Here is a 42,141-nt window from a genome sequence, read left to right on the forward strand (position 1 = left end):
ATTTTATGCTGGCCCTTTGTTGTAAAGATTGGCAATATAGTGGATTTTTACAATAATATAATAGATTTTTTAAATTAGAATAGTATAATAGGTTTAGACTAAAATGAGGTACTAATAACTAGGAATAATTACTTATAAAAGATAATGGCAAATTCATTGAAAAATGGAGACGCAAAGCTAAAGGGGCTAACATCAAATTTGATCATGCCAGCCAGTTACCGATGAAAAGACCAATCGGTGTAATTGGTCTTTTTTTTATGTTTACTATATTAATAAATTTGAATATTGGGATATGGTGGTGGAAGTTCGTTGGTGGAAGATACAAATAATGCCTTGCAATTAGAGTTGGATCTAAGGAAAGCAATAAAAAGAGAAGAATTTCATTTATATTACCAGCCAAAGCTTGATTTAGTATCGGGTAAAATCATAGGGGTCGAGGCTTTAATTCGGTGGGAGCATCCTGAAAAGGGATTGATTCCACCATTAGCATTTATTCCGTTAGCTGAAGAGACGGGATTGATTATTGAAATCGGAGAGTGGGTCTTGCGTACAGCGTGTTTGCAAAACATCGCTTGGCAAGATGCTGGATACTTACCTATACTTATGTCTGTCAACCTTTCAGCACGTCAACTGTATCAAGAGAATTTTGTAGACCGTGTAAAAAGTATCATGGAAGAAACCAATCTTGCTCCCGAACACCTTATTTTTGAAATCACAGAGGGAATGATGCTTGATGCATTCCACGCTCCCCGCGTGATAAGGGAATTAAAAAGCATTGGCGTCGAAATTAGCTTAGATGACTTTGGGACTGGATTTAATTCCCTCCAGTACCTACAGGAGCTTCCAATTGATAAAATTAAAATAGACCAATCTTTCGTTCGAAATTGCCCTCTAGACCTGAATAATGCAACCATTGTAAAGTCCACCATTGAATTAGCCCACCAATTAAAATTGGATGTTATTGCCGAAGGGGTCGAGACCAAGGAACAATTAATTTTTCTTCAACAAAATCTTTGTAATGTCGGTCAAGGATATCTTTTTAGTAAGCCCTTACCACCAGAAGAATTGGAGAGACAGTTTTATAAAATTGAACAAGTCATTCTTCGGGAAGGCATACCGCAAAAGGACAAAGATCAAAAAGAGATGGAAGAAATGGTAGAAAGTACCCGACAGGAATTAGAAGAAACGGTAAGGATGCAGCAAGGAATGATCTTTAAATTTAAAGAGATGAATGGTAAATTAATCCCTACACTATGCGATGGAAAATTATTGTATCGCATGGGGTTAACTCCTGAACATGTGGTCGGAAAAGAGTTAAGCGATATCTTTCCGTTAGTTGATGTCAATGATAGGACCGATTATTATCGTCGGGCCCTGGCAGGGGAAGAGAACGTAACGTTCGAGGCTGAAAAAAACGGGATCTTCATTAAGGTTTCTTTAAGTCCCATTAGGCGAGGTGGAATCGTTACGGAAGTAATTGGTTCTAGTATTGATATTACGGAACAAAAACGAGTAGAAGAAGCTTTAAGACTAAGGGAATCTCAATATCGTATTATTGCTGAAAGCACGCAAGATCTTATAAGGGTCGTTGATATGAGTAATATAGTAGAGTATGCTTCTCCTTCACATAAAAGAGTACTGGGATACGCTGAAGATGCCTATAAAGGGCATTTGATCTTTGAGATGATGCATCCAAACGATTGTGCTCGGATTAAACAAGAATACGCCGAAGTAATATTGTCAAAGGCACCGATTCAAACAGAATTTAGATTAAAAAATGCGAATGATGGATGGGTAGATTTTGAAGTATATGCTACACCGGTATTTGATGAGTACAAGGAGGTAAACCACCTTGTTATTGTGGCTCGTGATATTACGGAACGAAAGAAATCAGAACAATTTACCCAAAAGGTTGAAAAGCTTTCTGTTATTCAACAGCTGGTGAAGGAAATCAATTGGCAAATGGCACCAACCAGGCCATTAAGAAAATAACGGAGGGTATTGCTAAAGTAACAGAGGAAATGAATAACGTTACCAAAGCAACAGAGGAACAGACCGCTAAAAGTGAGTTCATTACGCAATCCGTTGAAAATGCAAAAAGACAGGCAATAGAAATGACTCATTCTCCAAAAGAGGAGTCAATCACTGCGGAGGAAATTTTCAAGGGTATCCTCACTATTAAGGAACAGGTTCACCAAATATCCATTGCTACCGCTGTATATGGTAAAAACCAATTTATTTTCGACAGATTATAGTTTTTTTATACCTATTATTTCTTGCCATGTGAAGATTGTCAGATTTTACTTACAGAAGATTTTCCGCAGCCCCCATGGAATGTCCATGGGGGCGCTTCAGCATCCCCATGGTCTTCCTTTTTATCCATTTTCAATTTTATTAATTCTTCACCATTAACCATTTTTAATTGATGGCGCAACTTTGTTATGTAATGCATCATTGTCATTCTAACAACAGATGGGTAGAATCGCATCTTGTGCTCCTGCTCGCATTCCTCTAAATCTAGTTTTTTCACCGCGATCATTCTAGTTCATTCTTCAGTACTCATAGTCCAGCCCCCTACATATTGACTATTTTTATAGCCTTAGGATTTGTTCAGAACTTTGGTCCCCATTAACATGACCTTATAAGCGCAATTAGTGAGAATAGCACAAGGGTATTCAATATAAAGAACAAAACATTCTCAATAAAGTGAGAAATAATAAGGAAAGGGGAGAAAATTGGAGAAAAAAGGGTGAAAATCACCCCAAATAGGAAAATACGACTAAATTTAGTAGTTTTCAAGTTCGATATATTGAACTATACTCAATTCATAGGTTCTTTAAAAAGAACAAATCATCCTAGAATATTTAAAAAAGAGAAAATAATGTTCGTTAAATCAAACGTTATTTTCTAACGGTGTGATAAAGGAGGAGGATTACTTCATTACGACTTGCATAGATTTCTATGCTTTTATTGTAAGGACTAGCGAGAAAAAACAGTACCATCAAACATTACACAAGTCCATAAAGGGGAAAGTGAGGGATCGTGATGAATAAATTTAAAAAATCCATACTGACATTCGTAGCTATTTCCTCAGTTTCTGTTGTTTCTGTTATGGCAAACCAGGATGTAGCTGCACAACTGGAAAAATGGTATAACACTGCTTACCAGAAAAGCAGTGAGACCACTTTACAGGGAGAAGAAAAAGGGTTGCGGGAAATAAAAGACACTACTAAAGAACTGCAGCATGTTGTAAAGGATCAAGCTGTGTCCGATATTGGTTCATTCCTACTGACTACACTTAACCAGTCGAAAGGCAGCATTGAAAACCATCAGAAGGAGTTTCAATCTCGATTATATAAGGCTAAAGCGGAACTTGAGCAAGATGGGTTTGATGTGCACGCTGAAAATGAAAAAGCGACATTAGATGCTGAAATGACAGCTGATGTGGAAGAAATGCTTTCAGAAGTATTAGGAGAATAGGGTATTCCTGAATTTGTTTATCGCAAATTCTAAAATATAAAACACAAATAAGAGAGGAAGATTTAAAAATGAAAAAGTCAATTAAAACAAAAGTATTATCAGGTGCAGTAGCAGTAGGATTACTTTCAAGTGTAGGAGTAGCATTTGCAAGTACGGATGCAGGAACAAACCTACAAAACTGGTATAATTCACAATTCGGGAAATCGGCAGCATCTATTCAAACTCAAACTACAAATTATGCTGTGGGAAAAGCACCTGGATTAGTTAACGAATATAACGGACTAAGAACGAATGCTGTTACTAGCATCAATGGAACAAAAACTGCTGAAACTGCTGCGGCAAATACAGCTATCAATAATGCTAAAAAGGAACATCTTGATGCATTAGCGGCTCAAAAACTAGCCATTCAAAATCATCTACAGAGTCAATTTGACGGCATTCAACAGGCTGCCGACACGATTATTGGCCAAGTAGGGCTCCTGGCCATTGATTACGCAAATAAGGATTTAACAAAACTTACTGGTGATAAAGGATCTGCTGCACTGACTTCGTTAACTACTGATTTGAATAAGTCCAGTGATGATGCTGTTAAAGAATTACAAGATGCTATTGACGCAGCAAAGGCAGATCTTCAATCACAACTTGATAGCGCTACTGCCTCAAGAGTAGATAATATCAAACATATCATCGACAAAAAAATTGATGAACTACGTGGTACTATCACTACTAAGAAAAATGAATTAGTAGCAGCTCAACAAAAGCTAATCACTGAAAAGGCTCAGAAACTTCAAGCTCAAGCAGAGGCTGATTTGGCCGCAGCAGTAGCTGGTATTTAATAAATATAGGTTATGGAAGCAAACCTGGCAGGGTCTCATACTAGTTGAGCCCCTGCTGTTTTAAAGGAGGACTGAAAGGATGAAAAGCAGGAAGGAACAATTCAAGCAGAATAAAATCTCAAAGAGGGCAAAGTTACTACTTGGAACTCTTTTTTTAAGCATAGGGGTAGGCAGCAGTATGACCGTTGCATTTGCAGACCAGGATATCGAGGGATCGTTGGGTAATTGGTTTGCTAATCAACAAGCAAAGTCGATTGAGACCATTGAAAAGGCCATTATGTCTGAAAAGGAAATTCAACTGCAGCGTTTAAAAAAAGAGTTGCAAATAGAAATGACCAATGCTAAACAGCAGATGGACCAATTCACAAAGAAAGAAAAAGAGCAACGGATAAAAGATTTGAAGGCTCATACGGATGAATTAATAAAAAATCTAAAGATTGATAACTCTGCCGAAAAGGCAGCCGTTATAAATCAACTCACAACTATCCAAAATGAGGCAATTGGAAAAATGGATACTATCGCAAAAGCTGATAAGGGAGAAAAAGAACCAACCAAGGTGATTGAGGAAACTCCTGTTAAAAAGGATGAACAAAAACCAGTAAATGCAGGTGGGAATTAATGCGAACCGTTGGGGATGAAATACAGTCCGTTGACATTACTTTAAAATCTAGAACAAAGCACATGTCATCCATACTAAGTTGGATCAAATTTATTATATCTTTAATCGTAGTCATTTTTATTTTCCGATTTGTTTTTGGTATAACAATTATTGATGGAAACTCGATGAATCCAACATATGATAATAGGGATGTTGTCCTAACCAGTCATCTGTTCTATAAAGTAGAAAGAAATGATGTTGTGATCGTAAAAAACCAAAGCGGATTTAATATCATAAAACGAATTATTGCATTACCTGGAGAGACAGTGAGAATAGAGGGTGGCATTGTATATGTAAATGGAAACCCAGTGAAGGAGCCTTTTACCACTGGCACATCAAATGATATGCCTGAAACTAAGGTGGAAAAGGGATCCTATTTCATTATGGGAGATAATCGTGCACCAGGTGAAAGTTTGGATAGCCGAAGTACTGAAATAGGTCAAATATCTAGGGAAGCCATAATAGGGGAAACAATGATCTCTATCATTCCATTTGGGATTAGATAAGTAAGAAAAATGTCTAAACAACCCACATTTAAGGGTTGTTTAGCATACTGATGTTGAGGAACAAATAGGTCAATGCCATTCTTGCGGATATTCTCCACTTTCTTCAGTTGGTTTAGTTAACAGCATCTTTTTTAGCGTTCGTTGGCCAGAAATAGCCAATTATTGCTCCAACTATCGCTGGTAACATCCAGCCAAGCCCAATATCGTAAAGTGGCAATGTATCCATGTAGAACGATTTAATGGAATCGAACATAGAGACAGTCGCACGTGGTAAACTGGCGACTAATGTGCTGTAGCCGTCGAAGAAGCTGACACAAAAAGTGAAAAACATGGCGGATGCATAAACGCTCTGTTTATGGCCGAACAATGAAGAACAAAGGGCTAATACAATCAGGACAATGGCTAACGGATACAATAGCATTAAGACTGGTACTGCGTATTGAATAATATTGGTTAACCCGAAGTTGGCAATGATCAATGAGACAAGACACAGTACTAGAACGAAGATTTTATAGCTTATTTTTGGAAAAATACTGTGAAAAAACTCGCTGCACGACGTAATCAACCCAATGCTTGTTTTTAAACAGGCAAGGACGATAATAATCGCTAATAAAATAGAGCCGAAAGATCCGAAATAATGCTGGGCAACGGCTGCAAAAATCAACCCGCCGTTATCGAATGTTCCGATTGCGGATACGCTTGATGCGCCCATATAGGTAATCAATCCGTATAGTAGCATCATCAGAACCATGGCGAAAATGCCTGACTTCCATGTGGCTTTCGCGATTGTTCTCGGATCGGTGATGCCTTGTCCCTTAATCGCCTGGATGACGACAATCCCAAAGGCAAGGGAGGCGAGCGCATCCATCGTGTTGTACCCTTCTTTAAAACCGGTAATAAAGGCCAGTTCACTATAGTCACCAGTCGGCTTACCGAAGTGCCCCATCGGTTTCACGATAGCAATGACAATTAAGATGAATAAAAATAGTAAAAATGCCGGGGTTAAATACTTGCCGATATAATCGATAATTTTCGCTGGATTCAATGAGAAATAATAAACGATTGCAAAAAACACAAAGCTAAAAAGCGCGAGATATAAACGGCCGTGCGCTGGGTTCATATACGGTTCAAATCCGACGACGAATGGAACCGTTGCTGTTCGTGGAATGGCGAAAAACGGCCCGATGGTTAAGTAAAGAGCCATGGCGAAGACGACTCCAAATAAGGGATGGACCCGACCCGCTAAATCACGTAATCCATTACTCCCGGATAAACCGAATGCTAAAATCCCCAAAAATGGTAGACCGATTGCGGTTACAAGGAAGCCAATTAAAGCCGGCCAAAAGCTCGTACCAGCTAGCTGCCCCATTTGGATAGGGAAGATTAAGTTTCCTGCCCCAAAGAACATGCCGAATAGCATTGTACCAATAATGGCATAGGTTGAAAATGATATTTTTTGTTGCATACCCGTGCTCCTTCTAAGATGAATTCCACCCATTTTAACACCTTTTTTGATAGGAAGCTATAGCTATTCCCCGCTCCACAATACGTGCGTATCGCTCACCTCGCTAAATAAATGTCAGAAATCCTTTTTTGAAATGGCTTTTTTCATTATAATGAAATGACTGTCAGGTTGTTCCAATAGAAAAGGAAAAACGAAGCAAAAGAACAGTGCCTTGCTTCACTGCTTCAAGGAGGTTATTCCATGGATAAAGAGGCTCAAATTTTACATTACATAAAAATGAATCCTTTCATTTCACAACAGGAGTTATCAAATAAGGTTGGTTTGTCACGGCCTGCTGTTGCTAATTATATTGCCAGTCTGATGAAACGCGGTGAGATCAAAGGACGTGGCTATATTCTCCGCGAGGAATCGGCAATTGTTTGTATTGGGGGAGCCAATACAGACCGGAAAGCGCGGACCAATCAAAAGGTGCGACTATATTCATCTAACCCCGTAAAAATCACGGAGGCTTGTGGCGGTGTGGCACGCAACGTGGCTGAAAGTTTAAGCCGGCTTGGGCTGACTACCTCACTGATGGCCTGTGTCGGAGATGACAAAGAAGGGAACTGGATCCTGAAGGAAACGAAAAGTCAGGGAGTGGATGTTAGTCAGGTATGGGTGCTGCCAACCGAACAAACAGGGACGTTTACCACCCTTTTGGATATTACAGGTGAAAGCGTGGTCTCCATGGCTGATATGAATATCTATGAGAAACTAACCACTTCCATGTTTGAGGAAAAATGGTCCCATATCAGTGCCTCGACTGCCGTGTTTTTGGATACAAATATCCCTGAGGAATGTATCCGTTACGTCATTAAACGCTGCAGCGATGTACATATCCCTATTTATATTGAACCTGTCTCTCCAGTTAAGGCACGAAAACTTCCTGCTCGTCTTGACGGTGTCGAACTTCTGATTTTAAATCGTGAAGAGGCGGAGACCCTTACGGATATGAAAATTGATGCTGTCAAGGATTGTCTTACAGCCTGTGAAAAACTGAGTCAGCGTGGCGTTCAAAAGGCGATGATCACACTTGCTGATCAGGGGGTTTATTACTTTTCTACTAAGGAATCTGGGCATTTGCTTCCTTTCAAAAGGGATGTTGTCGATGTCACAGGAGCGAGGGAGGCATTTGCGTCATGTGCCATTTACGGGATTATGAATGGGGAATCGCTCGTTCGTGCTTGCCAATTAGGACTAGCTGGTGCGGCTCTTACCCTTCAAACGGAAGAATCTATCTCGTCCTTTCTAAAGCCTGAAAAAATCGATGAAATCGTAAGTGAGTATTCATGATAAAAAGGAATCCCACTAAAAAACCTGTGTAGAATCATTATCTACACAGGTTTTTCTCTAAAGATGTATAAAATTTTCGACTTTGAGAATGGTCCAGCTCCAGCGACCAGGGCGCTTGCGCTTTTCTTCTTATTTTACACTAAATGTTTTTAACTCATCTTGTGTTTCTGGAACTTGTAAATCGCCTGATTTAATCTTTTCTATCCATTCTTTTACAGAAGATTCAATTTCAGCTTTGTTTGCTACTTTGTCGTTAATTGGTGCTAGGCCAACTCCATCTTCTGCTAAGCCATATAGCGCAACCTTGCCACCAGGGAAATGACCATCCTTTGTTTTCATTGCAAGGTCATTAACCGCTACATCCACGCGTTTTAAGGCGGATGTAAGGACGATGTCTGCGCCCATATCTGCTTGGTCACGGTCTACCCCAATCGCCCAAAAATCTTTGCTTGGGTCTTTTTTCTTGCGGTCATTGGCTTCCTTGAACAGACCGACACCCGTAGCGCCTGCAGCGTGGAAGATGACGTCCGTACCTGAGGAATACATTTTAGATGCGATGGCTTGTCCAACCTCCGCCTTGTCAAACGCTCCGGCATATTGAACATCGACTTTCACTTCTGGTTTTGCCGCTTTCACGCCAGCTAAAAAGCCAACATTAAATCGTTCGATTACCGGAACTTCCATCCCGCCAATAAATCCGATTTGATTCGATTTTGTGGTAAGGGCAGCTGCCACTCCCGCAAGGAATCCTGCTTCTTGTTCTTTGAATAGAATGCTTGCTACGTTTGGCTGCTTTACTTCTGCATCTACGATGGCAAACTTATTATCCTTTTGTTGTTTGGCAATTTCCTCAACCGCTGCCGGCATTAAGAAACCTATCGCGTATACTAAGTCAAACTTTTGACGAACGAGAGCATTTAGGTTGGTTGTATAATCAGCATCTGATTTAGAGGCAAGGTATTCATAACCGCCTTTACCTTCCTTAAGTCCATTTTCTTTTCCGAATTTTTGAAGACCTTCCCAAGAAGATTGGTTAAACGATTTGTCATCGACACCACCGACGTCGGTAACCATTGCTACGGAGAAGCCTTTTTCATTGTCTCCGCCATTGCTATCATTACTTTTTCCACAAGCACCTAATAATGTACCTGCAGCAAGAACTAGTGCTAGTGCCGCTCCAATTTTACGCTTTTTCAAAATAGTATGCCTCCCTATGATGTATGAAATAAAAAAGATAAGTCCGGGTTTGTGTAAACTTTTGTTTGAAACCTAAACTTATGTTTTGATTATACTCCTTTTTTTACTACCTGTCACCCCAGTGGGATCATTCTCTTACCTAATATAAGCGCAGATGGAGAAATGAAACCAAAAAAAGATCTGTATCCGTTGTGCGGAGGATTTAAGGGGCTTTTGCTGAGAAATAAGTAGAGACGGCAATTGTTCAAGCAAAGAAAGGAGCATGTAGTTTCAAAGCAACCCACCAACTAATGCAGATGGTTTTCGCCTTGAAACGATGGTGCCTGCGGTGTAGAAAACACTGCGAAGTTAGGTCGTCGACGATGGTTTTCCTGCCAATTTGTTTGGTCACATGACTTAAACGGAGGATAGATTCGTTGCTCATACATGCCCTCCCATAAGTGTAAGGGACTATCCTGGCAGTCTATGGAATGATTCCCCTGAATCAAACAAGGCCATTCCTGATATATTAGCCCTACATGTTCTTGATGAAGGACAAATCACAGGGATTCTATTAAAGATTAGTCCATCATAGCCTCGATGAAGGACCATTGAACTTAAGTAACTTTCTCATGTTTTCCAAAATCAAGCAGGTGCCTGGCAATTCCCAGATTTTGTTGGGAATTGATAGGTTTTCATATTAGTGGAAGATGATAGGGGCGTGCTCTAACCACTTTCAATCAAACAAAAAAGAAATAAGTCCCGCTACTATCAACAGCGGGACTTTCCTACATTATAGCTCTACGGGTATGGCTTTCCTTCTATCAAACTTGTAAATAGTATGAAAACCACATTCCTTCGCCATGCGATAGGCTTCTACTAGATTAGCACCGACTGTTTCAGCTTTGTGAGAGTCTGAGCCGATGGTTAAGATTTCTCCGCCTAATTCTCTGTATCGCCGGATAATATTCATGGCGGGCAGGGTCTCCTTCAAACTTGTCCTAAGACCAGAAGTATTGATTTCAATGCCAATATTCCGTTCAATCGCCTTTTTTAAAATTTGCTCGATAATCTCCTGGTAGTCCTCAAATAGATAGTTTCCAAATTCTTTATAGCTATAGCGTTTCATTAAATCAAAATGCGCGATCACATCAATATCTGCAACTGATACCATTTTATACAGTTCCTCAAAATAGAGCTGATAGGCATGTTGGTGATGCTCTTTCCCAACAAGTCGGAGCTTTTGGTTGTTGATATTATGGACGGAGCCTAAAATGAAATCTAGATGCAGAGTTCTGAGCGTTTGCGCATATTGATCCATTAGCAGGTGAGGCTCGCAAAGTTCGATCCCAGCATTAATGGTTAATTGGCCGTGAAATTGCTCCTGACAATCGCGAATTTCGCTAAAGTACTTTGCAAAATTCATATGACCATAGGTGGGTGCAAGCGGGTTAACGGAGAAATGCTCAGTAAAACAGATCTCTTTTATATGATTTTCTAATGCTCTCCTACAAACTTCTTCCATTATGGCAGTAGAGTCAAATGAATGGTTGGTGTGATGATGATAATCCATTAAGTACATAACATTTCCCTCCTGAAAGATTTCTATGTATCTATTTTTTATTAAACTTCCGATCTTGGCAACCTTGGAGCACAAGAACCTTCCCCTGCTTCACCTGCTTCACCCAAAATAGGGTTGAGTCCAATTTTGTCTGATTTCTCTGACATCATTTGTCCCCAATGTGCAACCTATATGAAAACGCTCTATTGTATGATAATGACAGGAGGTAAGGCAATGATGATTGATAAACGTCCCGCCTTTTTGCTGAATTACCTTTTAAAAATGAAGAATACCACCATGAATCAGGTGATGGAACACACCCAATTAACGAAACGGCAAATTTACTATGATTTAGAGAAAATCAACCATTGGTTAAAGGAAAGGGAGCTTCCCGCCATTCCCTTTCGTGGAATCCACTATATCGAGGTGCCGAAAGAGGTGGGGGCCTATTTTAGGGAGCAGCAAGATCACAGTCAGGATCGTGAGGTTATTTTAACAGAAGAGGAACGATTGAATCTCATCATTCTTTATCTATTTATACGGGAAGAGCCCATTTCATCAGTCCATTTAACACAGTTATTACAGGTGAGTAAGAACACGGTTATATCTGATGTAAAAAAGGCGAATGAAATGAACCGGCCATTCCTAGTAGAAATCCGCTATTCCCGGCAGAGTGGCTACCATTTAAAAGGAACGGAGTTTGATAAGAGGGTCATCGTCATGCACTGTTTATCCCAAGTGTTATCTGTTCCCTACTTTGAAAAACTAATCGATTATTTAGTAAAGAATAGGACGGGCCACATTCCGTTCGAGGATATTCATCATACGCTTTTGCAAATGGAGACACAGTTCGAGTTGCATTTTGTCGAAGAACGGATTAAGCAATTCGCCTATTTTCTCCTTCTCTACCACTATCGGTTAAAGGAGAGAAAATTTGTCCCGTTCCATGCTGATGAAATGAAATTAGTAAAAATGGATCCGATGTGGAGGGTATCACAAACCTTAACGGAGCTGCTTCGTTTTGAAGGAGTAGACACGGAGCTCTGTTATTTAACCATCCAATTACTTGGCTTGTCCTTAGGAAACCGTTTTGTGCAAGACATGAACCGGGACCTACTCTTTAAAATATGTGAACAGCTTGTGTTTGATTTTGAATCTAAAGCCTGTATTGTTTTTGAGAAAAAAGACGAAGTCATTCATTCGTTGTATCAGCATTTAAAACCGGCTTATTTTCGAATGAAATATCGAATACCCATTGACAATCCGCTTCTTGAGCAAATTAAACATGAGCATAAGGAACTTTATACGATTGTAAAAGAAATGCTCCAGCCATTTGGCACCTTGTTAAGTATCACGATTCCTGAAGAGGAAATAGGTTTTATCACCATGCATTTTGGGGCCATGTTAAAAAGGCCGAAGCAAGAAATGCCGAAAAAGAAACGAGCCATTGTCGTTTGTCCGAGCGGGATCAGTTCATCTCTCATGGTTAAACACCAGCTGGAATCGCTTTTCTCAGAAATAACTGTTGAAAGAAATCTGTCCTTACAGGAATTCCAAAAACAGAATCTTGACCACTATGATCTTCTTTTTTCGACCGTTACGCTTGACACGACCCTTCCATGCTTCTATGTGAAGCCGATCATGACGCCGAATGAAAAGAACAGTTTGGTCAATGAGGTATATCAGCATTTATTTGGGATTCAATACCAGGATATTTCAGTAAAAGAGCTCATCCAAACCATTGGGAAATTTGCCAATGTATATGATGAGAAAGGGTTAAAGACGGCATTAAGTCAATTAACCTTTCAAAAGAAAGTGGAGCATCAAAGGGGGAATCAGCCAGTGTTAAATGATTTATTAACAGCGGAAACTGTTCAGATTGTGGAACAGGTATCGGATTGGGAGGAGGCTGTAAAAGTAGCGGCGAGACCGCTGCTAGAGACAGGGATCATTGAGTCTTCTTACATTGAGGCCATGATTGGCAATATTAAAACGTTTGGCCCCTATGTGGTCATTGGTCCAGAAGTGGCGATTCCGCATGCGCGGCCTGAAATGGGTGTTCATCATGTGGGCATGAGTTTTTTAAAGCTCAACCAGCCCGTCAATTTTTTAGAGGATGAAAAGTATCCTGTTCGCTTGCTGTTTTGCATTGCCGCCATTGACAATACCACACATCTCAAGGCGCTTTCACAATTAACCAAACTTCTAAGTGAGAAAAACAACATTGACTTACTGAAGGAAACGGAATCAACAGATCAAATCTTTGCCTTATTTAAGCAATATTCTGCAGTCGTGTAATGAAAAATGAGGAGGAATATAGGATGAAAATTTTAGCCGTATGTGGATCAGGTTTAGGAAGCAGCTTTATGTTAGAGATGAATGTTCAACAAATCTTAGGGGAATTAGGGGTTAGTGGGATTGAAGTCGAACATTCAGACCTCAGTTCAGCAACGCCTGATGCAGCGGATCTCTTTATTGCCGCCAAGGACATTGCCGAAGGAATGGGTCATTTAGGAGAGGTGATTGTCATCGAAAGCATTATTGATATGGATGGCCTGCGCTCTAAATTAAAAGAAGTTCTTGCTCAAAAAGGATTGCTTTAAAAAAATATCATCGCCATTAAAAGGAGGGTTACCCATGGGGGAAAGATTTCTTAAACTAGTCATGGATATTTTGAGTACGCCAGCTGTTTTGGTTGCGTTAATTTCCTTTGTTGGACTTATTATTCAGAAAAAGGCTTTAAGTGACATTATTAAAGGCACGGTCAAAACCTTTTTAGGCTTCCTCGTTATTAGTGCCGGGGCCGGGATTATCGTTGGTTCCCTTGATCCTTTCGGAAAGATGTTCCAAGAGGCGTTCCACGTAAATGGGGTGGTACCGAACAACGAAGCGATTGTGGCGATGGCCTTAACGAAATATGGCAGCACGACCGCCTTTATTATGTTCTTCGGTATGCTGGCCAATATCTTAATTGCGCGCTTTACGAAACTTAAATATATCTTTTTAACCGGACATCATACCTTATATATGGCTTGTATGCTTGCTGTTATCTTAATGGTTTCAGGCTTAAAAGGTGTACCGCTTGTGATTGTGGGTTCCCTGGCCTTAGGTTTAATCATGGCCGTATTCCCGGCCATCTGTCAGCCGTTTATGAAAAAAATTACGGGTAATGACAACGTTGGATTTGGGCATTTTTCCAGCTTAGGTTATGTTCTTTCAGGTCTTGTTGGAAAGGCTGTCGGAAAAAATTCACGTTCAACGGAAGAAATCAATTTCCCTAAAGGGTTGGGATTTTTACGTGATAGTTCTGTCACGATTTCGTTGACGATGATTATTCTTTATGTGGTTATTGCCCTCTTTGCAGGTCCTTCTTATATCGAAAAAGAATTGAGCGGCGGGACACATTATCTTGTATTCTCGCTGATTCAGGCGGTTACGTTTGCAGCAGGGGTTTTTGTGATCCTTGCCGGTGTTCGACTCGTCCTAGCTGAAATTGTTCCTGCGTTCAAAGGGATTTCAAATAAACTTGTGCCAAACTCTAAACCAGCGCTTAATTGTCCGATTGTATTCCCATATGCACCCAATGCTGTTTTAATCGGCTTCTTCTCAAGCTTCGTGGGTGGGATTGTCGGGATGATTATCCTCGGTCTTACAGGTCAAGTCATTATTTTACCTGGTGTGGTTCCCCATTTCTTCACAGGAGCAACCGCTGGAGTATTCGGTAATGCGACAGGCGGTGTCCGTGGTGCAACCCTTGGCTCATTCGCAAACGGTTTGCTCATTACCTTCCTGCCGGTATTCTTAATGCCTGTTCTTGGTGACTTAGGCTTTGCTAGCACGACTTTCTCAGATGCAGACTTTGCTGCATCGGGCATCTTCCTTGGAAATATGGCTAAATCGTTTGGAGCAACTGGCGTTACGGTTACCGTTGTGGGCTTGGTCTTACTTGCAGTGGTATTGGGTATTTTCAAAAAAGGCAAAGACGGGAATAACTCACAACAAATCGGCGCTTAATTTTCAAAAATCTCAGGTACTCTTGGGGTGTTCCAGTCGATTTCTGACCCACTCTAAGAGTGCCTTTTTCTTGCACGGTATCAACATTGAAAAGGGGAGGATTATTCATGAGTATGGATCTTCAAAAACTAGAGACGTTTCGCGATGAAATTCGGCTAATGACGTTAAAGGAGTTATACCATCTTGGTTTTGGTCATTATGGCGGCAGCTTGTCGATCATTGAAGTGTTGGCAGTATTATATGGGCAGGTCATGAGGGTGGATCCGGAGGACCCAAACTGGGAGGATCGTGATTATTTTATTTTATCAAAAGGTCACGGAGGTCCAGGGCTATATGCCACCTTGGCGGTGAAAGGTTTTTTCCCGGAAGAAGTACTTTATACCTTAAACCAAAATGGAACGACTCTCCCTTCCCATCCTGATCGAAATTTAACACCGGGTGTGGATATGACAACCGGTTCTTTAGGACAAGGGATTTCAGCGGCTGTTGGTGTAGCCCTTTCTCATAAACTATCAGCTAAGGATAATTTTACGTATTGTATCGTGGGTGATGGTGAATTAAATGAGGGCCAGTGTTGGGAAGCCTTTCAATTTGCCGCCCATCATAAATTGAATCACCTCTTTGTGTTTATCGATGACAATAAGAAGCAGCTGGATGGTCTTACAAAGGATATTATTGATCCACTTGATTTTGAGGAAAAATTTGCCGCATTTGGTTTTTATACATTGAAAGTAGACGGCAGGTCATTGCAACAAATCTATGAAGCTATCGAAAAAGGAAAAGCACAAACGGCTGGGCCGGTCGCGATTATTCTTGATACCGTTAAAGGCCAAGGTGTTCCCTACCTGGAAGAAAAGGCAGACAATCATCATATCCGTCCCAATCAAGCCGATGAAGCCGCTATTTTAGATGCCATTGAGGTATTGGAAAATAAACTTGGAAGGGTTGTGAAGTCATGATGCAAGCACCATCCAAAACGTATGAACTAGACAAAATGGAAATGCGGCAAGTGTATGCCACTACCATTTTAGAATTGGCGAAGGAAAATCCGAATGTCATTGCATTGGAAGCAGATTTGATGAGTGCGATTACAACGAATAAAATCATCAAGCAAATTCCTAAGCAATTAATCAATTGTGGCATCATGGAAGCCAATATGACGGGGGTTGCAGCAGGCTTATCGATCACAGGCAAAGTCCCTTATATGCATACGTTTGGCCAATTTGCCACGCGCCGTGCCTTTGATCAGCTATTTGTGTCAGGGGCCTATGCGAAAACGAATATAAAAATTCTCGGATCTGATGCAGGCGTAACGGCTGAACATAACGGGGGCACACACATGGCTTTTGAAGATCTAGGCCTAGCACGCTTGATCCCGAACGCTACTGTGTACGAAGTTAGCGATGCGGCTATGCTCCGATTCCTCCTTAGAAAAATAGAAAAAGAGCATGGAATTCATTACATCCGGACAATTCGAAAGAATGCCGTAAAGCTGTACGACGAGAATGAGATCTTTGATGCTGGAAAAGGAAAGGTTCTCCGCGACGGCAGCGATGTGTCGATCATTGCCAGTGGAATTATGGTGGCGGAATCCCTTAAGGCTGCAGATTTGCTTCACGAACAAGGTATTGAGGCAGCCGTTATTGACATGTACTCGATCAAGCCGATTGATCAAGAGTTGATTGTGAAATACGCTGAAAAGACAGGGGCCATTGTCACGGCTGAGAACCATAATGTTATTGGCGGCTTAGGCAGCGCCGTGGCTGAGGTTCTAAGTGAACACTGCCCAACTAAAATGAGACGAATCGGCATAAAAGAACAATTCGGCCAAGTCGGCAAAGCTGAATACCTGAAAAAGTTCTACAAACTCACAGCTGGAGACATCGCCGGTGCGGCGCGGGAATTGTTGTAGGAGTACGGATTTTTTGAGTGAACAATAACGAGAGGGGGAAGTTCTACTGCTTTTGAGCAGCGGGCTTACCCCTTTTCTTTTTGCTTCTTTCTCCTAGAACGAATAAAGTAAGGAAGTTGGGGATGATTTTTTCACTGAAAGGAATGGAAAGACATGTATCAAGTTAACGTCGAAATGGATTCTACTTATCAGATTTATGTGCTGAAGGATACGGATACCGATTCATGGGTGAAGGTGGCACCGGAACGAGGCGGGATCATCCTTTCTTATGGTGTTGCCGGGGATGAGTTCCTCTATTTAAATGAAGAAACGTTTATTAATCCGGATGCCAATGTCAGAGGGGGCATTCCTATTTTATTTCCCATCTCGGGTCAATTGGCGAATGGAACCTATGTGTGGGAAGGAGAAACCTATTCGATGAAAAACCACGGGTTTGCCCGTAATCTCCCCTGGGAAGTGGTGGAGATCGATACCACGAATCGAGCGGCTCTTACGATTCGGTTAGCTAGTAATGAACAAACAATGGTTTCCTATCCGTTTGATTTTGAGGTTATTTTTACTTATTCGCTTGAAAATGGCAAGCTCACGATTGACCAAGAATATAAAAACAAGGGGGACCGGGGTATGCCGATCTCCGCTGGATTTCACCCGTATTTTAAAACAAGCGAAAAGCATCTTTCCTATACCACCGATGCCAACCGCTACTATGATTATAATGATGGGGTAGAAAAGGAGTTTACGGGCAGCGTCGATTTAACAAACTTAAAAGAATCGGTGCTGTTGTTGAACTCGAATCAGCCGAATATTTCCTTCCAGCCTCCAGGTCAGAAGAAACCGATCACCCTAGGGTATGGTTCTTCCTTTAAATACGTGGTGCTATGGACGGAAAAGGATAAGGAATTTATTTGTGTTGAACCATGGATGACAAAGAATGATGAGTTTAATCGCGGTGAAGAACTTGTCATTATTCAGGGCGGTGACAGCCTTAAAACGGTATTCAGTATGGAAAGTGGGGGAAGGATGCCGCTCTAAAGGGGTGTTCGGATCTTATATGCAAGCGGATGGAGGCAGGGAAGATTCCTTTGCTTCCATTTTTATTTTAATCGAAATTTTGGCCCAGCATTTTCAAATATATGACCAATAGTTGGGCATACTCTTTTTGAGATTGTTGTTTGTTTTTGAAGGATAGTTGAACAGCTTGTCCAACAAACCTTGGACACTATTACATACCATCAAAAGGGGTGAAGGTAGTTGGAATGCCCGCAATGTGTTTACGCAAATCCGGATGGAGTCAAGTTCTGCATAAACTGTGGTGAAACATTTGCGAAGGATAACTCGCAAGTGGATGAAAACAGCTTTTTTTATGAGTTTGCTCATTATGTCGATATGGTTCCAAAAATGGAACGATCGATTGAACCAAAGTTTCAAAATGTCTTTTCCCGTGTTTTCCGAGATCATAGTGAACTGGAAGCAGAACGGCTTTTTATCGTGGGAACGGCACTTACGACACCTAAAATTACCGAAGTAACGGATACATGGCCCAAGCCATGGCTGTTTGCAAGGGTGTTCGTCATTGCCCTGCTTGCATTCGCAGGATTTTATATAGGCGTCGACTATTTTAGAAATATCAACTTTATCCCGGGGCTTCTCATGATTGGGGCGTCTGCGGTCCCGTTGACTACGTTAATTTTCTTCTGGGAGATGAACGCCCCGCAGAATATTGCCTTTTACCGCGTTATTTTTGTTGGGTTCATTGGCGGAATCCTCTCCATGCTAGTGGCGCTTGTCTTTTTCGATATTGTAAAAAATAATATCAATCCGATCACGATTGGCATTACCGAGGAGCTGGCCAAAGCGATAATGGTCATTAGTTTTGTCCGGTATCGGAAATACAGGTATATTTTGAATGGACTCCTCATTGGGGCTGCTGTTGGTGCTGGTTTTGCTGCATTTGAAACAGCGGGATACGCCCTCCGATCGCTTATGTCCGGGGATGCCCAAAATCTCTATACCACCATTTTATGGCGCGGGCTTTTAGCTCCCGGCGGGCATGTGGCTTGGGCGGCTCTGACTGGCGCAGCCTTTTGCCGGGTACAAGGGGATCAGCCCTTTAGGCTGAATATGTTAGTCAAAATAAAATTCTTACGCGTCTTCCTCTTAGTCGTGGTGATGCATGCACTATGGGATACACCGATTAACGGTATGTTTCCTTTTGGACAGATCTTTTTAACATTGGCATCATGGGTAGTGGTGTTCCTGCTCATTCGTGCTGGTCTAAAGGAGATAGGGGAGAAAAAGCTGCTGGTTTAAAAAATCATGGGGACAGTATTGCTGGCGGACATGACTAAATCATAATCACCCGGTGGAATCCTGGTCGGTTTAGTGCACAAAGAAATGAGTAATAAGCTTGATCCAACCGAAAAACGCAACCCATAAGGGGATACTTAGTGATGTACCCCAAAGTAATCCAACTAATAGATTTCCATCCCTTTCCATGAAATCCACTCCCACTGAGTTTGATAGTTGCACCTGAATCTTGTTATGTTTTTCAATTGTACGTTGAATGTAATCGCTTACAAATAAACAAATCTTGGAGCGTTTTATATCTAATGGTAATGTAATAGTAGCAAATAATTGAAGAGAAATAATGAGAAATTTGTCGTGATCAACGAAAAGCTTATCGACAGGTTTCGTAACCCCTCTTTTTACTATTATTGACGTTCATACTGAGTTAAAATCAGATGGAGGGTTTACGTTTAAATCCCGCTGGGGAGTTGGAGGGGTACTATCTATCTAGCGCAAGCCTTTATGTCATATATCTTGATTGTTTCACTGAAAAGGATTATTCTGGGTGGCGGAGTGTGCACCTGGTGTTGTTGGGGCTTGCGAAGAACGAGGAATCAGTACATAAGTAGGACAGTTAGGGGTGATGGAGAAATGACTTGGAGTATTGCTACTTCTATTAAAACAAAGGTGGATCGTTTTGGGATCACTATTGATCGGGTTGTTCTGCCAAATGGCGAAGAAAAGAACTTTTCCTATTTAGATTTTGCAAAGGGTGTTTGCGTTCTGCCTATTACGAAGGATCATGATGTAGTTTGTTTAAAACAATATCGTCATGCGCTTACCAGTTGGCAATGGGAATTACCTGCGGGGATGATTGATCACGACGGAATTGATCCTCTTGAGATTGCGAAAAAAGAGCTAGAGGAAGAGACAGGCTATGTGGCCGAGCATTGGCTTGATTTAGGAAGCTTTTACCCGTCACCAGGTTCCACGACGGAGGAAATCTATTTGTTTGCGGCGGCTGGCCTCACTCCCACTGAGCAAAATCTGGAAAACAGTGAACAAATTGAATTACATACAGTCACCATGCAGGAATTGAAAGACTTGATTACGAGTGGAGATTTCAAGCATGGTGCAGGACTTGCTGCTGTTTTACGCTACAAGTTTATGACGGATTAGATTTGAGGAGGTCTTTTTATGCAACCGTTATTTTTACAACCCGTTTTTAAGGAAAGAATTTGGGGCGGCACCGCTTTAAAGGAAGAGTTTGGATATGCTATTCCGACTGAACATACGGGAGAATGCTGGGCTATTTCTGCACACCCGAATGGTCCATCGGTGATTGAAAATGGGCCATTTGCCGGTATGACATTGGATAACCTATGGAAAGAGCATCCTGAATTATTTGGGAATCCTAGTGGAGAAGTATTTCCACTGTTAACGAAGATTCTAGATGCAAACATGGATTTATCTGTTCAAGTCCATCCAGATGATGCTTATGCCAAGGTTTATGAGAACGGTGAGCTCGGAAAAACAGAATGCTGGTATATCATTGACTGTAAGGAAGATGCCGATATGATTTTCGGCCATAATGCGCGTTCGAAGGAAGAATTGGTTGCGCAAATGAATGAAGGAAAATGGGACGAGCTACTACGCCGCGTGAAAATCAAGCCAGGCGACTTTTTCTATGTCCCAAGCGGTACGATTCATGCTCTATGTGAAGGGACGCTTGTGTTGGAGACCCAGCAAAGCTCCGACACCACTTATCGGGTCTATGATTATGACCGCAAGGATGCAGAAGGAAATCTTCGTGACTTGCATTTAGAAAAAGCCATCGAAGTTACGACTGTGCCGCATAAAGATGCTGTGAGTTTGCCACGGGTGGATGAACGTGCCGATGTGACGATCACTACGTTTGTGGAGTCTGACTTTTTCTCTGTTTATAAATGGGATCTTCACGGAAAGGCATCGTTTCCTGCGCATGAACCGTATTTGCTGCTAAGTGTAATTAAGGGAGACGGGGAGCTGCTTCATGAGGGCGAGCGGTTTGAGTTGAAGAAAGGGACGCATCTTATTATTCCTGCCGGATTTGGCGAGTTTGAATTAGATGGGAACTGTGAATTGATTGTGTCGCATACGTAGTGCATTTTTTTAAAAAGAGAAAAGCGTAAAAGAATGACAGTAGTTATTGGTATATAAAAAAGTAAAACTCGTCATTATTGGCGAGTTTCTTTATTAGGAATACAATACACCTAAAACCTCACCGTATTGCATTATTTCTTGGATTGTTGCGATAAACCTCACTCCTTTTTAAATAAATGGATTGTCCTTTACTAAGCAACCAGCAAAAGGTAAATAAGCGGAGGCTTTCCGGTTAAATGGAGACTGGAGACTTTTTCGGAGGAAATAAGGGGAGGTTTTCCGGTTATACAAAGAAAAATCCCTCGTTTTCGTATTTTTCGAGTAAATAGGCGGAATCTCTCCGACTATTTAAGCCTTTTTTAATAATAATTACCGATTAAGCGGAATCTCTCCGTCTATTATCAGCTCGGGCGCTTAACCTGTTCCCCCAACCGATAAATGCGGCCCTGCCTACTTGGAATTTTCAGTGATTTTTAGCTAAAAATCCCCGTAGACCTTAAATACTTCGTGGCTAGATAAAAACTCACTGAAAAGAAAAGAAGCCGATATTCCTTCCAAACTGATGGAAAGGAGTATCGGCTTCTAGTATTCATCTACCATCAGAAAGTGGCAGGTCCATTAGATAGAATCCTATTTTGATAGAGTGATGGAACCAACGGACTTATCTTTTGCTTGGTCATTAACAAGTACTTTTAATCCGTAATGGCCAATATTACGTCCTGCATCCGGTAAGAATGCATTGTTGTAATCTTTACTGTCATTGAATAGATTCACACCCGGCTGGCTAGGGAAGAGTAACGATTGCCCTGGGTAGGAAATATTCAATCCAGATGTTGGGAAGAAGTTAAACGCAGCATCGGCAAGATGGAATTTAGTAACCGCTTGACCAAGTACTTTATTACCATTCTTGATTAAGAGATTCGTATCGTCATGGGCATCGACAACGCCTAGGAATCCATCTCCAGGGTGAATACCTGTCCAGTTATCGGTAAAGCTGTCATCAACATACCAAACCACTAATCCACCATCATAGCTCATGAGAGAGTTTCCGCGGCGAAGATGGGCAAGACCTGCGTCTACACCTTTTTGGTTACGCCATTCTAGTAAATAGTATTGATCTGTGTATTTGTTTCCGTCAAACTTTTCGAATCCATTTAAAGTAAAGGCAGGAGTGTCAGTTTCACCGCCCTCTTCGACGATGGTTTGACCATCAGCGACCACTTTAATATTGTCTGCGAAGAAACCTGTGAACGATGAGCCCCAGTCAGTAATATAACGTAAGCGTAACTTGATATTTTGGCCTGCATATGCGGAAAGATCAAATTTCTCCTCTTTCCAGCCATCAGAATTTCCGCTAAACCCTGGTAAAGATTCTAAAATAGTAGGGTAAGCTTCAGACACGGCATCAGAATTAGTATCCGCATTTCCTAACGATTTCCAAGTCGCACCGTTATCCGTAGATACTTGAACGAAGGCATAATCCCATTGCTCTTCAATATCAAACCAAGCATCAAACGTTAATTCTGCAGAGGACTTACCAGTTAAGTCAACATCCGTTACCATGTTGGTATCGATTTCATCTGCTTGTCCGCCCCAGAATTCATAGCTTCCGGTTTTCGGTGTGTTAACCGGTGATTTCTTTGTAGGAAGATTCACTTGAATCGCTTGGTTGTTTTGACCAAGTGGAGAGTTGGCCTGGTCTAATAAGAAGTTAACACCTTTTTTGTTAATATCTGCAAGGTCTATTTTCGTTGGGTTTGTCCATTTTCCGCCTAATGTGGATTGGAAATAAGATTTAGCCCATGGCGAGAATCCAGTAGGTTCTGTTCCAGGAATGTCACCAGACCAAGAACCTGAAGACATAATCGACCAATATTCAATCGGGTCACCAGCACCAGAGTAGATGGTATCATACTCATCTGGTAAGCCTAAATCGTGACCGTATTCATGTGCGAATACACCTGTTGCACCATCTTCCGGCATCACTGTGTAATCATAGAAACCAGGAAGTCCTTTGCCGAGTCCATCTGGATCAACGAATACAGCAGAACGATGGGACCAAATCGCGTTATCACCTAGGGAACCGCCGCCAGCTTCTTGACCCATTCCGGAGTGGATGATTTGTAAGTGGTCAACTAAACCATCTGGCTCCCAGTAATTGCCGTCGCCATCTAAATCATGTGGATCTTCTAAATCATAATCCTGCAATGGAACATTTGCTGCTTTCGCTGCATTTAAAGCATCGCCGATTAATTTGCTTGCGCCGCCTGGTGCAAGATTATCATGACCGCCGGCAGGTGAATCTGCACCGTAATATTTTGCTGTTCCAGGTACTTTCAACCAGCCATAGGCTTTCCCTTCAACGGTGTATGTACCGCCAGATTGCTGCTCATAGAATTGCTTTTGTGAAACAAAATTTTCTCCATTTGGACCTTTTACGCCATTCTTTCCAAAAATCATATCCTCGAAATGCTGGGTGTTATAGTCTGTATAGTAGTTATCCGTTTCATTCTTTTTGATTTTGTTGTGCGCAAAATCGGAGTATTCAACCATCAAGGTGAGAAGTTTCCCTTTTTTCTTAATCCCTGGTGAAGCAGATTCCTTCACTGGATCCGGATGAGTCTTACTGCCTTGTAGTTTTCCACTCGTTCCGGCTTTTGTCTCCTTCTTGAACTTTTCGTGTTTTTGGGATTCAGCCGCCTTCACTTTTGGTGCAAGCGGGTCCTTAATCGTATTGGTGCCCACCTGTTTTCCCTTAAACGCTAAATAATCGGCTAAGGCTTTTTGCTTCTCAGCCTCGGAAGCATCAGCAGATAGTTTCCCCTGCTTGATCAAAAGCGCAATAATTTTTTCGTCATTTACTAGTGCTAGATCGAGTGCGCTTTTTGCATGAGATAAATGGGCCTTTGCCGTACTAGGACTACTAGCACTAGCAGAGACGGGTAGATTCCCCGGAATCCCTGAAAATAAGGTTCCGGCAATTACCATGGTGGTGAGACCAGACTTGATCAATTTCTTCAATGAAAAACCCCCTAAAATTTATTTTTGTCACAAATACATATTATTCTAAAAATTAAGAGAATAAAATAAGAGTCGCTCATCAAATTTTGACAGCGTGAAAATGTACATTTTTTTGATAGATTACTCGTGAAAAGGTATAAAAACATGATTAAAACAGGGGAAAAGCGGGATGTACTAAAAAGCGCACCATTGAAAATATCAATGAATTTCCTCTTAAACAAAGAAGATTATGCCAAAAAATGTCGCTATTTAGCGAACGTTTTTGTTCTTAATAACGTTGACTTGTTCGTTTAAGTTTAGTAGATTTGTCAATACAGGAATGAAATTACGAGAGAAGGATGTGGTTCGTTGTTTAGAAGAATGAAAGTATTCACCTATCTTCTCATAACCCTCGTTATTGGAAGTATTGGTTTTCTTTTATTCATTACTATTCAGGGGAAAGGAAATCCAAATCAAATCCCCACTTACTTTGGATATAAGCCACTCACTGTTTTAACAAACAGTATGGAGCCTGCAATCCATGCAGGGGATATGATTTTTATTAAAGCCAAACGGGCTGCAGCGGTCAAAAAGGGAGACATTATCACCTTTAAACTATCTGAAGATAAACTGATCACGCACCGAGTAGCCACAGTTACACATGAAGGATTTTTGACAAAAGGGGACAACAACAATGTGGAGGACGAGTGGGTAGTAGACCCTGCCAACATGATTGGTGAGGTAAAATTCATACTCCCGAATGCCGGCTACATAGCGAAGTTTTTGGCTGGTAAAATGGGGTTCGCCTTATTTATCCTCCTTCCTTTATTGTTGTTTTTCCTAATTGAAGTGTATCAAAGGGTCTATCGAAATTTGGAGAAACAGGAAAGCAAAGGAACATCAACGGTTCCGAGATAAACCATTGGTAGTAATGATTAAACTATATAACCATTTTAGGGGGAAACTGAGAATGAAAAAAGTACAAAAAGCGTTGTTAGCAACATCATTGGCGGGTGCATTAGCAGTAAGTGCAGGATACGGTACATATTCATGGTTCACGTCTAGTACAAAAGCAAGCGGTGCCATTGATAATGGTACATTATCGGTAAATAATGGCCAGGATATCTCTACTAAATTATTTAGTGCTAGCAAATTTGCCCCATCCCAAGTTGTGAAAGGGGATTATATCGCAATCCAAAACACGGGCGATATGGCGCAAACCTTAAAAGCGAACTATACGGCAACAGTGGACAAGGCATCTGCAGATCCCTATAAAATCTATTATCTAGCATTTAAATACAAGGTAACGCCTGATATGGATGAAATCCAGGATTGGAGAATGGAGTGGGAGAAAGGTTTCTTCAATGGAAACCATAATGAGCGTTCCGTTCAAGCTTTAGCAAAATCTAAAGCATTACCAAAGGGCGTAGAAGTGGTGACGGGTGAAGCTACCGTTGAGGAAGCGCAAGCAATGGCGGCACTTGCGAAAACGCCTAAATCGGAAAATACAAAAACGTATAAACTTGGAAACGATGAGTTCTTTACACTGCAAGAGGATGAGTATATTGGGGTCGTGTTTGACGTTAAGCTTGATCAAAAGGCAGGGAATGAGTATCAAGGTGCAAAATATGATGCGACTCTGACGGTTCAGGCCAAGCAAACAGATAACGGAGCTAAATACGATAAATAGAATACTAGCTGCAAGAAGTAGGGGCGGTCATAGTGGCTGCCCTTATTTTTAGAAAGGAGTCAGTCATGAATACTCGGGTAGAGAGAACTTGCCTTCAAAGGAGAAGACGAAATACAAAGATTCGTTTCTTTACGTCTATTGCAGGTATCCTTTTGTTCTCGATATGTAGTGTGGTGGTACCATCGATCCCTGGAACCTTTGCATGGTTTACCTCAGAAACGAAGGCGACAGGTACGATCCAAAATGCTACGACTGCTGATTTATTAACGATTCAGGCATCTGAAGTTACATATGAAGAGAATTGTTCACTTGGCAATGCTGTTTCGATCAAGAATATATCTGATCTCGATACGACTGTCCGTGTTTCTGTTACGACCACCAACGGAGAGATGGTTCTAAGGGAGCAGCATGTAAATCCTCATGAAACCTTAGTAACAAACCCTGCTGATCTAACTAAAATTATCGGAAATGAATGTAAGGCGAATCAGATTGAATATCGAATTCATGCCTTTACTAATTTTGTGGATGAGCCTTTTGTCGTTTCCGTTGATCCGACAAAAATGAAACAAATGATTCCGCCCCCATCTGTCGGCAGCGACATGAAGGATGTCACGAAAGATCAAGAGGAAGACGTGAGCCAGGATGATCAGCAGCAAAATAGCGAGGGTATTCCTACTCCGTAGGCTGTGGCCATTTAGGAAGGTCATTTTTAGGAGTATAGGAAGGAAATCGGGCGGATAGGTGTATCTGCTCTTTTTTTTTGCCCGAGAATCATCCATTATTATTTAATCTAGGTGAAATACATACGGAACCCTATCACCATTAGTAGGACAGAAAGCATTTGAATAATCATTTTTCCGGGAATTCGCTGGGCTACTAAAACACCAATCTGGGATCCTATAATAACCCCCACGCCTCCCCATATGACCGTTATCCAATCAATGTTACTATAAAACATCTGTGAAACGACGCCAACTGATGAATAAAGGGTGAGCGAAAAAATGGAAGTAGCTGTTGCATAATGGGTGGAAACCTTAAAGATATAAATTAAAATGGGAACAAGCAGCCAGCCCCCACCAATCCCCAGATAACTTGATAATACGCCCATGAGAAAACCAAGCGGGAGCAGCCATGTACCCTTAAGCTGTGGATTGTCTGTGGCGGATGGTTCGGTTACATCTTCCGATACAGTACCGCCTGCTCTGCTCACTTTTCGAACAGCAAACGGGGAGTTTTTTGCAAATAAAAAGACGCCGAGTGCAACAAGTAAGCTGGCAAAGACGACATAGAAATAACTGGATGAATACATCTGAAGCAGATACACTCCCAGTAAGGAACCTGGGAAAGCACCAATCCCGAGAAGGATTCCTGTTCGATAATTAATCCTTTTTTGCTTCGCATATCCAAATACTCCTGATAAGGAGTTAATTAAAATGATGACAATGCCGGATGCTGCTGCAATGGTGGGCTCCATATGAAATAAAAGGAGCAGTGCCGGGACAAAGATAAATCCTCCTCCGGCTCCAACTATTGTTCCGTAACCGCCCGCAATGACACCAACCGCTAAAAGCAGCAAACCTGTTGTTATTTCCATGAGTGGTCCCCCCTTACCTCGATATATTAAAACTAACAGAGGATGGAGGGGGTGCATAGTTGAATTATTTTATGGGCTATCAGCAATTGTAATACCAACCATTTCGATAGGTTTATTAATTTAAAATAAATGATAAAATTTTTGTTAAGTTACGCTAAGATGGATCTAAAGCCATTTATGCCGGACGGGGGTGGGGTAGGAGCAATGAATATTGAGAGTCTAAAAATGTTTTGCACTGTGGTGGATGAAGGAAGTATCAGTAAGGCGGCCCGCTTACGATTTGTCTCGCAGCCGGCTGTTACTAGACAAATTCATCAGTTAGAAGAAGTGTATGGGATGTTATTATTTGAGCGAGTAGACGGAAAGCTACTCCTTTCTGAGGCGGGGAAGACTCTCTATCCCTATGCAAAGGAAATCATCGAATACATGAAGAGATCCGTTGAGGCCATTGATGTGCTAAGGGGATCTCAAGATACAGTCCTTCGAGTGGGGGCAAGCCTAACGATTGGTGAGTATTTATTACCGGGTTTACTTGGGAGCTTTAGTAAAAGTGATCCGGATATTAAATTTAGTTTAACCATTGGGAATACACCCACCATTTTATCTAAGCTAGATAATAACGATATTGATATTGCTTTGGTTGAAGGTGCCGTAAAAAAGGAGAACTTTATCGTCGAGAAGTTTGCTGAAGATGAGTTGATCTTAGTCGCACCTTTTCATCACAAATGGAAGGACCGAGAAAAGATTCACATTACGGAGCTGCCTGAAGAGAAAATGATTTGGCGAGAGTCAAATTCAGGTACACGTCTAATAGTAGAAGAAGCGTTCAAAGAAAAAGGGATCCTCGATCAGATAGAGAGTGCAATGGAGCTTGGAAGTATGCAATCGATTAAAAGTGCTGTCGAAGCGGACCTCGGTGTAAGCCTTCTTCCAAAGCTTACAGTTGTAAAGGAATTAACATACGGAACCTTGTGTGAGATCAAAATAGCCGATTTTCACCTAACAAGAGATTTGTGGATGGTACAAAAAGTCCATCGCTTCCAAAAAACAGGCTTACGACACTTTATTGACTTTATCCGTGGCAAGTGAAGCAGTGAAGCAGGGGACGGTTCTCCTGCTTCCAGTATTGGATCCCATATCCAAGAATATTTAGTAGAAAAGGGCCCCAATGGCACTTATTGGATCCCGCATCCAAGAACGTTTAGTAGAAAAGGGCCCCAATGGCGCTTATTGGATCCCACATCCAAGAATATTTAGTAGAAAAGGGCCCCAATGGCGCTTATTGGTTCCCGCATCCAAGAACGTTTAGTAGAAAAGGGCCCCAATGGCGCTTATTGGATCCCACATCCAAGAATATTTAGTAGAAAAGGGCCCCAATGGCGCTTATTGGATCCCGCATCCAAGAACGTTTAGTAGAAAAGAGCCCCAATGGTGCTTATTGGATCCCTTTTCCAAAGGAAGCAGGGGACGGTTCTCCTGCTTCTTCCCCGTTTCCTATTCTAGTAAGGCCTCGCAGCATTTCTTAAATTTCTTCCTACTTCCACAAATACAACTTTCATTTCTTCCGGGTAGTGGGTGACCCGCTTTTTTATACTGATTGATTTTTCGACGCTTCACACTTGTAGCCACTTCTAGCATTCGCTCGTGCGCATAACGATACAATTGTTTGTAACTTTGGCAAAAATACTCCACGACAAGCTGATTATTTTCTCCAATGCGATTTCGCGGGCAGCCGCCGTGACACAATTGCAGAAATTCACATGATTGGCATTGAGCAGGAAGGGCCGGTTTTTTTGCTAAAAATTCTTCCATTATTTCACTGTTGATGAAAGATTCTAAGGATTGATCCCTGAGATTCCCTAATTTATATTGATCGTGGATGAAAAAGTCACAAGGGTATGCATCGCCGTTTTGTTCAAAAATAATTGTTTTTGGGCAAGTCTGTTGGTGCGTACAAAGTTCGGCTTGTTGATGAAGATAGACTGCTAGAATATTATCAAAGAATCGAACGGAGATCTGAGGGTCTCCATTGTTATACCAAACATCAAAGGCCTCGCATAAGAAATCTCCATATTGTTTCGGCGTAATGAAATAGTTTCCGGGTTGAGTGATATCCTGTGATTGAAAATCCATACAGGGAATAAATTGAACATGACTAAAGCCTTCACTTTGGTAAAAGTTCATTAATTCCTTTGCTTTAAAAATATTATCTTCATGTAAAACTGTTAATATATTAAAATCAACCTTTGCTTCTTTTAAATAGTGAATACCTTGCATAATCGACGTAAAGCTTCCTTTTCCCGAGCCGGTCACTCTTCTCGCATCATTGATTTCTTCTGGCCCGTCCAAGCTGACTCCCACTAAAAAGTCATACTTTTTGAAAAACGCAGCCCATTCTTCGTTGAGTAATGTCCCATTTGTTTGAATGGCGTTACTAATCACGGTATTTTTTGGGGCATATTTCACTTGTAGTTGAACCACTCTCTCAAAGAAGTCCAAGCCAGCTAGTAAAGGTTCGCCGCCTTGCCAGGCAAAGGGGACGATTCCTTTTTTTATCGCCATATACTCCCGTATAAATTTTTCAAGTAATGCATCATCTATTCGCTCTATTTTTTCGGGTCTTCCATTACATCTGCTGTAATAACAATAGTCACAAGCAAGATTGCAGGCTTCTGAAACGGTTTTCCACATAACCCCGGCAATCCCGCGATTCACAAGCGTCCCACATGTATTCATACGTCCCAACCCCTTACATGTTGTTAATTTACTATAGTATAGAAAATGACAACATATGGATATGACCGAAATCACAACCACGTAATTGGATGGTATTTACATGAAACGCTACTATTGGAAATTAGTCTATTAAACTATGCTCAGGAACGCTATAATGCTTTGGAGAGACTCCAAAGTAATTTTTAAATGCTTTTGAAAAGGAGTAAAGGTCAGAGTATCCTAATGTAAAGGCAATCTCCGTAATATTAAATCGCTTTTCTTCCATCATTTTGGCTGCTTGCTTCATTTTACAAGCCGTAATAAACTTCTTCGGGCTAATCCCAAGTTCGCGGGAAAATTGACTCGTTAAATAGGATCGGTGTAATCCGACATATTTCGCCACATCTTCCACGGTAATTCCTTCCCCATAATGCGTTTCCATAAATTCGATGCTTTTCCTAAGCCAGTTTCCGTCGTTTGGATCTAGTTGGTTACTTGCCTTCGAGGTTTCGATTAGCTTCGAGAACAATTCATACATTTTGCTTAAACGAGCTAGTTCGGTTATCTCACTTGTTATCGATACAAAATCGACCAGCAATTTCCGTACTTCGTCATCAATAACCTTAGTAGCAACCGGAGAGAAAGGGGTCACTCCCATGCTTTGCAGAATGGCCTTTGACTGTTTTCCATCAAAGGCGATCCACACCATTTGTAATGGATTGTCCTCCAGGGTTTTATAGGTGTGAGTTTGATTGGGGAATATGCAAAAGAAATCTCCAGGCGTGATGGGAATGTTATGCTGCTCAAACGTAAACTGGCCTTCCCCCTCTAAAACGAAATGAATACTAAAGTAAGGAATTAACCGCGGCCCGATTTTGTAGTGGGGCTTGGCTAGGTTTTTTCCAGCACGGATCGGCCACAGTCCACCTGCTTTTTCAATAGGAGTAGGGGTATGGAACCAATGATCGGCATATTCGTGTGTAAACTCTTGCATTTTCAAACCTCCTTTTTGAATAGATAAAAAGGTATAAAATTTCCGACTTTGAGAATTGTCTAGCTTCAGCGCCCTAGCGGCTAGTGTCCTTCGCTCTCCGCCCTACGATAAGTCAACATCGATTCGCCTCCGGCTCATCGTGTTTCCTTTATCTCAGTTGGAGCGCTCCAGGCCATACGCCGCTGACCAGGGCGCTTCCGCTTTTCTACCTAACAAAATGACATGTAATCTTTTAACATTATAACATCAAATAACCGTTGAATTGCAGGTATATTCATATTAATCAAAAAATTTTAGAAGAGGGAGTTTTGAAAGGGTGAACAAAAAGCCAAATGTCGTTTTTATTACAACAGATCAGCAGCATTGGAATACCATCAGCGCTTTGGGAAACTCCCACATTCGTACGCCAAATTTAGATCGATTAGTTGAAAGCGGAGTGTCGTTTGAACGGGCATATGTAGCGAGTCCGGTGTGTTCGCCAAGCCGCTCCACGATTATTACGGGTGAGTATCCATCCCGGCATGGCTGCTGGAATATTGGTGTCGAGTTGAGTGAGGAGCGTCCTACGATTGGTCAATACATGAAGGATGAAGGCTATGCAACAGGATTATTTGGGAAAGCTCATTTTAAACCAGTCTTAAAAGAGGGAAGCTTCGAAGCTCCGCCGCATATTCATAACCGGGAATTTTGGAACAACTTCAAGGGACCTTATTATGGGTTTGAACATGTCGAGATGGTCCATGGACATTCAGATGAGGATTCCTCCCATGGCATGCATTATGGGGCGTGGCTGGAAGAGCAGGGAATCAATCCGAAAGATTATTTTGGACCCGGCGGCGGACACAGGGAAGGCTCATGGGACTTGCCGGAAGAATATCATTATACCCGGTGGACAGCAGATCGGACGATGGAGTTTATCGAAAAGAACGCTAACCGGGAACCATTTTTCGCATGGTGCAGCTTCCAGGACCCTCATAATGCTTTCTTGTGTCCGGAGCCTTGGAATAGTTTATATGATCCTGACAATATGCCGCCCTTTAACAGGCGTGAAGGGGAAATGAAGGATAAGCCCCTCATTCATCAATATTTGATTGAAGATAGACTGAAGGATTTAGATGTAACTGTCATGTCAGATCCCGGTCATGACACGGGAGGAATCCAATGTTTAGGAAAAACAACCTATAACATTGGCGAAGAACGGGCGAAAAAGTGGCTTGCTTCTTATTACGGGATGATTAGTTTGATCGATCACCATGTTGGCCGAATTTTGGATCAAGTAGAGCACTTGGGAATAAAAGAAAATACGGTCATTGTATTTACATCAGATCACGGGGATTATGCCGGAAACCATGGACTTTGGTTAAAGGGCCCGATTCATTATGAAGATATTGTGAGAGTGCCATTTATTGCGCAGTGGACAGGTACAATCCCTGCAGGCAAGCGGACCCAGTCACTTCTTAGTTTAGTAGATGTGGCTCCAACCATTTTAGAGATTTGCGGAGTGGAAAAGCAAGGGCATATGCAAGGAATTAGCCAATTTGAAACTTTAACATCTCCTGAGCGTTCCGTGCGTGACTGGTGTTTGGTTGAAAATCGTGCCGAACCAACTTTTTATGTGAAAACCCTTGTCCTGGATCGATATAAGCTGAATTACTATCTTGGCAGGGATGAAGGAGAACTATATGACCTAGAGAATGACCCGTATGAGTTTACCAACTTATTTAACCGGAAAGAGTATGAAGCGATTAAACTCAAGATGTTTATCAAACTAACCGAGGTATACGGAGAATTGGAAAACCTTTATCCGCCTAGACAAAGCTTTGCTTGATAACTTTAGAATTTAGAATATTTATAATTTTATATTGAATCTGGTTTATCCATAGAGTACCATGATAGTAGATAATTTCAATATGAAATTAAGTTTATCGGGCAGGAGGAAAAAGTGAGTGAAGATTATTTATCTCGATATTGATTCATTACGTCCGGATCATATGGGTTGTTATGGGTATGAACGCAATACAACACCACATTTAGACTCTATTGCAGAAAAGGGAATACGCTTTCAACATTGTTATGCCGCTTCATCTCCTTGTGTCCCATCGCGCGCCAGTTTTATGTCAGGACGATTTGGCGTAAACCATGGCGCATTAACCCATTGGGGACCAGGATATGACTTTTACTACCCAGAAGGGGATGGACATTCAAAAAAGTATCCTTTTTTCACCCGATACTTACGCGAAGCTGATTATAAAACGGTTACGTTTTCTTCCTTTGGTGATAGACATCATGCCTGGTGGTATTTCGCCGGTTGGAATGAGGTCCATACCCATACGTTGAAAGAAGGGAACGAAAACGCCGATGAAGTGATTTCAAACGTCATTCCGTGGCTTGAGCAGCATGGCAAAGAGGACAATTATTTTCTACACATACAACTTTGGGACCCACATACACTCTATACTTGTCCAGCAGAATACGTTGAAAAATGGAGAAGTGAACCAGTAAAGGATTTTCCTAGTAAGGAAACCATTGAAAAGCATCAAGCAGACAGCTTTCCCCGTTCTGCGACGTTTCTACATACAGTTGATTCCCATCCAGTCACCATGCCAAGTGCCATCAAGAATCGAAAGGATTATAAACATTTAATTGACGGCTATGACGGTGCTATTTCCTTTATGGATGAACAAATTGGGAAGCTTTTGAACAAATTAACGGACCTCGGAATGGAAGACGAAGTTTGTTTTGTCATCAGTGCAGACCATGGTGAATCCATGGGAGAGCAGGGAATTTATGGCGAGCATGCAAGTGCCACTGAAGCTGTCCATCATCTTCCACTCATAATGAAGGTTCCGGGTGTAACATCTCCAGGCACTGTCTATGACGGGTTTCTCTACAATGTGGATGTGATGGCGACCATTACGGAACTTGTAGGTCTATCCGTACCTTCGGGATGGGATGGAAGCTCCTATTTACCAGTATTAAAAGGAGAAAATCTAGATGGACGAGAGTATTTAGTGATGGACCATGCCTTATACACATGCCAACGGGCCGTTCGGGATGAACGCTGGTACTATATCCGAACCTATCATCCAGGTCTGTATCGCTTTGACGATGTCACCTTATACGATCTTGACCATGATCCATATCAAATGAAAAATGTGGCTGACGACTATCCGGAAATGGTGAAGAAAATGAATCATCGATTAGCCTTGTGGGAGCAAGAGCATCTGGGATTTCCAAGGAATATGGTGGATCCGTTACAAAAGGTGGTTGAAACGGGGCCTTGGAAATATGTCACGCTTGAACAGTGGGTGAATCATCTACGAACAGCAGGCTGGGAGGAAGCCGCAGATCAACTACTAAACAAATATAATCCTGCTGATGACGTATCATCAGCCTATGTAAAGGCAACAGCAGTCAAGTAACGTATACAAACGAGGGGGGAACAAAAGAATGCAGGGTGAAGTAAATACGGAATCAGTCATCCAGGTACAAAAAGAAAAACGAAAGCCGTTTTGGAAACGTGTCGATCATAGACTCATGGTATTTTTATCTTTAGTGGTAGGAATCCTTGTGTGGACGCTTTTATCTACGATTCCATCGGTTAATGCGATCTTAACGAATCCGATTACGATTGCCAAAACATTTGTTACAGAACTATCGAATAAGAATCTGATCACGGATATCGTTGCCAGTATCTACCGTGTGTTAGGCGGGTTTTTGTTAGGACTTTTGGTAGCGATTCCATTTGCCTTTTTAATGGGATGGTATGACATTTTCCGCTCTTTGTTTGAACCATGGATTCAATTTTTCAGAACGATTCCACCGATTGCGTTAATTCCGCTCGTTATTGTGGCATTGGGTGTGGGAGAAAGTGCAAAAATCGCTGTTATATTTGTCGCAACCTTCTTGGTTATGGTTGTTTCCATCTATCAAGGTGTTCGGAATGTAGACCCTACTCTTATTAAAGCAGCCAGGGTATTGGGGGCTACGGATAAGGATATCTTTTTGGAAGTCGTTGTTCCTGCATCCTTTCCATATATTCTGGTGGGGGTTCGATTAGGATTAGCATCGGCGTGGACAACGCTAGTGGCAGCAGAACTTACAGGTGCGTCCAAGGGGCTTGGGAATATGATCATGGAAGCGGGGCTTTTCTTCCGGATGGACCTCGTCATCTTGGGGATTATCTTAATTGGCTTAATTGGATTTATCATGGATAAAGGTGTTCTATGGCTAGAGAAAAAATTAGCTGGCTGGCAAGAGGTGAGCAAATGATGACAACAGGAAAAAGTGACGCAAAGATTAAGGTAAAAGGGCTCTCAAAGATCTACCAGGGTAGAAATGGAGATGTCATTGCCCTTAATAATGTAGATCTCGAGATTAAACAAAATGAATTTGTTTGTATCGTAGGGCCGAGCGGCTGTGGAAAAAGTACGTTGTTAAATATCATTGCCGGATTGGAGAAAAAAACGTCCGGATCTGTATTAGCCGATGATAAAGAAATTGAAGGACCAGGAGAAGGGCGTGGAGTGGTGTTTCAACAGTACGCACTTTTTCCCTGGAAGACCGTTCTTAAAAATGTGGAGTTCGGCTTAAAGTTAAAAGGCATTGATGCTGTCACACGCAGAAAACATGCCATGGAGTATTTAGAATTAGTCGGTTTAAAGGATTTTGCCCATTCCTACCCTAAGGAATTATCTGGAGGGATGAAACAGAGGGTAGCGATTGCCCGCGCCTTTGCGGCTGAGCCGGAAGTGCTGTTAATGGATGAGCCCTTCGGTGCACTTGATGCCCAAACTCGTGCCCAGCTTCAGGAGGAACTTCTCAATATTTGGGAGAACAAGAAGAAAACCTGTTTCTTTATCACCCATGATGTCGAAGAAGCTGTTTTGTTAGCGCAAAGAGTGGTTATCATGAGTGCCCGTCCTGGAAGAATTAAAGAAGTGATTGATGTGGATATTCCTTATCCACGGACACAAGAAACAAAACTAGCGTCAAGGTTTGTTGAAATCAAGAACGAAATATGGTCGAAAGTGTACCAAGAGTACTTAGCAGTAAAAAAATAGATTACTAGGGGGAAATGAAAAAGATGAGAAAAAACAAATCATTAGTCTTTATGTTTCTTTTAGCCATGATTCTGCTAATTAGTGCTTGTTCTTCATCAACATCAAGTGAAAGCAATTCTTCAGGAGAAAAGAAGTCGGGTGAAAAGAAAGAAACGCCAACCATTAATATTGCCTACATGCCCGATGTACATGGGGCAACGCCACTTGTAATTGCTGAGAAAAAGGGCTATTTCAAGGATGCTGGTATTAAAGCAAACCTTGTTAAGTTTAACAGTGGTCCCCCGGAATTCCAGGCAATGGTCGCCGGTGATATCGACATTGCTTACATTGGACCAGGTGCAACCTTCTTAGCTGCCCAAGGTCAGGGAAATATCATTGCCGTAGATAGCTTAAATACGGGTGATATGTTACTGGCGTCGAAAAAGTCAGGTGTAAAGGATGTAAAAGACCTGGTAGGAAAAACGGTTGGCGTACCAAAAGGTACCTCTGGTGAAATGGTTCTGAACTTAGCGCTTGAAGCAGCAAAGGTAGATCCAAGCAAAGTAAACATTGTCAACATGGAAGTGGCGGGTGCGGTTTCAGCCTTTATTGCCAATCAAGTCGACGCTGTAGCGATTTGGTCCCCATTTACAGCTGAAATTGAAAAGCAAGTTGGTGCGGATAATTTCGTAAAGTTAGCTGACAACACTGATTTCTTCCCAGAGTATGTATTCCCTCAGAGCTGGGTCGTCAGCCCAAGATATTTGAAGGAACATAAAGAAGAGGTAGAAAAATTCCTACAAGCATGGACAAAAGCCAATGATTATCGTAAAGACCATATTGATGAAGCCGTTACATTAACGGCGGAGTTCACGGGGATCGATGAAGCAACCTTGGCCTCGCAGGTTAAAACAACAGAGTTTTTAAGCTCTGAAGAAATTAAGGGGAAATTTGAAGATGGAACGGCAGTTAAATGGTTTGAAAATCTTCAAAAACTATTTGTCCAAAATGGTAAGATGAAAGAAATAGTAGATGGAGAGAAATTCATCAGCCCTGAACCGTTTTATGAGGCATTAAAGAAGTAATCATTGTTGGTTCATCATTGACACAAGAAAAAGGGGGGAATTCCTCCCTTTCTTACTTTAAAGGGTGTTGGAGTATGAAAATAATCGAATTATTAAATGATTATCAAATGAATAGGTTGATCAATTTTATCCGCGAACAGGGACCTATTTCTCGAGTAGAGCTATCCAAACGATTAGGAATTTCGCAACCAACTGTTACAAGGATGGTTGAAAAGGGGATCCAGGAGCAATTGGTGATCGAGAATGGATTGGGTGATTCCTCGGGAGGAAGACGTCCCGTCCTCCTAAGTATCAATAGTACCTGCTGTTACTCGATTGGGATAGAAATTGGCCGTTCCGCTGTTAAGATGGCTATTACGGATTTAAGTGGTAATATGATCACTTATCAACTAAAAGAAACCAACAATAAGGGAAATATGACCGACATTATTTCTTTTATTAAGGAACGTGTTGAGAAGATGATCGTTGAAGAGGAAATAGACCGTTCTAAACTTTTGGGCGTAGGAATAGGGATACCCGGTCCAATAAATGAATCACAGGAAGGACTTGTCACGATTCCTAATTTCTACGATATCCATAAAGTTCCTTTACGAAGGATGTTGCAACAGGCATTTACGATACCAGTTACCATAGATGTCAATGCCAATGTGGCGGCATTAGCTGAGAAGTGGTTTGGAAAAGGGAGAAGATCCAATCATTTTGTTTATGTCATGGCAGATGCCGGCATCGGTAGCGGAATAATTGTAAATGGAGAGCTTCATCGGGGAAATCACCGGGAATCCGGTTTAATCGGCCATTCAACAGTTGACCTGTTTGGAGAGCGTTGTTCGTGCGGCAACTATGGTTGTCTTGAAACCTTAGTATCAACGACAAAAATCATCAAGAACGTGTACAGCCAATTAGAGGTGAATCCACAAGAAAAACAGCTTTTCTTTGAAAATAGCGAGAACGTAACGTTTGAGGACATTGTTTTTTCTTTACAGAGTGGATCTTCCGTCACGCAACAAGTAGTGGAAGAAGCAGGACGATTTCTCGGAATTGGGGTTGCTAATGTGATCAGCTTTTTCGACCCCGAAATGATTGTCATTGGAGGACGTTTGATGCTGCTAGGTGACCTATTCTTAGATGCTTTACGGAACGAGGTCCAAGCACGAGTAGTCGGAAGCGGTGGAAAAAACACCCCCATTATGGTATCGGACTTATCTGATGGAGTGGTACTCGGTGCTGCTGCATTGGTCATTAATGAAGCCTTCTCTATTGAAAAGGCACATCAATTGGTATAGGCATTCGCAGTTATCTATCATGTAACCAGCTAGGGGGGACTTCGGTGGAATCAATTAAAAAAAGTTGTTGCGCTATGAGTAGACAGCCGGATTTACAGATTCATATGGAATCCACTTCGATTGCAATCAAAAATGAAAATGCCCCCACTAAGGAAGGGATGATTTTTCTTAGTGGCGGTAAGACATTAATGGGTTCAAACGATAAGGAAACATTTTCAGAAGATGGAGAAGGCCCTGTGAGAGAGGTTGAGCTCGCCCCATTTTTCATTGATGCATGTACCGTTACAAATGGGGAATTTAGTGATTTTATTGGAGACACAGGCTATAAAACAGATGCTGAAAAATATGGCTGGTCTTTTGTTTTTTATCAATTTTTACACCCTGAGAATAAGAATGTGAGACAATCTGTTCCCGGCACACCTTGGTGGCTGGTAGTTGAAGGTGCTGCTTGGAATCAGCCCGAGGGCACGGGTTCAACCATTGAAAATCGTTTGGACCATCCAGTTGTCCATGTTTCATGGAATGATGCGATGGCCTATTGCAAGTGGGCAGGGAAGAGGCTGCCTACTGAAGCGGAATGGGAATATGCGGCAAGAGGAGGCCTCGTCCAAAAGAGATACCCTTGGGGAGATAGACTCCATCCAGATGGAAAACATGTCTGTAATATCTGGCAGGGAACGTTTCCGCAAACCAATCATGGCAAGGATGGATATCTCGGAACGGCCCCCTCGAAATCATTCCCGCCCAATCAATATGGTCTTTATAATATGTCCGGCAATGTTTGGGAATGGTGTTCAGACTGGTTTAGTGCTTCCTATCATATAGAAGGAACTAAGAAAAATCCCCAAGGCCCGCCAAATGGAAGGGATAAACTCATAAAAGGCGGCTCCTACCTTTGCCACAAATCCTATTGCAATCGATACCGAGTATCAGCACGCAGTGCCGTCAGTCCAGACACCTCAAGTGGCCATATGGGATTCCGATGTGTGATGTGAAGCAGTGATGCAGGGGACGGTTCTCATGCTTCTTTTTCTTTATCACTCGAAACCCTAAAATATTTATGAAAAGACTAATATTAAGAAGACTAATGGCAAATAATTACCTATATGAACGAAAAATACTCTTAAGGTAATAGAGGTATATATTTGTTATTAGGGGTGGGCTAGCATGGCATTTACTGAAGGAATTGAACAATCTAAAGAAGGTACCCAACTTTTTATCGAAGCAAACAAGATCATGTCTGAAGCTGTTGTTGATCACTTTCTTTTTACCTGGCAATGGTGGTTCGGAATTGGGTTATTTATTGTTCCTTGGATTATTTGGCTCCTCTTTAGAAAAAAGGAAATCACCGGAAGGCTACTTCTTGGAGGCCTGATAACGATTATTTTATCGTTAATGATTGACCTTATTGCCATTTCATTAGGATTATGGCGTTATCCGGTAAAGTTTATCCCTGTTGGCCCTATTTTCTTACTTCCCTATCATCTTTCGCTAGTCCCAGTGGCCGTTATGTTTACCATACAAATTAAGCCCAAGGCGAATTTGTTCGTAAAGGGAGTTATAATTTCAGCCATTTCTGCTTTTGGAGGCATGAAGTTTTTTGTCTGGATTCATTTTTATGAACCGAAAAATTGGTTATCCATTTATGACTTTTGCATTTATATGTTTTTATTTTACGTTGCTTATTGGTTTACGAAGATCGATGGGTTCCAATCGATATCTAAACAATAATGGAAGCGTGGCAGTAATTGTAAGTAATGAATGTTGAGAAACCCAAATTTTTGAGGGTTTCTCTATTTTTTTGTCAGACACATTAGGAGTGTGGTGTTAGTAAGCTTTTCCTTTTGCGAAAAACCAGACACAAAATAAACGCGAAATATAAAACGATAGACAAATTGTAGCCCAAGAAATATACCATTCCCAGTGTACGTATTTGATGAGTTCTGTATATTTTTCGGCAATGACTTCAAAGACCGTCAAGAGAGAACTAAATCCGACATAATAGCAAAATTGAATAAGGCCACTCCGATCATTGGGATACCTTACATTAAAGAGGGCGCAAACAACTGGAAAAGCAAGATATTCAAACGTGAAGCTCGTCCGATTAATCGAAGCAAATAGTCGAACAGGATATTCAAGCAGCCCCCACTCCACGACTACTAAACCAATAAAAAACGTAATTACCTGTTTGAATAAGAAAGCGACAACGGCAAGTCGGATTTTATCTTTTGGTATGAAGAAAAGAATTCCTGCCGCTGAAGCGTACACCGCCAGCAAGACCCACCAATCAATTCTCATTAGCCTTCTCCCGCTCTGCTTGAAATAAGGATTTGTCTTTAAAGAACCAATTACAGCAAACCTGACTCACGTAAAAAAGAAACACCATGTATATCCACATCCCATACCACGTCAATGTTTCATATTCTAATAAATCGGTATATCTCTCGAGAACAATATCAAACAACGTGATCACAGTGACCCAGACAAAAAAATAGGTCATTCTAGTTCCTATCCTGCCTGTTACCTTCCTATGAACGTATAATATGGAAAACAATACGGGATAAAAAAAATAATTGATGGTTAGGGGGAGATCTGTCGCTTTTGGAAACTCCCGTACAGGCGCACGTAACAAACCAAATGTAAAAGAAGGCATATCGCAGAGCCAGACGATTGCTTGAAACATTAAATATGCCAAGAATCCCTTACGCCGATCATTGCTTGGAATAAACAGAATCCAGGCAATAATGCCGAACAACCACATTGCTACCAGGATCAAATACTCCATCCGCATAATTCAAAACTCCTTTTTTATTCTTAGTAAAAAGTATCTTCTATTTTCACGATTTGTATTCAATGATACAGGTGAAGCAGGGGACGGTTCTCTTGTCTCATTTTCATTTCACTCCATGACGGTGCGAGTGCAGAGAGTCTTTCCCTAGCCTTTTAGGTGAGAAACGTAGTGGATGGAGAGCGTGCCGCTCATTTATGCAGAAAGAAAGATTTTCTCTTTTAAAAAAAACGTAAAAAAGGTGTTGACCATCCACTAATATTACTGTAATATAGAACAAGTCGTCACCGAGGCGACAAAGTATTATAAAAAAGTTATTGACATTCAGTTGATAATTTAGTAAGATAATAAAGTCGCTTACGAGCGACGAGAACATTTGTTCTTTGAAAACTAAACAAACAAAAACGTCAACAAACAATATTAATCGTGTTTCTTCTATTAAATAGAAGAGCATGAGCCAACGTAACAAATGAGCTAATCAACTTTCTTGGAGAGTTTGATCCTGGCTCAGGACGAACGCTGGCGGCGTGCCTAATACATGCAAGTCGAGCGGATCTTTGGGAGCTTGCTCCCATTGGTTAG

Annotated in this window: 38 protein-coding genes, 1 rRNA gene and 1 riboswitch; of the genes, 29 read left to right on the plus strand and 10 right to left on the minus strand. The window is 41.5% G+C overall.

What is annotated here, in order from left to right:
• Window positions 1-136: 136 nt before the first annotated feature.
• Window positions 137-223: riboswitch (cyclic di-GMP riboswitch) on the plus strand.
• A gap of 89 nt (window positions 224-312) precedes the next feature.
• Together G6554_RS19665 and G6554_RS19670 are read left to right on the plus strand one after the other, a co-directional pair.
• Window positions 313-1,992, plus strand: coding sequence for an EAL domain-containing protein (locus G6554_RS19665; protein WP_347564331.1), 1,680 nt, complete (start codon window positions 313-315; stop codon window positions 1,990-1,992).
• The gene (locus G6554_RS19670) at window positions 1,956-2,255 is read left to right on the plus strand and encodes a hypothetical protein (RefSeq protein WP_166244963.1); all 300 of its coding nucleotides are present in this window, start codon (window positions 1,956-1,958) and stop codon (window positions 2,253-2,255) included. The genes G6554_RS19665 and G6554_RS19670 overlap by 37 nt, the downstream gene beginning before the upstream one ends.
• 38 nt (window positions 2,256-2,293) lie before the next feature.
• Here G6554_RS19670 and G6554_RS19675 read toward each other — a convergent pair whose 3' ends face one another.
• Window positions 2,294-2,539, minus strand: coding sequence for a hypothetical protein (locus G6554_RS19675; RefSeq protein ID WP_166244965.1), 246 nt, complete (start codon window positions 2,537-2,539; stop codon window positions 2,294-2,296).
• Between the two features lie 506 nt (window positions 2,540-3,045).
• Between G6554_RS19675 and G6554_RS19680 the strand changes: the two genes are divergently transcribed.
• The 4 genes from G6554_RS19680 (at window position 3,046) to lepB (ending at window position 5,480) form a co-directional block, all read left to right on the plus strand.
• Complete coding sequence (locus tag G6554_RS19680; RefSeq protein WP_166244967.1) at window positions 3,046-3,480, plus strand: hypothetical protein; 435 nt, start codon at window positions 3,046-3,048, stop codon at window positions 3,478-3,480.
• Between the two features lie 68 nt (window positions 3,481-3,548).
• On the plus strand, window positions 3,549-4,316 hold the full coding sequence (locus G6554_RS19685) for a hypothetical protein (protein ID WP_166244969.1): 768 nt from the start codon (window positions 3,549-3,551) through the stop codon (window positions 4,314-4,316).
• A gap of 79 nt (window positions 4,317-4,395) precedes the next feature.
• Complete coding sequence (locus G6554_RS19690; protein WP_166244971.1) at window positions 4,396-4,935, plus strand: hypothetical protein; 540 nt, start codon at window positions 4,396-4,398, stop codon at window positions 4,933-4,935.
• Entirely contained in the window at window positions 4,935-5,480 is a 546-nt protein-coding gene (lepB, locus tag G6554_RS19695; protein ID WP_166244972.1) for a signal peptidase I, read from the plus strand. The genes G6554_RS19690 and lepB overlap by 1 nt, the downstream gene beginning before the upstream one ends.
• 112 nt (window positions 5,481-5,592) lie before the next feature.
• Here the strand turns inward: lepB and brnQ are convergent, their stop codons facing one another.
• A complete protein-coding gene (brnQ, locus tag G6554_RS19700) occupies window positions 5,593-6,945 on the minus strand; it encodes a branched-chain amino acid transport system II carrier protein (RefSeq protein WP_166244974.1) in 1,353 nt (450 codons plus the stop codon).
• 240 nt (window positions 6,946-7,185) lie between these two features.
• On the opposite strand from brnQ, the gene G6554_RS19705 reads away from it, so the two are divergent.
• Window positions 7,186-8,277 carry a carbohydrate kinase gene (locus G6554_RS19705; protein WP_166244976.1) on the plus strand — a complete coding sequence of 364 codons (1,092 nt, stop codon included), beginning with the start codon at window positions 7,186-7,188 and terminating at the stop codon, window positions 8,275-8,277.
• 129 nt (window positions 8,278-8,406) lie between these two features.
• On the opposite strand, the gene G6554_RS19710 is transcribed toward G6554_RS19705, so the two are convergent.
• Window positions 8,407-9,474 (minus strand): BMP family lipoprotein, encoded by a 1,068-nt coding sequence (locus G6554_RS19710; RefSeq protein WP_166244978.1) that lies wholly within the window; start codon window positions 9,472-9,474, stop codon window positions 8,407-8,409.
• Between the two features lie 772 nt (window positions 9,475-10,246).
• The gene (locus G6554_RS19715; protein ID WP_166244980.1) at window positions 10,247-11,035 is read right to left on the minus strand and encodes a histidinol-phosphatase HisJ family protein; all 789 of its coding nucleotides are present in this window, start codon (window positions 11,033-11,035) and stop codon (window positions 10,247-10,249) included.
• Between the two features lie 213 nt (window positions 11,036-11,248).
• On the opposite strand from G6554_RS19715, the gene G6554_RS19720 reads away from it, so the two are divergent.
• From G6554_RS19720 to manA, 9 genes are all read left to right on the plus strand, one after another.
• Window positions 11,249-13,312 carry a BglG family transcription antiterminator gene (locus tag G6554_RS19720; protein WP_166244982.1) on the plus strand — a complete coding sequence of 688 codons (2,064 nt, stop codon included), beginning with the start codon at window positions 11,249-11,251 and terminating at the stop codon, window positions 13,310-13,312.
• A 23-nt stretch (window positions 13,313-13,335) separates the two neighbouring features.
• Window positions 13,336-13,617: a PTS sugar transporter subunit IIB gene (locus tag G6554_RS19725; protein WP_166244984.1), complete on the plus strand. Its 282-nt coding sequence runs from the start codon at window positions 13,336-13,338 to the stop codon at window positions 13,615-13,617.
• A gap of 34 nt (window positions 13,618-13,651) precedes the next feature.
• A complete protein-coding gene (locus G6554_RS19730) occupies window positions 13,652-15,028 on the plus strand; it encodes a PTS ascorbate transporter subunit IIC (RefSeq protein WP_166244986.1) in 1,377 nt (458 codons plus the stop codon).
• Window positions 15,029-15,135: 107 nt separating this feature from the next.
• Window positions 15,136-15,987 carry a transketolase gene (locus tag G6554_RS19735; protein ID WP_207342979.1) on the plus strand — a complete coding sequence of 284 codons (852 nt, stop codon included), beginning with the start codon at window positions 15,136-15,138 and terminating at the stop codon, window positions 15,985-15,987.
• Window positions 15,984-16,940, plus strand: coding sequence for a transketolase family protein (locus G6554_RS19740; protein WP_166244988.1), 957 nt, complete (start codon window positions 15,984-15,986; stop codon window positions 16,938-16,940). The genes G6554_RS19735 and G6554_RS19740 overlap by 4 nt, the downstream gene beginning before the upstream one ends.
• A 153-nt stretch (window positions 16,941-17,093) precedes the next feature.
• Window positions 17,094-17,972, plus strand: coding sequence for an aldose epimerase family protein (locus G6554_RS19745; protein WP_166244990.1), 879 nt, complete (start codon window positions 17,094-17,096; stop codon window positions 17,970-17,972).
• 219 nt (window positions 17,973-18,191) lie between these two features.
• Complete coding sequence (locus G6554_RS19750) at window positions 18,192-19,250, plus strand: PrsW family intramembrane metalloprotease (RefSeq protein ID WP_166244992.1); 1,059 nt, start codon at window positions 18,192-18,194, stop codon at window positions 19,248-19,250.
• Window positions 19,251-19,877: 627 nt separating this feature from the next.
• Entirely contained in the window at window positions 19,878-20,405 is a 528-nt protein-coding gene (locus G6554_RS19755; RefSeq protein WP_166244994.1) for an NUDIX domain-containing protein, read from the plus strand.
• 18 nt (window positions 20,406-20,423) lie between these two features.
• Window positions 20,424-21,368, plus strand: coding sequence for a mannose-6-phosphate isomerase, class I (gene manA / locus G6554_RS19760; protein WP_166244996.1), 945 nt, complete (start codon window positions 20,424-20,426; stop codon window positions 21,366-21,368).
• Window positions 21,369-21,998: 630 nt separating this feature from the next.
• Here the strand turns inward: manA and G6554_RS19765 are convergent.
• The gene (locus G6554_RS19765) at window positions 21,999-24,389 is read right to left on the minus strand and encodes an immune inhibitor A domain-containing protein (protein WP_166244998.1); all 2,391 of its coding nucleotides are present in this window, start codon (window positions 24,387-24,389) and stop codon (window positions 21,999-22,001) included.
• 348 nt (window positions 24,390-24,737) lie between these two features.
• Here G6554_RS19765 and G6554_RS19770 point away from each other — a divergent pair, with 348 nt between their 5' ends.
• From G6554_RS19770 to G6554_RS19780, 3 genes are all read left to right on the plus strand, one after another.
• Window positions 24,738-25,286: a signal peptidase I gene (locus G6554_RS19770; RefSeq protein WP_166245000.1), complete on the plus strand. Its 549-nt coding sequence runs from the start codon at window positions 24,738-24,740 to the stop codon at window positions 25,284-25,286.
• A 52-nt stretch (window positions 25,287-25,338) separates the two neighbouring features.
• Window positions 25,339-26,058 (plus strand): hypothetical protein, encoded by a 720-nt coding sequence (locus G6554_RS19775; RefSeq protein ID WP_166245003.1) that lies wholly within the window; start codon window positions 25,339-25,341, stop codon window positions 26,056-26,058.
• A gap of 65 nt (window positions 26,059-26,123) precedes the next feature.
• Window positions 26,124-26,741: a hypothetical protein gene (locus G6554_RS19780; protein ID WP_166245005.1), complete on the plus strand. Its 618-nt coding sequence runs from the start codon at window positions 26,124-26,126 to the stop codon at window positions 26,739-26,741.
• A 107-nt stretch (window positions 26,742-26,848) separates the two neighbouring features.
• On the opposite strand, the gene G6554_RS19785 is transcribed toward G6554_RS19780, so the two are convergent.
• The gene (locus G6554_RS19785; RefSeq protein WP_166245007.1) at window positions 26,849-27,652 is read right to left on the minus strand and encodes a sulfite exporter TauE/SafE family protein; all 804 of its coding nucleotides are present in this window, start codon (window positions 27,650-27,652) and stop codon (window positions 26,849-26,851) included.
• Between the two features lie 204 nt (window positions 27,653-27,856).
• Here G6554_RS19785 and G6554_RS19790 point away from each other — a divergent pair, with 204 nt between their 5' ends.
• Entirely contained in the window at window positions 27,857-28,741 is an 885-nt protein-coding gene (locus tag G6554_RS19790; protein ID WP_166245009.1) for a LysR family transcriptional regulator, read from the plus strand.
• Between the two features lie 405 nt (window positions 28,742-29,146).
• Here G6554_RS19790 and G6554_RS19795 read toward each other — a convergent pair whose 3' ends face one another.
• Both G6554_RS19795 and G6554_RS19800 read right to left on the minus strand, forming a co-directional pair.
• Entirely contained in the window at window positions 29,147-30,388 is a 1,242-nt protein-coding gene (locus G6554_RS19795) for an anaerobic sulfatase maturase (protein ID WP_166245011.1), read from the minus strand.
• Window positions 30,389-30,509: 121 nt separating this feature from the next.
• The gene (locus G6554_RS19800; protein ID WP_166245013.1) at window positions 30,510-31,361 is read right to left on the minus strand and encodes an AraC family transcriptional regulator; all 852 of its coding nucleotides are present in this window, start codon (window positions 31,359-31,361) and stop codon (window positions 30,510-30,512) included.
• Between the two features lie 316 nt (window positions 31,362-31,677).
• On the opposite strand from G6554_RS19800, the gene G6554_RS19805 reads away from it, so the two are divergent.
• The 8 genes from G6554_RS19805 to G6554_RS19840 all read left to right on the plus strand — a co-directional run bounded on the left by G6554_RS19805 (window position 31,678) and on the right by G6554_RS19840 (window position 40,502).
• Complete coding sequence (locus G6554_RS19805) at window positions 31,678-33,189, plus strand: sulfatase-like hydrolase/transferase (protein ID WP_166245015.1); 1,512 nt, start codon at window positions 31,678-31,680, stop codon at window positions 33,187-33,189.
• Between the two features lie 118 nt (window positions 33,190-33,307).
• Window positions 33,308-34,783, plus strand: a complete 1,476-nt coding sequence (locus G6554_RS19810) for a sulfatase-like hydrolase/transferase (RefSeq protein ID WP_166245017.1) — start codon at window positions 33,308-33,310, stop codon at window positions 34,781-34,783.
• Window positions 34,784-34,811: 28 nt separating this feature from the next.
• The gene (locus G6554_RS19815) at window positions 34,812-35,633 is read left to right on the plus strand and encodes an ABC transporter permease (protein WP_207342978.1); all 822 of its coding nucleotides are present in this window, start codon (window positions 34,812-34,814) and stop codon (window positions 35,631-35,633) included.
• Window positions 35,588-36,424, plus strand: coding sequence for an ABC transporter ATP-binding protein (locus G6554_RS19820; protein ID WP_481747926.1), 837 nt, complete (start codon window positions 35,588-35,590; stop codon window positions 36,422-36,424). Before G6554_RS19815 ends, G6554_RS19820 begins: the two co-directional genes overlap by 46 nt.
• A 23-nt stretch (window positions 36,425-36,447) precedes the next feature.
• Complete coding sequence (locus G6554_RS19825) at window positions 36,448-37,488, plus strand: ABC transporter substrate-binding protein (RefSeq protein WP_166245019.1); 1,041 nt, start codon at window positions 36,448-36,450, stop codon at window positions 37,486-37,488.
• A 74-nt stretch (window positions 37,489-37,562) separates the two neighbouring features.
• On the plus strand, window positions 37,563-38,771 hold the full coding sequence (locus G6554_RS19830) for an ROK family transcriptional regulator (RefSeq protein ID WP_166245021.1): 1,209 nt from the start codon (window positions 37,563-37,565) through the stop codon (window positions 38,769-38,771).
• Window positions 38,772-38,815: 44 nt separating this feature from the next.
• The gene (locus G6554_RS19835) at window positions 38,816-39,766 is read left to right on the plus strand and encodes a formylglycine-generating enzyme family protein (RefSeq protein WP_481747927.1); all 951 of its coding nucleotides are present in this window, start codon (window positions 38,816-38,818) and stop codon (window positions 39,764-39,766) included.
• A 172-nt stretch (window positions 39,767-39,938) separates the two neighbouring features.
• Entirely contained in the window at window positions 39,939-40,502 is a 564-nt protein-coding gene (locus G6554_RS19840) for a CBO0543 family protein (protein ID WP_166245023.1), read from the plus strand.
• Between the two features lie 96 nt (window positions 40,503-40,598).
• Here the strand turns inward: G6554_RS19840 and G6554_RS19845 are convergent, their stop codons facing one another.
• The gene (locus G6554_RS19845) at window positions 40,599-41,069 is read right to left on the minus strand and encodes a CBO0543 family protein (protein WP_166245025.1); all 471 of its coding nucleotides are present in this window, start codon (window positions 41,067-41,069) and stop codon (window positions 40,599-40,601) included.
• Window positions 41,059-41,562 (minus strand): CBO0543 family protein, encoded by a 504-nt coding sequence (locus G6554_RS19850; protein WP_166245027.1) that lies wholly within the window; start codon window positions 41,560-41,562, stop codon window positions 41,059-41,061. Before G6554_RS19850 ends, G6554_RS19845 begins: the two co-directional genes overlap by 11 nt.
• 481 nt (window positions 41,563-42,043) lie before the next feature.
• On the opposite strand from G6554_RS19850, the gene G6554_RS19855 reads away from it, so the two are divergent.
• Window positions 42,044-42,141 (plus strand): 16S ribosomal RNA (locus tag G6554_RS19855); the annotation flags it as partial.

Origin of the sequence: Bacillus sp. MM2020_4, from assembly GCF_011250555.1 — a bacterium.
In the GTDB taxonomy this organism is placed as follows: Bacteria; Bacillota; Bacilli; order Bacillales; family Cytobacillaceae; genus Neobacillus.

Bases quoted from the DNA above. Each gene is read 5' to 3' on its own strand.
- G6554_RS19675 (WP_166244965.1), bottom strand. From the start codon at position 2,539: ATGATCGCGGTGAAAAAACTAGATTTAGAGGAATGCGAGCAGGAGCAC.
- G6554_RS19680 (WP_166244967.1), top strand. From the start codon at position 3,046: ATGAATAAATTTAAAAAATCCATACTGACATTCGTAGCTATTTCCTCA.
- G6554_RS19685 (WP_166244969.1), top strand. From the start codon at position 3,549: ATGAAAAAGTCAATTAAAACAAAAGTATTATCAGGTGCAGTAGCAGTA.
- G6554_RS19690 (WP_166244971.1), top strand. From the start codon at position 4,396: ATGAAAAGCAGGAAGGAACAATTCAAGCAGAATAAAATCTCAAAGAGG.
- lepB (WP_166244972.1), top strand. From the start codon at position 4,935: ATGCGAACCGTTGGGGATGAAATACAGTCCGTTGACATTACTTTAAAA.
- brnQ (WP_166244974.1), bottom strand. From the start codon at position 6,945: ATGCAACAAAAAATATCATTTTCAACCTATGCCATTATTGGTACAATG.
- G6554_RS19705 (WP_166244976.1), top strand. From the start codon at position 7,186: ATGGATAAAGAGGCTCAAATTTTACATTACATAAAAATGAATCCTTTC.
- G6554_RS19715 (WP_166244980.1), bottom strand. From the start codon at position 11,035: ATGTACTTAATGGATTATCATCATCACACCAACCATTCATTTGACTCT.
- G6554_RS19720 (WP_166244982.1), top strand. From the start codon at position 11,249: ATGATGATTGATAAACGTCCCGCCTTTTTGCTGAATTACCTTTTAAAA.
- G6554_RS19725 (WP_166244984.1), top strand. From the start codon at position 13,336: ATGAAAATTTTAGCCGTATGTGGATCAGGTTTAGGAAGCAGCTTTATG.
- G6554_RS19730 (WP_166244986.1), top strand. From the start codon at position 13,652: ATGGGGGAAAGATTTCTTAAACTAGTCATGGATATTTTGAGTACGCCA.
- G6554_RS19735 (WP_207342979.1), top strand. From the start codon at position 15,136: ATGAGTATGGATCTTCAAAAACTAGAGACGTTTCGCGATGAAATTCGG.
- G6554_RS19740 (WP_166244988.1), top strand. From the start codon at position 15,984: ATGATGCAAGCACCATCCAAAACGTATGAACTAGACAAAATGGAAATG.
- G6554_RS19745 (WP_166244990.1), top strand. From the start codon at position 17,094: ATGTATCAAGTTAACGTCGAAATGGATTCTACTTATCAGATTTATGTG.
- G6554_RS19755 (WP_166244994.1), top strand. From the start codon at position 19,878: ATGACTTGGAGTATTGCTACTTCTATTAAAACAAAGGTGGATCGTTTT.
- manA (WP_166244996.1), top strand. From the start codon at position 20,424: ATGCAACCGTTATTTTTACAACCCGTTTTTAAGGAAAGAATTTGGGGC.
- G6554_RS19775 (WP_166245003.1), top strand. From the start codon at position 25,339: ATGAAAAAAGTACAAAAAGCGTTGTTAGCAACATCATTGGCGGGTGCA.
- G6554_RS19780 (WP_166245005.1), top strand. From the start codon at position 26,124: ATGAATACTCGGGTAGAGAGAACTTGCCTTCAAAGGAGAAGACGAAAT.
- G6554_RS19785 (WP_166245007.1), bottom strand. From the start codon at position 27,652: ATGGAAATAACAACAGGTTTGCTGCTTTTAGCGGTTGGTGTCATTGCG.
- G6554_RS19790 (WP_166245009.1), top strand. From the start codon at position 27,857: ATGAATATTGAGAGTCTAAAAATGTTTTGCACTGTGGTGGATGAAGGA.
- G6554_RS19795 (WP_166245011.1), bottom strand. From the start codon at position 30,388: ATGAATACATGTGGGACGCTTGTGAATCGCGGGATTGCCGGGGTTATG.
- G6554_RS19800 (WP_166245013.1), bottom strand. From the start codon at position 31,361: ATGCAAGAGTTTACACACGAATATGCCGATCATTGGTTCCATACCCCT.
- G6554_RS19815 (WP_207342978.1), top strand. From the start codon at position 34,812: ATGCAGGGTGAAGTAAATACGGAATCAGTCATCCAGGTACAAAAAGAA.
- G6554_RS19820 (WP_481747926.1), top strand. From the start codon at position 35,588: ATGGCTAGAGAAAAAATTAGCTGGCTGGCAAGAGGTGAGCAAATGATG.
- G6554_RS19825 (WP_166245019.1), top strand. From the start codon at position 36,448: ATGAGAAAAAACAAATCATTAGTCTTTATGTTTCTTTTAGCCATGATT.
- G6554_RS19830 (WP_166245021.1), top strand. From the start codon at position 37,563: ATGAAAATAATCGAATTATTAAATGATTATCAAATGAATAGGTTGATC.
- G6554_RS19840 (WP_166245023.1), top strand. From the start codon at position 39,939: ATGGCATTTACTGAAGGAATTGAACAATCTAAAGAAGGTACCCAACTT.
- G6554_RS19845 (WP_166245025.1), bottom strand. From the start codon at position 41,069: ATGAGAATTGATTGGTGGGTCTTGCTGGCGGTGTACGCTTCAGCGGCA.
- G6554_RS19850 (WP_166245027.1), bottom strand. From the start codon at position 41,562: ATGCGGATGGAGTATTTGATCCTGGTAGCAATGTGGTTGTTCGGCATT.